Source organism: Herbiconiux liangxiaofengii (genome assembly GCF_041927335.1).
Lineage (GTDB): Bacteria > Actinomycetota > Actinomycetes > Actinomycetales > Microbacteriaceae > Herbiconiux > Herbiconiux liangxiaofengii.
The window spans coordinates 1-54,487 of record NZ_JBHFHD010000004.1 but is presented as its reverse complement, the minus strand read 5'-3'; the positions used below and the strand labels follow the sequence as shown (position 1 = coordinate 54,487).

At 71.7% G+C, this 54,487-nt stretch carries 58 protein-coding genes (1 of these 58 cut by a window edge); 34 read left to right on the top strand and 24 right to left on the bottom strand.

The genetic code is table 11. From position 1 onward, the window contains the following. The 3 genes from phoA to ACEXOR_RS02075 form a co-directional block, all read left to right on the top strand. Window positions 1–1,452 carry the 3' portion of an alkaline phosphatase gene (gene phoA / locus ACEXOR_RS02085; RefSeq protein WP_374847741.1) on the top strand. 477 nt of this gene lie to the left of the window's left edge, so only the last 1,452 of its 1,929 coding nucleotides appear in the window; its start codon lies off the left edge, out of view; the stop codon is at window positions 1,450–1,452. Between the two features lie 141 nt (window positions 1,453–1,593). Beyond that, the gene (locus tag ACEXOR_RS02080; protein ID WP_374847740.1) at window positions 1,594–2,121 is read left to right on the top strand and encodes a DUF1697 domain-containing protein; all 528 of its coding nucleotides are present in this window, start codon (window positions 1,594–1,596) and stop codon (window positions 2,119–2,121) included. Window positions 2,122–2,229: 108 nt separating this feature from the next. After that, window positions 2,230–2,403: a hypothetical protein gene (locus ACEXOR_RS02075; protein WP_374847739.1), complete on the top strand. Its 174-nt coding sequence runs from the start codon at window positions 2,230–2,232 to the stop codon at window positions 2,401–2,403. A gap of 33 nt (window positions 2,404–2,436) precedes the next feature. Here the strand turns inward: ACEXOR_RS02075 and ACEXOR_RS02070 are convergent, their stop codons facing one another. Further along, a complete protein-coding gene (locus ACEXOR_RS02070) occupies window positions 2,437–2,994 on the bottom strand; it encodes a CGNR zinc finger domain-containing protein (protein WP_374847738.1) in 558 nt (185 codons plus the stop codon). A gap of 128 nt (window positions 2,995–3,122) precedes the next feature. Here ACEXOR_RS02070 and ACEXOR_RS02065 point away from each other — a divergent pair, with 128 nt between their 5' ends. Next, window positions 3,123–4,106, top strand: a complete 984-nt coding sequence (locus ACEXOR_RS02065; protein WP_374847737.1) for an EamA family transporter — start codon at window positions 3,123–3,125, stop codon at window positions 4,104–4,106. A gap of 72 nt (window positions 4,107–4,178) precedes the next feature. Here the strand turns inward: ACEXOR_RS02065 and ACEXOR_RS02060 are convergent, their stop codons facing one another. Beyond that, complete coding sequence (locus tag ACEXOR_RS02060) at window positions 4,179–5,129, bottom strand: hypothetical protein (protein WP_374847736.1); 951 nt, start codon at window positions 5,127–5,129, stop codon at window positions 4,179–4,181. Between the two features lie 127 nt (window positions 5,130–5,256). Here ACEXOR_RS02060 and ACEXOR_RS02055 point away from each other — a divergent pair, with 127 nt between their 5' ends. Then, entirely contained in the window at window positions 5,257–5,469 is a 213-nt protein-coding gene (locus ACEXOR_RS02055; RefSeq protein ID WP_374847735.1) for a hypervirulence associated TUDOR domain-containing protein, read from the top strand. Beyond that, complete coding sequence (locus ACEXOR_RS02050; protein WP_374847734.1) at window positions 5,466–5,894, top strand: hypothetical protein; 429 nt, start codon at window positions 5,466–5,468, stop codon at window positions 5,892–5,894. Before ACEXOR_RS02055 ends, ACEXOR_RS02050 begins: the two co-directional genes overlap by 4 nt. Before the next feature lie 13 nt (window positions 5,895–5,907). On the opposite strand, the gene ACEXOR_RS02045 is transcribed toward ACEXOR_RS02050, so the two are convergent. Next, window positions 5,908–7,083 carry a zinc-dependent alcohol dehydrogenase gene (locus ACEXOR_RS02045; protein WP_374847733.1) on the bottom strand — a complete coding sequence of 392 codons (1,176 nt, stop codon included), beginning with the start codon at window positions 7,081–7,083 and terminating at the stop codon, window positions 5,908–5,910. Between the two features lie 249 nt (window positions 7,084–7,332). Between ACEXOR_RS02045 and ACEXOR_RS02040 the strand changes: the two genes are divergently transcribed. Continuing rightward, window positions 7,333–8,328, top strand: a complete 996-nt coding sequence (locus tag ACEXOR_RS02040) for an AraC family transcriptional regulator (RefSeq protein ID WP_374847732.1) — start codon at window positions 7,333–7,335, stop codon at window positions 8,326–8,328. 30 nt (window positions 8,329–8,358) lie between these two features. Here the strand turns inward: ACEXOR_RS02040 and ACEXOR_RS02035 are convergent, their stop codons facing one another. Then, a complete protein-coding gene (locus tag ACEXOR_RS02035) occupies window positions 8,359–9,186 on the bottom strand; it encodes a helix-turn-helix domain-containing protein (protein ID WP_374847731.1) in 828 nt (275 codons plus the stop codon). 339 nt (window positions 9,187–9,525) lie between these two features. On the opposite strand from ACEXOR_RS02035, the gene ACEXOR_RS02030 reads away from it, so the two are divergent. From ACEXOR_RS02030 to ACEXOR_RS02015, 4 genes are read left to right on the top strand one after another with little or no spacing between them, the layout of a single operon-like run. Then, on the top strand, window positions 9,526–10,113 hold the full coding sequence (locus ACEXOR_RS02030; protein WP_374847730.1) for an alternate-type signal peptide domain-containing protein: 588 nt from the start codon (window positions 9,526–9,528) through the stop codon (window positions 10,111–10,113). Next, on the top strand, window positions 10,110–10,691 hold the full coding sequence (locus tag ACEXOR_RS02025; RefSeq protein ID WP_374847729.1) for a hypothetical protein: 582 nt from the start codon (window positions 10,110–10,112) through the stop codon (window positions 10,689–10,691). Before ACEXOR_RS02030 ends, ACEXOR_RS02025 begins: the two co-directional genes overlap by 4 nt. Then, window positions 10,692–11,657, top strand: a complete 966-nt coding sequence (locus ACEXOR_RS02020) for a hypothetical protein (RefSeq protein ID WP_374847728.1) — start codon at window positions 10,692–10,694, stop codon at window positions 11,655–11,657. Next, window positions 11,645–12,349: a signal peptidase I gene (locus ACEXOR_RS02015; RefSeq protein WP_374847727.1), complete on the top strand. Its 705-nt coding sequence runs from the start codon at window positions 11,645–11,647 to the stop codon at window positions 12,347–12,349. The genes ACEXOR_RS02020 and ACEXOR_RS02015 overlap by 13 nt, the downstream gene beginning before the upstream one ends. On the opposite strand, the gene ACEXOR_RS02010 is transcribed toward ACEXOR_RS02015, so the two are convergent. Continuing rightward, on the bottom strand, window positions 12,233–12,796 hold the full coding sequence (locus ACEXOR_RS02010; protein WP_374847726.1) for a TetR/AcrR family transcriptional regulator: 564 nt from the start codon (window positions 12,794–12,796) through the stop codon (window positions 12,233–12,235). The genes ACEXOR_RS02015 and ACEXOR_RS02010 overlap by 117 nt on opposite strands. Before the next feature lie 99 nt (window positions 12,797–12,895). Here ACEXOR_RS02010 and ACEXOR_RS02005 point away from each other — a divergent pair, with 99 nt between their 5' ends. Further along, on the top strand, window positions 12,896–14,017 hold the full coding sequence (locus tag ACEXOR_RS02005; RefSeq protein WP_374847725.1) for an SDR family NAD(P)-dependent oxidoreductase: 1,122 nt from the start codon (window positions 12,896–12,898) through the stop codon (window positions 14,015–14,017). A gap of 108 nt (window positions 14,018–14,125) precedes the next feature. Here ACEXOR_RS02005 and ACEXOR_RS02000 read toward each other — a convergent pair whose 3' ends face one another. The 3 genes from ACEXOR_RS02000 to ACEXOR_RS01990 are packed head-to-tail and all read right to left on the bottom strand — an operon-like array spanning window position 14,126 to window position 17,681. Beyond that, entirely contained in the window at window positions 14,126–14,839 is a 714-nt protein-coding gene (locus ACEXOR_RS02000; RefSeq protein WP_374847724.1) for a glycosyltransferase family 2 protein, read from the bottom strand. Then, a complete protein-coding gene (locus ACEXOR_RS01995; protein WP_374847723.1) occupies window positions 14,836–16,386 on the bottom strand; it encodes a PIG-L family deacetylase in 1,551 nt (516 codons plus the stop codon). Before ACEXOR_RS01995 ends, ACEXOR_RS02000 begins: the two co-directional genes overlap by 4 nt. Continuing rightward, window positions 16,383–17,681, bottom strand: a complete 1,299-nt coding sequence (locus ACEXOR_RS01990) for an acyl-CoA dehydrogenase family protein (RefSeq protein ID WP_374847722.1) — start codon at window positions 17,679–17,681, stop codon at window positions 16,383–16,385. The genes ACEXOR_RS01995 and ACEXOR_RS01990 overlap by 4 nt, the downstream gene beginning before the upstream one ends. Window positions 17,682–17,978: 297 nt before the next feature. Here ACEXOR_RS01990 and ACEXOR_RS01985 point away from each other — a divergent pair, with 297 nt between their 5' ends. The 3 genes from ACEXOR_RS01985 (at window position 17,979) to ACEXOR_RS01975 (ending at window position 19,234) form a co-directional block, all read left to right on the top strand. Next, window positions 17,979–18,389, top strand: coding sequence for a hypothetical protein (locus tag ACEXOR_RS01985; protein ID WP_374847721.1), 411 nt, complete (start codon window positions 17,979–17,981; stop codon window positions 18,387–18,389). Window positions 18,390–18,480: 91 nt separating this feature from the next. Continuing rightward, window positions 18,481–18,834 carry a gamma-glutamylcyclotransferase family protein gene (locus ACEXOR_RS01980; RefSeq protein WP_374847720.1) on the top strand — a complete coding sequence of 118 codons (354 nt, stop codon included), beginning with the start codon at window positions 18,481–18,483 and terminating at the stop codon, window positions 18,832–18,834. A gap of 265 nt (window positions 18,835–19,099) precedes the next feature. Beyond that, window positions 19,100–19,234: a hypothetical protein gene (locus ACEXOR_RS01975; RefSeq protein ID WP_374847719.1), complete on the top strand. Its 135-nt coding sequence runs from the start codon at window positions 19,100–19,102 to the stop codon at window positions 19,232–19,234. A 57-nt stretch (window positions 19,235–19,291) separates the two neighbouring features. Here ACEXOR_RS01975 and ACEXOR_RS01970 read toward each other — a convergent pair whose 3' ends face one another. Next, complete coding sequence (locus ACEXOR_RS01970) at window positions 19,292–19,876, bottom strand: helix-turn-helix domain-containing protein (protein ID WP_374847718.1); 585 nt, start codon at window positions 19,874–19,876, stop codon at window positions 19,292–19,294. Between the two features lie 64 nt (window positions 19,877–19,940). Between ACEXOR_RS01970 and ACEXOR_RS01965 the strand changes: the two genes are divergently transcribed. Next, a complete protein-coding gene (locus tag ACEXOR_RS01965) occupies window positions 19,941–20,897 on the top strand; it encodes an NAD(P)/FAD-dependent oxidoreductase (protein WP_374847717.1) in 957 nt (318 codons plus the stop codon). Window positions 20,898–20,994: 97 nt separating this feature from the next. Here the strand turns inward: ACEXOR_RS01965 and ACEXOR_RS01960 are convergent, their stop codons facing one another. Continuing rightward, entirely contained in the window at window positions 20,995–21,819 is an 825-nt protein-coding gene (locus ACEXOR_RS01960) for an SDR family oxidoreductase (protein WP_374847716.1), read from the bottom strand. Between the two features lie 196 nt (window positions 21,820–22,015). On the opposite strand from ACEXOR_RS01960, the gene ACEXOR_RS01955 reads away from it, so the two are divergent. Further along, window positions 22,016–23,065 (top strand): LLM class flavin-dependent oxidoreductase, encoded by a 1,050-nt coding sequence (locus ACEXOR_RS01955; protein WP_374847715.1) that lies wholly within the window; start codon window positions 22,016–22,018, stop codon window positions 23,063–23,065. Between the two features lie 31 nt (window positions 23,066–23,096). Here ACEXOR_RS01955 and ACEXOR_RS01950 read toward each other — a convergent pair whose 3' ends face one another. From ACEXOR_RS01950 to ACEXOR_RS01920, 7 genes are all read right to left on the bottom strand, one after another. Then, complete coding sequence (locus ACEXOR_RS01950; protein ID WP_374847714.1) at window positions 23,097–23,981, bottom strand: alpha/beta fold hydrolase; 885 nt, start codon at window positions 23,979–23,981, stop codon at window positions 23,097–23,099. Between the two features lie 70 nt (window positions 23,982–24,051). Next, on the bottom strand, window positions 24,052–24,936 hold the full coding sequence (locus ACEXOR_RS01945; protein ID WP_374847713.1) for a PPK2 family polyphosphate kinase: 885 nt from the start codon (window positions 24,934–24,936) through the stop codon (window positions 24,052–24,054). A 17-nt stretch (window positions 24,937–24,953) separates the two neighbouring features. Next, on the bottom strand, window positions 24,954–25,418 hold the full coding sequence (locus ACEXOR_RS01940) for a GNAT family N-acetyltransferase (protein ID WP_374847712.1): 465 nt from the start codon (window positions 25,416–25,418) through the stop codon (window positions 24,954–24,956). Window positions 25,419–25,427: 9 nt separating this feature from the next. Then, a complete protein-coding gene (locus ACEXOR_RS01935; protein WP_374847711.1) occupies window positions 25,428–26,402 on the bottom strand; it encodes an acetylxylan esterase in 975 nt (324 codons plus the stop codon). A 69-nt stretch (window positions 26,403–26,471) separates the two neighbouring features. Next, on the bottom strand, window positions 26,472–27,374 hold the full coding sequence (locus ACEXOR_RS01930) for an FHA domain-containing protein (protein WP_374847710.1): 903 nt from the start codon (window positions 27,372–27,374) through the stop codon (window positions 26,472–26,474). A gap of 15 nt (window positions 27,375–27,389) precedes the next feature. Beyond that, window positions 27,390–27,668: a hypothetical protein gene (locus ACEXOR_RS01925; protein WP_374847709.1), complete on the bottom strand. Its 279-nt coding sequence runs from the start codon at window positions 27,666–27,668 to the stop codon at window positions 27,390–27,392. A gap of 116 nt (window positions 27,669–27,784) precedes the next feature. Further along, complete coding sequence (locus tag ACEXOR_RS01920) at window positions 27,785–29,206, bottom strand: amidohydrolase family protein (protein WP_374847708.1); 1,422 nt, start codon at window positions 29,204–29,206, stop codon at window positions 27,785–27,787. A 123-nt stretch (window positions 29,207–29,329) separates the two neighbouring features. Here ACEXOR_RS01920 and ACEXOR_RS01915 point away from each other — a divergent pair, with 123 nt between their 5' ends. From ACEXOR_RS01915 to ACEXOR_RS01905, 3 genes are all read left to right on the top strand, one after another. Then, the gene (locus tag ACEXOR_RS01915; protein WP_374847707.1) at window positions 29,330–30,013 is read left to right on the top strand and encodes a histidine phosphatase family protein; all 684 of its coding nucleotides are present in this window, start codon (window positions 29,330–29,332) and stop codon (window positions 30,011–30,013) included. Further along, window positions 30,010–31,206, top strand: coding sequence for an acyl-CoA dehydrogenase family protein (locus ACEXOR_RS01910; RefSeq protein WP_374847706.1), 1,197 nt, complete (start codon window positions 30,010–30,012; stop codon window positions 31,204–31,206). Before ACEXOR_RS01915 ends, ACEXOR_RS01910 begins: the two co-directional genes overlap by 4 nt. Window positions 31,207–31,403: 197 nt before the next feature. Then, window positions 31,404–32,582 (top strand): VIT1/CCC1 transporter family protein, encoded by a 1,179-nt coding sequence (locus tag ACEXOR_RS01905; RefSeq protein ID WP_374847705.1) that lies wholly within the window; start codon window positions 31,404–31,406, stop codon window positions 32,580–32,582. Here ACEXOR_RS01905 and ACEXOR_RS01900 read toward each other — a convergent pair. Genes ACEXOR_RS01900 through ACEXOR_RS01890 form a run of 3 tightly spaced genes read right to left on the bottom strand, consistent with a single transcriptional unit; the run spans window position 32,579 to window position 36,885 of the window. Next, entirely contained in the window at window positions 32,579–33,175 is a 597-nt protein-coding gene (locus ACEXOR_RS01900; protein ID WP_374847704.1) for a hypothetical protein, read from the bottom strand. The two genes, ACEXOR_RS01905 and ACEXOR_RS01900, sit on opposite strands and share 4 nt — an antisense overlap. Before the next feature lie 55 nt (window positions 33,176–33,230). Next, a complete protein-coding gene (locus ACEXOR_RS01895) occupies window positions 33,231–35,324 on the bottom strand; it encodes a primary-amine oxidase (RefSeq protein WP_374847703.1) in 2,094 nt (697 codons plus the stop codon). Window positions 35,325–35,373: 49 nt separating this feature from the next. After that, window positions 35,374–36,885 (bottom strand): APC family permease, encoded by a 1,512-nt coding sequence (locus tag ACEXOR_RS01890; RefSeq protein WP_374847702.1) that lies wholly within the window; start codon window positions 36,883–36,885, stop codon window positions 35,374–35,376. Between the two features lie 189 nt (window positions 36,886–37,074). On the opposite strand from ACEXOR_RS01890, the gene ACEXOR_RS01885 reads away from it, so the two are divergent. Both ACEXOR_RS01885 and ACEXOR_RS01880 read left to right on the top strand, forming a co-directional pair. Continuing rightward, window positions 37,075–38,604: an APC family permease gene (locus tag ACEXOR_RS01885; protein ID WP_374847701.1), complete on the top strand. Its 1,530-nt coding sequence runs from the start codon at window positions 37,075–37,077 to the stop codon at window positions 38,602–38,604. Continuing rightward, window positions 38,601–39,398 (top strand): IclR family transcriptional regulator, encoded by a 798-nt coding sequence (locus ACEXOR_RS01880; protein ID WP_374847700.1) that lies wholly within the window; start codon window positions 38,601–38,603, stop codon window positions 39,396–39,398. The genes ACEXOR_RS01885 and ACEXOR_RS01880 overlap by 4 nt, the downstream gene beginning before the upstream one ends. Window positions 39,399–39,410: 12 nt before the next feature. On the opposite strand, the gene ACEXOR_RS01875 is transcribed toward ACEXOR_RS01880, so the two are convergent. Then, the gene (locus ACEXOR_RS01875; RefSeq protein ID WP_374847699.1) at window positions 39,411–39,986 is read right to left on the bottom strand and encodes a 1,2-dihydroxy-3-keto-5-methylthiopentene dioxygenase; all 576 of its coding nucleotides are present in this window, start codon (window positions 39,984–39,986) and stop codon (window positions 39,411–39,413) included. A gap of 195 nt (window positions 39,987–40,181) precedes the next feature. Between ACEXOR_RS01875 and ACEXOR_RS01870 the strand changes: the two genes are divergently transcribed. The 6 genes from ACEXOR_RS01870 to ACEXOR_RS01845 all read left to right on the top strand — a co-directional run bounded on the left by ACEXOR_RS01870 (window position 40,182) and on the right by ACEXOR_RS01845 (window position 47,431). Beyond that, window positions 40,182–41,279: a substrate-binding domain-containing protein gene (locus ACEXOR_RS01870; protein ID WP_374847698.1), complete on the top strand. Its 1,098-nt coding sequence runs from the start codon at window positions 40,182–40,184 to the stop codon at window positions 41,277–41,279. Beyond that, window positions 41,276–42,841 (top strand): sugar ABC transporter ATP-binding protein, encoded by a 1,566-nt coding sequence (locus ACEXOR_RS01865; protein WP_374847697.1) that lies wholly within the window; start codon window positions 41,276–41,278, stop codon window positions 42,839–42,841. The genes ACEXOR_RS01870 and ACEXOR_RS01865 overlap by 4 nt, the downstream gene beginning before the upstream one ends. Further along, entirely contained in the window at window positions 42,834–43,865 is a 1,032-nt protein-coding gene (locus ACEXOR_RS01860) for an ABC transporter permease (RefSeq protein ID WP_374847696.1), read from the top strand. The genes ACEXOR_RS01865 and ACEXOR_RS01860 overlap by 8 nt, the downstream gene beginning before the upstream one ends. A gap of 49 nt (window positions 43,866–43,914) precedes the next feature. Then, window positions 43,915–45,126, top strand: a complete 1,212-nt coding sequence (gene mtnK, locus ACEXOR_RS01855; protein ID WP_374847695.1) for an S-methyl-5-thioribose kinase — start codon at window positions 43,915–43,917, stop codon at window positions 45,124–45,126. A gap of 69 nt (window positions 45,127–45,195) precedes the next feature. After that, window positions 45,196–46,128: an aminotransferase class IV gene (locus ACEXOR_RS01850; protein ID WP_374847694.1), complete on the top strand. Its 933-nt coding sequence runs from the start codon at window positions 45,196–45,198 to the stop codon at window positions 46,126–46,128. Window positions 46,129–46,180: 52 nt separating this feature from the next. Beyond that, window positions 46,181–47,431, top strand: coding sequence for a low temperature requirement protein A (locus ACEXOR_RS01845; RefSeq protein ID WP_374847693.1), 1,251 nt, complete (start codon window positions 46,181–46,183; stop codon window positions 47,429–47,431). A 24-nt stretch (window positions 47,432–47,455) separates the two neighbouring features. Here the strand turns inward: ACEXOR_RS01845 and ACEXOR_RS01840 are convergent, their stop codons facing one another. Then, entirely contained in the window at window positions 47,456–47,734 is a 279-nt protein-coding gene (locus ACEXOR_RS01840) for a GlsB/YeaQ/YmgE family stress response membrane protein (RefSeq protein ID WP_374847692.1), read from the bottom strand. Window positions 47,735–47,879: 145 nt separating this feature from the next. Here ACEXOR_RS01840 and ACEXOR_RS01835 point away from each other — a divergent pair, with 145 nt between their 5' ends. The 4 genes from ACEXOR_RS01835 to ACEXOR_RS01820 all read left to right on the top strand — a co-directional run bounded on the left by ACEXOR_RS01835 (window position 47,880) and on the right by ACEXOR_RS01820 (window position 50,531). After that, window positions 47,880–48,551, top strand: a complete 672-nt coding sequence (locus ACEXOR_RS01835) for a response regulator transcription factor (protein WP_374847691.1) — start codon at window positions 47,880–47,882, stop codon at window positions 48,549–48,551. Window positions 48,552–48,683: 132 nt separating this feature from the next. Then, on the top strand, window positions 48,684–49,019 hold the full coding sequence (locus tag ACEXOR_RS01830; RefSeq protein WP_374847690.1) for a DUF7882 family protein: 336 nt from the start codon (window positions 48,684–48,686) through the stop codon (window positions 49,017–49,019). A gap of 138 nt (window positions 49,020–49,157) precedes the next feature. Then, window positions 49,158–49,970: a sulfite exporter TauE/SafE family protein gene (locus tag ACEXOR_RS01825; RefSeq protein WP_374847689.1), complete on the top strand. Its 813-nt coding sequence runs from the start codon at window positions 49,158–49,160 to the stop codon at window positions 49,968–49,970. Between the two features lie 57 nt (window positions 49,971–50,027). Continuing rightward, the gene (locus ACEXOR_RS01820) at window positions 50,028–50,531 is read left to right on the top strand and encodes a MarR family winged helix-turn-helix transcriptional regulator (RefSeq protein ID WP_374847688.1); all 504 of its coding nucleotides are present in this window, start codon (window positions 50,028–50,030) and stop codon (window positions 50,529–50,531) included. 47 nt (window positions 50,532–50,578) lie between these two features. Here ACEXOR_RS01820 and ACEXOR_RS01815 read toward each other — a convergent pair whose 3' ends face one another. Next, window positions 50,579–51,532: an NmrA/HSCARG family protein gene (locus ACEXOR_RS01815; protein WP_374847687.1), complete on the bottom strand. Its 954-nt coding sequence runs from the start codon at window positions 51,530–51,532 to the stop codon at window positions 50,579–50,581. A gap of 40 nt (window positions 51,533–51,572) precedes the next feature. After that, window positions 51,573–52,565 carry a quinone oxidoreductase family protein gene (locus ACEXOR_RS01810; RefSeq protein WP_374847686.1) on the bottom strand — a complete coding sequence of 331 codons (993 nt, stop codon included), beginning with the start codon at window positions 52,563–52,565 and terminating at the stop codon, window positions 51,573–51,575. 217 nt (window positions 52,566–52,782) lie between these two features. Between ACEXOR_RS01810 and ACEXOR_RS01805 the strand changes: the two genes are divergently transcribed. Next, a complete protein-coding gene (locus ACEXOR_RS01805; protein ID WP_374847685.1) occupies window positions 52,783–53,805 on the top strand; it encodes an alpha/beta hydrolase in 1,023 nt (340 codons plus the stop codon). A gap of 229 nt (window positions 53,806–54,034) precedes the next feature. Beyond that, a complete protein-coding gene (locus ACEXOR_RS01800; RefSeq protein ID WP_374847684.1) occupies window positions 54,035–54,406 on the top strand; it encodes a hypothetical protein in 372 nt (123 codons plus the stop codon). Window positions 54,407–54,487: the final 81 nt, after the last annotated feature.

Below are 54,487 nucleotides of genomic sequence, written 5' to 3'. Positions count from 1 at the left end.
CCGCAGGACACCCTGATCGAGATCGCCAAGGCCAACGGCCTGAAGACCGGCGACGTCTCCACCGCCGAGATCCAGGATGCGACGCCCGCCGTGCAGGTGGCGCACGTCGACGCCCGCAGCTGCTACGGCCCTGACAGCCCCACCTGCGGCGACGACGCGCTCGCGGCCGGCGGACTCGGCTCGATCAGCGAGCAGCTGCTCGACACCCGCCCCGACGTCACCCTCGGCGGCGGCTCGGCCAGCTTCACCCAGACGGCGAAGGCCGGCCAGTGGAACGGCCAGACGCTGTTCTCCCAGGCCGCCGACCGCGGCTACCAGGTCGTGGGCGACGCGGCCGGCCTGAACGGCGTGCTCGCCGCCGACCAGACCGACCCGCTGCTCGGCCTGTTCACCCCCGGCAACTTCCCCACCCGCTACGCGCCCTCGGTCGCGACGGTGAAGGGCGCCGACGCGGCACCGGTGACCTGCCAGCCGAACCCCGCCCGCCTCGACACCGGCCTCTCGCTCTCGTCGCTGACGAACAAGGCCATCGACCTGCTCGACACGGGCGACCAGGGCTTCTTCCTGCAGGTGGAGGGCGCGTCGATCGACAAGCGCGACCACTCGGCCGACGCCTGCGGCCAGATCGGTGAGACCATCGACCTCGACGAGGCCGTGCGCGCCGCGCTCGACTTCGCCGAGAAAGACGGCAACACCCTCGTGATCGTCACCGCCGACCACGCCCACACCAGCCAGATCGTCGACTCCACCCCGCCCACCACGCTGAGCACTGCGCTCACCACGAAGGACGGCACAGTGATGAAGGTCGCGTACGGCACGGCCGCCGAGGGCGGATCGCAGCAGCACACCGGTTCGCAGCTGCGCATCGCCGCCTACGGCCCGGGTGCGGCGCAGGTCGTGGGCCTCACCGACCAGACCGACAACTTCTCCACGATGGCGGATGCGCTCCAGCTCGAGCGCGACACGGCCAGCCTGAGCGCCGCGGCCACCGCCACGCTCAGCGCCACGACGGTGAAGCCCGGGGCCACGCTCGCGCTCGACGCCGCCGGTTTCGCCGGTGACCGTCAGCTCGACCCCGCCTCCGACGCGGTGGAGCTGACGAGCAACGACCTGGTGAACGGCGCCACGCGCTACGAGTTCGCGGCACCGACGGCGGAGGGCACCTACTCCATCACGGTCACCGGCCGTCAGAGCGCAACCGCCAAGACGGTGAGCTTCACGGTCGCCGCCGACGCCGCGGTCACGCCGAGCCCCACCCCGTCGCCCTCCGCCTCCGCTCCGGCCCCGGCCGTGGTGGGCGGCGGCTCGGGCTCGGCCGGCTCGGGCGGTTCGGGGGCCTCGGCCCTCGGCTCCACCGGCGCCGTCGTGGCCCCGGTGCTGACGCTCGGCGCACTGCTCCTCGCGGTCGGCGCCCTGCTGATCGTGCGTCGCCGCCGCCACCACGCGGCCTGACCCACCCCCGGCCTGACCCCCCGGGCCCACAACCCCCGGGCCCCGTCTCGCCGAGTTGCGCCAAAGTGCCCCTTCCCGACCAGGGAGGGGGCACTTTGGCGCAACTCGGCGAGAATGACGGAGGGGCGCTAGCGTGAGCGCATGACGAGGTGGGTGGCCCTGCTGCGGGGCGTGAACGTGAACGGCATCACCGTGAAGAGCGCCGAGCTGGCCGAGCTGTTCCGCCGACTCGGGTTCGACGGGGTGAAGACGGTGCTGGCCTCGGGCAACGTGCTCTTCGAGGCCGCCGACGACGTCGACGAACCGACGCTCAAAGCACGGATCGAGAAGGGTCTCGGCGAGCGCTTCGGCTACGAGGCCTGGATCGTGCTGGTCGACCACGAGACGATGCGGCGGGTGGTGCAGGCGTATCCGTTCGAGGAGGTCGAGCACGCGCATCCGTATGTCGTGTTCGGCAGCGATGACGCCGTGCTGGCCGAGATCACGGATGCCGCCGCGGACCTCGACCCCGACGGCGTCGAGCGGGCCCGGCCCGGCGACGCGGTCGTCTACTGGGAGTGCCCGAAGGGGTCGAGCACCGACACCCCGTTCTCGAAGCTGCTCGCCCGAGCGCGCTTCAAGGCCAGCACCACCACGCGCAACCTGCGCACGCTGCGCCGGCTGCTCTGACTGCGCAGTGCTCTGGCTCGGTAGCGCCCTGACTCGGCAGGCGGACAGGCCACTCCCCGCATCCAGGCGACCGGCATACGCTGGAACGACGATTCGAAGGAGCACCGCATGACCGACGACAGCTACCCCACCGACGCACCCGACCTCGGTAAAGACGGCACCATCCCGAACACCGACGACGGCATCGCGGTGGGCCACGACCCCGACGGTTCGCACTTCAACCCGGAGGAGGACGTCGACGGCGACGCCGAGTCCGGCGGCGAGGACGCCGCCCAGGGCTGAACCGCCCCGCATCACCCCGCAGGCCGTGGAGACTCAGTTCTCCGCGGCCTGCCGTGCGCGATAGGCGATCACGTTCATCCGGTTGCCGCAGTTGCCGATGTCGCAGTAGCGCTTCGAGCGGTTGCGCGAGAGGTCGACGAGCACCGCGTCGCAGTCGGAGGCCTCGCACACCCGCAGCCGGTCGTACTCGTCGGAGCGGATGACGTCGATGAACGCCATGGCCATCTCCACCCGCATCCGCGTGGCCAGCGGGGCGTCGTTCTCGGTGGCGTGCAGGTGCCAGTCCCAGTCGTCGTGCCGCACCAGCTGCGGCAGGGCCTTCGCGTCGCGCAGGATGCCGTTCACCAGCCGCACCGCCTCGTCGCGGTCGACCTCCCAGAACCGGCGGAACTCGGGCCGGAGCGCGCGCACCTCGGCCAGCTCGGCGGCGTCGAGGTCGCGGCGGCCGGAGTAGCCCTGCTCGTCGAGCAGGCGCTCGAGCGAGGCCACGTCGGGCAGCCCGTCGGGATTGCCGTTCGAGATGCCGCCCAAGGAGTCGATCAGGGTGCAGGCGAAGGCGAGGGTCGCCTCGGTGTCATAGGCAAAGCGCATGTTGACTCCTGACAGGTCGAGCGGATACTGTCACTAGCGTAAGCCCTGACGCTCCTGACAGGGCTGCCCGCCACCGGCCTCGACCGGCTACCCGATCGCTCGCTCGCGCCAAGACGAAGGACGCCGCCATGACCGCTCCCGTGAAGACCGCCCTGCCCTCCGGCCTCGGCGCCACCGCGGGCCGGATCACGGCCGCCGCGCCGCACCGCGCCTCGGGCCTGCTGCTCGCCCTGGCCGCCGCCGCCGCCTTCGGCACCAGCGGCCCGTTCGTGAAGCCGCTGCTGGATGCGGGCTGGTCCCCCGCCGCGGCGGTGGCCGTGCGCGCCTTCGCGGGCGGCCTCGTGCTGCTCCCCGCGGCACTCATCGCCCTGCGCGGCCGCTGGCGTCTGCTCGCCGGAAGCTGGAAGCTCGTGCTGCTCTACGGCCTCGTGGCGGTGATCGGTGCGCAGGTGTTCTACTTCGCGGCCATCTCGCGCATGCCGGTGGGCATCGCCCTGCTGATCGAGTACACGGCGCCCATCCTGCTGGTGCTGCTCGCGTGGGCGCGCACGCGCATCCCCCCGGCTCTGCTCACCATCGTGGGCGCGGTGCTCAGCATCGCCGGGCTGGTGCTCGTGATCGACCCGTCGGGGGCCGGGCTCGACGCGCTGGGCATCGTGCTCGCCCTGCTCGCCGCGCTCTGCCTCGCGGGCTACTACCTCATCGCCGCGCTGCCCGCCGGCGAGCTGCCGCCCGTCACCCTGGTGAGCGCCGGCCTCGTGGTGGGTGGGCTGCTGCTCGGGCTCGTGGGCGCCACCGGACTGCTTCCGTTCACCTTCTCGTTCGACCCGGTGCAGCTGCCGGTGGTGGGAGAGGTGTCGTGGATGGTGCCGATGGCCGTGGTGGTGCTGGTGGCGACCGCGTTCGCCTACCTCACCGGAATTCTCGGCGCCATCCGTCTGGGCTCACGCGTGGCCTCGTTCGTGGGGCTGGTGGAGGTGCTGTTCGCGGTGCTGTTCGCGTGGCTGCTGCTCGGCGAGGTGCCCACGCTGGTGCAGCTGGCCGGCGGGGCGCTGATCGTGGCCGGCGTGGTGTTCGTGAAGCTCGAGCGGGAGCGCCCGCTGCTGCCCTGACGTTCGGAATGATTTCGCGGGGTCGGGCGCCACTATGGCGTCGGAGTGCCTGAAATCCTTCCGAACGACGGTTCAGGGCGCTCCTGGATAGTACGGATCGTGCAGGTGAGGGCCGAGCGCCTCCTGCCCGAAGGGATCTCGTTCGAGCTGCCCGACGGTCGAAGTGCCAGCCCTGGTATCGGCATGATCGGTGCCCTTCGATGTCACCCACGAGCTCGCCGAGGCGTGACCTGGGGCCGTGCACTGTCGGCGAGCCTCGGAAGTCGCTGCGAAGAGATCTCCGAGGGAGGTCCGGAACTGTTCGAGTGAGCGGTAGAACTCCGTGCGCGCCAGTTCATACACGTCGACTGACGGCATACCTCCATCCGTGATCTCCTTGCGACGTGCGGCCCGGTACCACTTCCAGACGTCGTGATCACGCGAGACAGAACCAGAGATGTTCTCGATCAGCCGCATCAACAGCAGATCGACCGCCTCTTCGCTGGTATCCACGCCCTCATCCACCGACGGGTCACGACCCTCTCGAAGGTCGATGTCGTAGCGCAGGAGGAGATCCGCCGAGGTGGCGAGCCAAGCGGCTTGCTCGACCAATCGCTTGGCTGGTTCTTTCTCGTAGCCGAACAGAAGAATCGACGCTTGCGGTGCTCTCGCAAGATTCGGAAGAAGGTGCTCGTTATAGACAAGCAGCTCGGTCAGCTGTTTGAGTTGAGTCACCGATCGCTCCACGTCAGCCGCTCGTTGCGCCTTCAGGTTGTCATCACCCTGATTGGATCGCTCCTTGAAGCGCCAATCCGTGAACGCCTCGAGGTCTGCGGCCAGCATCAGAATCTCTTTCGCCCGCCCTACCAGCTCCTCGAAGCGGTCTTTTTCGTACGTCTCCTGCGACCGCGCCGCGTCCCCGTCATTCAATTGCTTCGCCTGTGAGAGCGTGAGCCTGGTGACTATCAGGCTCACCACAAGCGCACCGCTTGCAACGATGACGGCGATGCCGTTCAGCACATTGGCTACCTGGTCTTCGGTCATTCAACGCCTCCCTCGGAACCGGCTCAGCTTATCGACAACTGACGATCCGAGCATCGATGCCGGTGCTGACGACCGGCGCAGAACCCTAGACGGGCGGCGGCGGGCGGGGCGGTGTACGTTTCGCGGCATGGCGAAGAAACTCGAGAAAGGCGACCACGTCGAGTGGTCGACCCACGGAACCACCACGAGCGGTGAGGTCGAGAAGACCATCACCTCCGACACCGAGGCCGCCGGGCGCACCGTGCGCGCCTCGAGCGACGACCCGCAGTATCTCGTGAAGAGCGACAAGAGCGGCAAACAGGCCGTGCACAAGCCCGAATCGCTGGAGAAGACCTCGTGAGCGGGCAGTACCCGGCCGGGCCGCCTCAGCAGCCGGAGCAGCAGCACCCGCAGCACCCGCAGCACCCGCATCAGCCGAGTCAGCAGGCCGACTCCCCGGCGCGTGCCGCCCGCAACCCCCTGGGCCTCGCCTCGCTGATCGCCGGCGCCGCCGTCCCCCTGATCGGCCTGATCTTCCTCGTGATCCAGGCTGCCGCCGTCGGTGCCGGGTTCCCCGCGATGATCGGTGGCCTCTCCACCGTGCAGGGGGTGCTCGCGGGGCTCCTCGGCCTCGCCGCCGTGGTGCTCGGCATCGTGGCGGTCACCCGGCCGGGCCTGTCGAAGACTCTGGCCGCGGCCGGGATCGCACTCGGCGCATCCGCTCTGGTGTCGGTGATCGGCTCGATGCTCTACGGCGTGCTCATCCAGCTGTTGTACGGCTACTGAGCGTCGCGCCCGGCTACGGCTTCAGCACCACCTTGATGCAGCCGTCCTGCTTGTGCTTGAACAGCTCGTACATCTCAGGCGCCTCGTCGAGGCCCACGGTGTGCGTGACGAGGTCGTCGATGCCGAGCGGGTCGGCCGGGTCCTCCACCAGCGGCAGGATGTCGTCGCGCCACCGGTGCACGTTGCACTGGCCCATGCGCAGCGTGATGCCCTTGTCGAACATGGTGATGAACGGCATCGGGTCGCCGGCGCCGGCGTAGACGCCCGAGAGCGACACGGTGCCGCCGCGGCGCACCGCGTCGATGGCGAGCAACAGGGCGGCGAGGCGATCGGCGCCCACGGTCTCCATGGCCTTCTTGGCCAGCGCATCCGGCAGCAGGCCCACCACGTGCTGAGCGAAGGATGCGCCCGGGTTGCCGTGCGCCTCCATGCCCACGGCGTCGACGATGGCGTCGGGCCCGCGTCCGTCGGTGAGCTCGCGCAGGCGCTCGACCACGTCGTCGGTGAGGTCGATGGTCTCGATGCCGTGGCGCTCGGCCATCGCCCGGCGCTCGGGCACCGGCTCGACGGCGATCACGCGGTGGCCGCGCATCCGGGCGATGCGGGCGACGAACTGGCCCACCGGGCCGAGGCCGATCACGCCGAGCGTGCCGCCCTCGGGGAGTTCGGCGTACTCCACGCCCTGCCACGCGGTGGGGATGATGTCGGAGAGGAACAGGTAGCGCTCGTCGGGCAGCTCGGTGCCCACCTTCAGCGCGTTGAAGTCGGCGAACGGCACCCGCAGCAGTTCGGCCTGGCCGCCGGGCACCGATCCGTAGAGCTCGGTGTACCCGTAGAGCGAGGCGCCGGAGTTGGTGGCCCGGTTCTGGGTGGTCTCGCACTGCGTGGTGAGGCCCTGCGTGCACATGAAGCAGTAGCCGCAGGCGATCACGAACGGGATGACGACACGGTCGCCGACGGTGAGCTTCGACACCGCGCCGCCCACCTGCTGCACGATGCCCATCGGCTCGTGCCCCAGGATGTCGCCCTTGTCCAGGAACGGCCCGAGCACGTCGTAGAGGTGCAGGTCCGACCCGCAGATGGCGGTGGAGGTGACGCGGATGATGACGTCGGTGTCGTCGATCAGCACGGGGTCGGGGACGTCTTCGACGGTGACCTTGTTGGTGGCCTGCCAGGTGAGAGCTCTCATCTGTTCAGGCCTACGCCGCCCGCCTCGGGCCCGCCAGGGGGTTCACCCGGGGAGCTCATCGGGGTAGTGGGAGGCGGGTGCGGAGGCGGCGAGGTCGATGACAGCACTCCGAAGACCCCCTCGGCTCCGAAGACCGGGCAGACCTCTTTGTGACGTTCGGGCGAGTCATCTCGTCTTCATTACGCCCCCTGGACCTCGGAGCGAACGGCTTGAGAACGCTCCGACAGCATCACCACGAAGGATGTTCTCTTGTCAACACTCACCTCCCCTCTCGGCACCCCGACCGCAGAGGCGGGTGGCAGCAGTGCCATGCGCCGGTACGAACGCGGGGGCACCGACCCCGGCGAAGCGGCCTCCGTCTACCAGACCGCGTACACCGGCCAGCGCTTCACCGTCACCCCCGACGACGACGACTTCTCCTACCGCTACGCCTCGCTGGGCGACGACCGCCTCACCCTGCGCACCTCGGTCTGCTCGGGCTCGGTGGCGGGTGAGGTGCCGTACCTGCAGCAGTACGTGGTGAGCTGGTTCAAGCTCGGTGGCGGGGTGCTGAACCTCCGCCAGTTCGAGCGCCGCGGCACCGACTCCACGCCCTTCCTCTTTCCCTCGGAGCAGCAGTTCGCGCTGTCGTTCGCGGCTCATCGGCAGAACCTCATCCACCTCGACCAGACGTTCCTGGAGGACGTCGCCACCGAGCTGCACGCCGGCCCCCCGCAGGCCGTCTCGTTCGACCTCGAGGCCGAGCCCGACCACGGCATGCTCGCGAACTGGCGCGGAGCCGTCTCCGCCGTCACCGCGGCCGTTCTCGACACCGCCTCCACCTCGCTCATGCGCATGAACGCCGAGCTGCAGGTGGCGCGGGCGCTGCTTCAGCTCTTCCCCTGGCGGGCCCTCGACGTGCCCGCAGTGCTGCGTGCACCCTCGGCCGCCAAGGCCAGGGTGGCTCTGGAGTTCATGCAGCACCACGCGCACGATCCCATCACGCCGGCGGATGCCGCCCGCGCCGCGGGCGTGCACACCCGCACCCTGCAGCAGGCCACCCGACGCCATCTCGGCCTCTCGCCGTCGATGTACCTGCGCAACGTGCGGCTCGATCGGGTGCACGAGCAGCTCCGGCTGGCCGACCCCGGATCGACCACCGTCGCCTCGGTGGCCCGGGAGTGGGGTTTCGGCAACCTCGGCCGGTTCTCGTCGGCGTACACCGGCCGCTTCGGCCAGAAGCCGAGCCGCACGCTGCGGCTCTGACGCCGTCAGGCCCGAAGGCGCAACTCCCGTCTAGGAGCGACCGCTCCGCAGCTCGGTGGGCGTCGCGCCGCTGTTCGACGCGAGGGCCCGGCGGAGCTCCGCATCGTTGCGAAAGCCCGCCAGGGTCGCGATCTCGGCGATGCTGAGACGATCGCAGGTCTCGTCGACGAGCAGCGCCGTGGCCGCCTCGAGTCGTTGACGCCGGATCTCCGCGACCACCGTCGAGCCGGCCTCCTCGAAGGCGCGCTGCAGCTGGCGAACCGAGATGCGCAGCCCCCGGGCGATCTGGTGCGGCGACAGTGACCGGTCGTCACGGCTCGCCGCGATGTGCGCGATGGCCTGCAGGCGCAGCGGCACCCGTGCCGCCACCCGCACGGTCGGGGGCGAGGTCACGGGCGCGGTGGGCGACCCCGCGGCCGGTTCCTCCTTCGCCTCGTGCACCAGCGCCTCGAGCATGCCCAGGAGCAGGTCGTCGACCGCGGGCTCGGCCCGGCCCCCGCTGTCGCCGGTGACGACGGCCTCGAGGAAGGCCCGCACCGGTGCCACCAGCGACGACGACGGTGACGGCCGGTCGGGCCACTGTGCCGCGAGCGCGGGTCGACGATCGAGCAGCCGGGGCGGGATCTCCAGCCACATCACGTCGGTGGGCCGACCGCAGCACACGGCCACCGGCGTGCGGCTGGGCACCCACCCGAGACCTCGCTCGCCGATGCGATGCGGCGCCTTGCCTGGTTCGCGCAGGATGACGTCGGCTCCCACGGGCAGCACGAGGTGCACGCGACGAGGCTCCGACGGGGCGACGGCCGGCAGCACGGTGGCTCCCTCGGGCAGTCGCTTCGTGATGGTTCGAATCATCATCGCCACCCACCCCGTCGTCACCGTCACCTCGATGCCCGGCCGCGAGCATCCGTGATCGCCACGGTAGATCAGCCGACGATCGAGCCGGGCTCATCCCGGTAGTCGGCCCGCAGCGAGGGCCGCACTACTGAGACGTCGACGCTCACCGACCGCAGCGGCCTCAGTAGTGCTGACCCGGATGACGGGCGCGCATCATCTGGGCGACGCCTTTCGTCAATCCCGCGACAACCTCGACAGCGGGCGTGGTGCGCCGTCGGCCGGATTCGCACACTGGGTCGATCACCCATCGCGACACCTGTCGCAGACGGCGCCCCTCGGGGTGCGAGAGGACTCCACTCCATGAACAAGCTCGCCAAGGGCGCGATCGCCGGTGCCGCCGGTGTCGCCCTCCTCCTCGGAGGCGCCGGTACCTTCGCCTTCTGGAATTCCAGCGCCGAGGTCTCCGGGGGCACCATCACCGCCGGCAACCTGCTCATCTCGAACGCCGACGGCGCCGGATCCTGGACCGACCAGAACGGTGCAGCCGTGTCGATCGCCACGTATCGCATCGTGCCGGGCGACACCCTCACCTACACCGACGACCTCGCCGTGACGGTGCAGGGGAACAACCTCGTCGCCACCCTCGGCCTCGGTGAGGGCTCGATCGCGCCGGCCGTGGTGGGCGACCCGGAAGACGTCGCTCTCGCCGCGTACCTCTCCCGCAGTGCCGCGCTCACGGCGACCGGAACCGGCGTCTCGGGGGCCAGCCCCACCTACACGATCACGGCCGGCGCGGCCGGCGTGAGTCAGACGGTGCGGGTGGCCGTCACCCTGCGGTTCCCGAACTCGGCCACCCCCGGGTTCGAGAACTCCATGAAGCTCGGAGCCGTCAGCCTCAGCAACCTCACCCTCACGCTGAACCAGACCGCCCCCGCCGTCACGCCGTGACCCCGAGGCGGCCCGGCCGACACGGGCCTGGGTCGCGGTCGGCGGCGGCGAAGCGCCTGCTCACCACCACGATCCTGACCGGGGCGGCGGTGGTGCTGGCGGTCGCCGCCGCCGGCACCACGTCGGCCCGGCTCACGTCGGCTGCCGCCGTCGCCGGGGCGGTGGTGCGCTCGGGCACCGCCCAGCTCGATGTCACCGCACCGCTCGGGCTCGGTACGGGCGGCCTGTACCCGGGTGCCTCCGTCACCGGCTCGGCGGTGCTGACCAACGGCGGTCAGGTTCCGCTGTCGCTCGGGGTGAGCGGGCTCGCCTTCCCTGGCCCCGCCACCGCCTTCTCGGGCTCGCTCACCGTCGGGCTCTCGATCGTCGACACGGGCGCGACCTGCCCGGCCGTCTCCACCACCTGGACGGGCACCGCCACCGCCGCGACGGCCACCGATCTCGGTGTGCGGGTGGCCCCCGGAGGCGCCAAACGTCTCTGCGTCAGCGTCTCGCTCGCCGTCTCCGCCCCCGCCGCCGCGAACGGGAGCACCCCGGCATCGTTCACCCTCGGCATCGACGGAAGGCAGGTGGCCTGAGTGTCCTCGGCAGATCCCGGGTCGGGGCGCCGCACCCGCGCGTGGCTCAAGCGGCTCCGGATGCCCGTTCCGGCGTTCGTGGCCGTGTTCGCCCTCGCCTCGGCCACCGTGGGCGCGAACGCCTCGTGGACCGCGCCGAGCGTGCCCCTGGGCCAAGTCTCCGCGAACGCGGCATCCGCCACCGTCTCGGCCGGCGGAACGGCGTCGCTCACGCACGAGTACCGGTTCACCGCCGCCACCGCGCCGACCGCGAACCTCGTGCTGGCGCCGCTGACGTTCCAGAACACGGGCACGGCACCCCTGGCACTCAGCATCGCCGTGACCACCACGAACGGCACCCTCGCGGCGAAGATCGCCCTCACGCTCTGGACCGCGGCATCCTGTGGCACGACCGTGCCCGCGACGGGCGTCACCGCGGGCACGCTGCAGAACCCGCCGGCGCTCCCTGGGTCGTTCTCGTCGGTGGCCGCGGGCGCATCCGTGGTGCTGTGCGCGGCCACTCGGCTCTCCGGCACGGTAGCGGCCTCGCAGGGTGAGACCACCACCGCCACGCTCGTGCTCACCGGGCGGGTGGGCACGAGCTGGACCGCGACCTCCACGCCTCCGGCCTTCACCCAGAACGTGTACCGCGTGGGCAGCCCGACAGCGGTCACCTGCAGCGCCGGGGCACTGGGATCGGTGAACCTCGGCTGGACCGCTCCGGCGGTGCCGAGCGGAGGCAGTGTGAGCTACCGGGTGGTGAAGACGAACGCGCCCGCCACCGTCGTGAAGCAGAACGTCACCGGAACCTCCACCAGCATCAGCCCGCTGGAACTCGGGCTCGATGTGCTCACCGGCTCCGGCCCGCTGCCGGTCTCGATCGAGGCGATCGACAGCCTGTACGGCACCACCTCCGCCGGCACGAGCATCGCCACCACCTACTCGGTCGTCTTCCCGGCCCTGCTCACCATCCGATGCCCGGCCTGACCGCGGGCCGGCGGCCGCGCCCGGCAGCGACCGAACCGGATAGGGCCGGGTCGCTCGCGCACTACCTCGGCGTCGCCGTCAGCGGGGCGCTGCTCGTGCTCGTGATCGCCCTGGCCGTGCTCACCATCGTGCTGCCGACGCTCGCGGGGGGCAGGCCGCTCACCGTGCTCACGCAGTCGATGGAGCCCGGACTGCCGCCCGGCACGCTCATCGTGGTGCGCCCTGTTCCCGTCGGCGAGATCGCGGTGGGAGACGTGGTGACCTACCAGATCACCTCCGGCGAGCCGGGGGTGGTGAGCCACCGGGTGATCTCGAAGACCACGTCGACCGATGGCTCCACCGTGCTCATCACCCAGGGCGACAACAACGACGTGGCCGACGAGTCGCCGGTGCTCCCGGTGCAGGTCGTGGGAGTGCTCTGGTACAGCATCCCGCTGCTCGGGTGGGTGAACAACGCCGTCAACGGAGAGGCCAGGGGCATCGTGGTGCCCATCTCGGCCGGGGCGCTGTTCGCCTACGCGCTCTTCTCCGTGATCGGCGGACTGCGCGATCGCCGGCGGTCTCGAACGGACGGGTCAGGGGGATCGCGGCACGAAGGCGGGCTCGAGCAGCCGGCGGGCGCGGGCCGCCACGTCGCGGCGCTGGGCCGCCGGAGCACTCGCCAGCACGCCGGCGATCATCGACACCGCTAGGAAGATGTCGGACGCACCCACGCCGGGCCGCAGCCGGCCGGCGGCCTGTTCGCGGTCGGCGACCCGGGTGACCACCGTCAGCATCCGCTCGCCGAGGTGGCCCACCCGGGCGTCGTCGCGGTCGCTCAGGATCATGTCGATCATGGCCGTCGACACCAGAACCTGCTCCACCACGGCGTCGAGAAGGTCGTCGAGCGTGGTGGCCGGCAGATCGGCGAGCGACTCGAGCTCGGTGATGTTGTCGTCGAAGACGGCGATGGCGAGCGAGATGCGGTCGGGGAAATGCCGGTAGAGGCTGCCCTGGCCGACGCCGGCGCGGCGGGCCACCGAACTGAGGGGCGCCGAGTACCCGTCGTCGGCGAACACCTCGCGTGCGGCGGCGATCAACGCACGCCGGTTCGCGGGGCCCGCACTCGGTCCGCGATTGGCTTTCGGGGCGGCTGACACGCGTGTAGCCTACTAGCGGACAGTGTTGTCCGGTTCTGCGCCGACTGCGGCGCACGCCCCCGGCAGACTCCAGACCCGCCCGAGAAGAGAGAGCCCACCATGCCGTCGTCATCCGCACCGCTCACCGCCGATTCCTCGATCCAGACCTGGATCGACCACCCCGTCGGAGGCGCCCTCATCCGTGAGCTGCTCGCCTCGGGCGGGCAGACCCCCGAAGCCCTGCGGCCGGTGCGACGGCTCGCGCTGAAGCGCCTCATCACGCTGAGCAAGGGGCAGTTCTCGCAGGAGCTCGTCGACGGGCTCGTGGCGCGGGCTGCGCGCGGCGAGGTGCCGGAGGGGTTCGGCGCCGGCGGCGCTGCATCCGGTGCCGACCTGGGCAGCACCGACTCCGGCAGCGCCGGCTCCGGCAACACCGGCTCCGGCAACACCGAGGAGGGCCTCGTGCCCGTCGAGCGTCCCGAGTGGATCGAGCGGCTCGACCAGGGCCGCTTCGCCGGCCAGACCGTCATCGTCACGGGCGCCGGCTCCGGCATCGGCCGCGCCACCGCCTCCCGCGTGGCCCGGGAGGGCGGCCGGGTGATCGCGGTCGACATCTCGGCCGAGCGACTCGACGAGTTCGCGGCATCCCTGCCCGACGCCGACATCACCACGGTCGCCGGCGACATCACCGACGACGAGGCCGTCGCCGCCATCGTCGCGGCCGCGGGCGAGCACATCGACGGCCTCGCGAACGTGGCCGGCATCATGGACGACATGACCCCCGTGGGCGACGTGAGCGACGCGGTGTGGAACCGCGTGTTCGCCATCAACGTCACCGGAACCATGAAGCTCTCGCGGGCGGTCATCCCCGCCATGCTGGCTCAGGGCGCGGGGTCGATCGTGAACGTGGCCTCCGAGGCCGCCCTGCGCGGCTCGGCCGCGGGCGCGGCGTACACCGCCTCGAAGCACGCCGTGGCGGGGCTGACCAAGTCGACGGCCTTCATGTACGGGCCCTCGGGAATCCGCACCAACGCCGTCGCGCCCGGCCCCACCATCACGAACATCGAGGCGACGTTCGCGTCGCCGCTCGGGGCCGAGCGGGTGCGGCAGGCCATGGCGATCCTGCCCGACGCGGTCGAGGCCGACGCGCTGGCGGCCTCGATCACGTTCCTGCTCTCCGACGACGGCGTGAACGTCAACGGCGTGGTGCTCGCCTCCGACGGCGGCTGGTCGGCGGCGTAACCCACCCCGTCCCTCGTCGAGTTGCGCCAAATCGCCCTCTCGCGCTGCGCGAAGGGGCGATTTGGCGCAACTCGACGAGAGCGGGGGCGCGGGCGGGGGCGGGGGGCTCTAGTCGACGAGTTTGCGCAGGAAGCCCGCGAATCCGCCCGCCGTGCGCCCGTCGAGGCGGTCTGAGGTGGCCGCCACGCCCTCCACCTGGGCGATGCGCCCGCCCGAGGGCTCGTCGACGTGGCTCTCGAGGGCGTCGACGGCCCGCACGAGCTCCTCGTCCTCGCCGAGCCGGATGGCCGGAAACCCGCCCGCCCGCAGGTACGCGTCGGCGCGCACCCCGAGATTGGCACCGTAGACGTGCCGAACCGACGAGTCGGCGTGCGCGCGCTGCCACGCGTCCAGCGCATCCGGACTCAGCGCCCCACCGCTCGGCTCCACCCGACCGAGCCCCACATAGGCACCGGTCTCGGCCACCGCGAGGTGATCGGCGAGCCAACTCTCGGGCACGAGCGTGTCGGCGTCGGTGCTGCAGATCCACTGCTCGGCCGGGCGGTCGAAGCTCGCCATCACGTGCCGGGCCCCGATTCCGCGAGCCACGCCCACGTTGCCCGCGGCGGCCTCCAACGCGATCACGGCGCCGCCGAACGACTCGGCCACCCCGATCGAGTCGTCGGTACAGGCATCCAGCACCACCACCACCCGGCAGCGCAGGAACGGCGTCGGGTCGAGCCGCATCAACGCGCGACGACTCGCCAGCACCGCCTCCAGGCAGGCGCCAAGCGACTCCTCCTCGTCACGGGCCGGAATGACCACGTCGATGGCGCCGATCACACGATCCCCTCCTTCGCCGCCACCGACACGGCGGGCGGCCGAACGACCACATCGAGCACGAAGTCCTCCTCGAGATGATGAGCGAGCCGGATGAGCTCCGGCCGGGCGGCCAGCACGGCATGCACGTCGTCGCCGACGCGTTCGATGCCGTCGATCGGGTGCCGCCAGTGGCAGAACACGAGCGCGCCGTGCTCGTCGAGCGCCTCGACGGCCCGGTCGATCAGGCGGTCGAGCGCACCGGGCGCGAGGTAGTAGCCCACCTCCGACACCACGACGAGGTCGAACCTGCCCTCCGGCCACTCATCCGGCACGTCGCGGCGCTCGAACGACGCGTGCGGCAGGCCGTGGTTGCGTTCGGCGGCGCGAGCCACGGCCACCGGCGACACGTCGACGCCGACGAAGCGAACGGATGCCCGTGCCGCGAGTTCCCGGGAGAGCACACCCGTCGAGGTCCCGACCTCGAGCACGGCGCGGTACCCGCGGTCGGGCAGGGTGGCCAGCAGGATGCCGCGCTTGCGCTCCTCGTACCAGCGGGTCTCGAAGCCCCACGGATCGTCGGCTCCGGTGTGCAGCGCGTCGAAGTACCGTGCCGCGGTGCCGACGGTGGGCTCCTCGCCGGTCGCGGTCGCCTCCGCGGGCGCAGCAGCAGGCGCCACCCCGGGCGTCACGTCGCCGGACACCACCTCCACGAACGCCTCGAACGCCCGCTCGAAGTGCGCGAGCATCCCGGGGGCGAGCAGCACGCTGTCGCCTGGGGCGTCGCCGAGGGCCTGAACCTGGGTGGCGTGCAGCGCCATCGCGCGCCGCTTCGCCCGCACGGCCTCCTCGTCGAGGGCCAGCGTCACGAGCGCATCCCAGGGCACGTCGCCGCCGTCGGGATCGCCCCAGTGCCAGAGCCAGACCGGGTACTCCAGCCGGCGCACCCGCGTCCCGGCACCCTCCGCGCGCAGGCTGCCGACCACGGCGCCCACCACCTCGGAGGCCGCGGCATGATCGGGGTGCCGGTCGCCACTCCACGGGCTCACGATCCACGTCTCGGCCACCGGCTCCGCGGTGCCGGCCCCGGCGCTCCCGGCGCCCGGGCCCGCGCCCGCCGAACCGGCAGCACCACTGTCGCCCCGCACCGCGGCGAGCAGAGCCTGCTCGAGCCGGGAGCGGTTCACGGGCTCGGCGAGCCCGCCATCCGGAACCCGCAGGAACGACACCGTCGCCCCCGGATCGACCGACGCCACCGCAGCCTCCGCCTCCCCCTCCCGCAGTTCGGCGAGCCGCCCGGGGGTGTGCGTCGTCGACTCGGGATGCGACGCCTCACCCGACGTGGCCACGATCACCGTCGTGCGCACACCGGCGGCGTAGGCCCGGGCGAGCAGTCCAGCGGCGCCGAGCGTCTCGTCGTCGGGATGCGCCGCGACCACCACGAGGTGGCCCAGCTCGGCGAGGGCACTCGGGCCGATCTCGCCGAGTTCTCCAGCTGTGGAGCGCTGCACGAAGGCCGCTGTCCAGCGCTGTTCGGCTGTGCTGTCGTCGCGGTGCGTGAAGACGCTCATGACGCGCCTCCCCGCTGCTCCGGATGCGCGTGCCTCTGCGACTCCTCGACGAGCAGGCGGCCGAGGCGCACCTCGTCGCGGGCACCGTGATCCTGCCGCAGGTAGAGCGAGAGATCGGCCACCCGCGCGGCGTACGCGGCATCGAGCGCGAGCGGCGCGGGGCCGAGCGCCTGCCCCGCCTCGTGCAGCACCGTGTCACAGGCCGACCGCACCACCGCCCGCACGGTCTGGGCGAGGATGCGGGCGTCGTCGCGCCCGGGCTGCGCGGCCGTGCCGTCGCCTCCACCGAGTGATTCGCCCGCGTCGCCACCGTCGCCGTCGCCGCGCGGTCGGCTGCCGTCACCATCGTCACCGCCGTCGCGCCGCCCGCCCGCGCCGCCCTCGTCGATCCGGGCGGCCGCCGCCGCAAGTGCCGACCGCGCGGCGAACAGCGCGCTCGCGCAGCGCCCGGCGTGCAGCGCCCCCACGTCGTCGCCCTTCCGGCCGGCCGCCTCGAGCACCCGGCGCGCCACGCCCACCGCACCCCCGAACCAGCACGCCGCCACCCCGATGCCGCCCCACTCGAACCCGGCCCGCTCGAGGTACCACCCGGGCTCCCCGACGGGAACCGCTCGCACATCGGCGAAGTCCACGGGGCCGCTCGGCACCTCCACGAACCCCCGCGACACCCAGGCCTCCGGATGCACGTCCACACCCTCCTGGCCGAGGGCGACCGCGAACAGCTGACGTGCGCTCCCGCCGTCTCCGTCGACGTGGGCGGTCACCAACGCGTGCGTGAGGTCGCCGGCCAGGGAGCACCACGGCTTGGTGCCCCGCACCACCCAGCCCCCGTCATCCGTCGCCGCGTCGAGCCGCACCCCGGCCGCCTCGGCGGCGAACACGCCCCACGTGCTGGCCTCGTCGGCGCCGATGGCGGCCAGGTCTACCGGCACCGGGCACTCGTCGAGGATCGCGAGTGCGTCGAGGTGCGGCTCCACCACGCGGGCGACGGTCACGTCGGCGGCGGCGAGCGTGGCGAGGGTCTCGAAATAGTCGGCCGTCCGGCCGCGGCCCGGCAACGCCGTCGCGCGGCCGACCCGCTGGGCGAGGCGCAGTGCTGCAGCAACGCCGGCCCCCGTGGGAGCGGCGGCGAGCGCGGCGGCGAAGAGGTCGTCCAGCCCGGCGACGGACCTGCGGCCCGCAACGCCCGTGCCGCTGCGGCCTCGCCCCACCTCGAACGCACCGTCCGAGCGGCCGTCGAGCGTCACTCCCTGCTGCACGTGATCCCTTCGGCCGAGTGTTCGTGTGCTCTTCATCGAACCCCGATAGTCCCCGCGCCGAAACCCCACCGCCCGAACGAGCCTTCCCCTCCGGGTAGCGCGAACGGCGCCTCCGAGGCCGCCCGACCCGCCACGTGCGCTACCCCGACCACGCACGCGGCAGCCCGCGCCCAGGCCGGCGCACCCCGAACGCCCGGGACGCGGCATCCGGGTCGCACGAAGTGCTGCCGCGGGGCGGTTCGGGGCGCAGTTCGCGCTACCGCGACCCGCGGGAGGGCCTCGGATAGGCTCGACACCGTCGCGACGCCGATCTCGACCGACCAGGGGGAACACATGTCCATCAGCCCGACCGCGCCCACCGAGCCTCCGCTCGTGTCTTTCGGCGACATCTCGATGACCGAGCACTGGCTCGTCACCCCGCAGGCGACGCTGCCGCTGGCCGGCACGCAGATCATCGTCACCGACCAGACCAGGGTCGAGCGGTACACCCCCGCCTGGGCGATCGTGCTGGCCGTGATCGGGTTCTTCTTCCTGTTCCTCGGCCTGCTGTTCCTGCTCGTGCGCGAGACCCGGGTGACCGGCTTCATGCAGATCACCGTGGTCAACGGCTCCTTCACCTACCAGTCCGCCGAGCGCGCGGGTTTCGACCCCGGGGCCCAGCTGTTCGAGCTGCAGACCCGCGCCAACTACGCCCGCGGCCTCGTCGCCCGCGCCACCCCTGACGCCACGCTCAGTCGCGGCTGACTGCTGCCAAGAACACTGAGTCGCGTCGTGATGTCGCAGTCGGGCGCGACTCAGCCCCGGGCGAGAGAGGCGGCAGCCTTAGGCTCGGTGAATGACGACGGATGCGACGCTGCTGTTCTCGTACGGAACCCTGCGACAGCCCGAGCTGCAGCTGGCCGTCTTCGGCCGCCTGCTCGACGGCCGTGACGCCTCCGTCGTCGGCTACGCCCAGGGGTGGCTCGCCATCTCCGACCCGGCGGTGATCGCAGCCAGCGGGAGCGACCGGCATCCGCTGCTGATCGCCGACCCCGACGCCCCGCCCGTCGCCGGGACGGTCTTCGAAGTCACTCCCTCCGACCTCATCGCCGCCGACGCCTACGAGGTCGACGACTACGAGCGCGTGCTGCTGCCGCTCGACTCGGGCGAGCAGGCGTGGGTGTATGTGTTCGCGGGCACACGGGCCTGACGCGGCTCAGGCGCCGGTCGCCGGCATCCGGATGCTCGTGACCAGGTCGACGAGGTGCGGCTCGGGCGGCGCCGAGCCGAATCCGAAATGCACCGTCCGGTCGCCCACGGCCCGCTCCACGTCTCATGCTCCCGAGGCTACGACCGCGCCACCGGCTCCCCCACCCTCACCCCGCACGAACCTTCGCCCTCGCTGTCAATGACCAGCAGCCCCCGCCCCCGGTGATCTACGGTCGGAACAGCCGTATCGAAAACGAGGTCTCCCCATGAACGAACTGAACGATCCTGCACTCGGCAGCGTGCCGCCCACCGACCCCTCGACGCTGAAGAAGCAGCCCCCGTCAGACAGCGGGTACGACGACATGGCGTGGACTCTGGAGTTCGGCCACCCCTCGGCCTGAGCCGCCGGCCAGAGCAACCGGCCCGAGCCGCCGGCCCGGGCAACCGTCCGAGCCCCCTCACCGCCCCGCCCGCCGATCCGGCTCGGTCTGGGCCCGCACGTGGATGCGCTCCCCGTCGTGGCTGAAGATGCCCAGCAGCTCCACCGGCTCCTCCCCCGCGCACCCCAGCCAGTGCGGAACCCGCGTCGCGAACTCCGCCGCCTCGCCCGCGGCCAGCACGAGGTCGTGCTCGCCGAGAATCAGCCGCAACCGCCCGCTCATCACGTAGACCCACTCGAACCCCTCGTGGGTCGCCTGCACCACCTCCTCGTCGGTGGGCCGTAGCGTCATCCGCACCGTCTGCATCGGGGCGCCCTCGCGCGAGAGCCACTCGATCGACCGGCCGGGGCGATTCACCCGCCGGCCCGGGATGCGCGGGTCGGGCACCGAGTCGGTGACCAGCTCGTCGATGGTCACCTCCAACGCCCCCGCCAGCGGGATGAGCAGCTCGAGGTTCGGCTGCCGTTTTCCCGCCTCGAGCCGCGAGATGGTGCTGGCCGAGATGCCGGTGGTCGCTGCGAGAGCGGCCAGAGTGAGGTCTCGGGATGCGCGTGCCGCGCGCAGACGGGCACCGATCCGTGCGCCTTGCGTGGGTGTGACCATGACTCGATCTTGCCAGGTCGGCAAACTATTTTGCTCTGGCGGCACGCCCGGCGAGAGTGAAGACATGAACGAACCTGAATTCGATGTCATCATCGTCGGCGGCGGAGCCGCCGGCCTCAACGCCGCCCTCGTGCTGGCCCGGTCGCGTCGACGAGTCGCCGTGATCGACGCCGGCGAACCCCGCAACCGCTTCACCGACCACATGCACGGCTTCCTCAGTCGCGACGGCTTCAGTCCGCACGAGCTGCTCGAGATCGGGCGCGCCGAGGTGTTGGGCTACGGGGCCACGATCGTGGCGGGCCGGGCGGTGTCGGCCTCGGGGGCGATCGGGGGGTTCAGCGTGGAGGTCGAGTCCGCGACATCCGGAGCCGACGACCGCAGAACCCTCACGGCCCGCCGGCTCGTGATCGCCACCGGGCTCCGCGACGAGCTGCCCGACATCCCGGGACTGGCCGAGCAGTGGGGCCGCGGCGCCGTGGCCTGCCCCTACTGCGACGGCTGGGAGGCCCGCGACTCACGCGTGGCCGTGATCGCCACCACGACGCGGAACGCCCACCAGGCCGCACTCATGCGTCAGCTCACGGATGACATCGCCCTCGTCGGGCGCTCGACCGCCGAACTCGACACCGAGACGCTCCGCGGGTTCGCGGCCCGCGGCGTGAAGGTGATCGAGAACGACGTGGTGCGGGTGTCGCGCGTCGACCCGGATCGGGACCGCCCGCTCGCGCTGACCCTCGACGACGGGCGCACCCTCAAGGTCGACGCCGTGTTCACCGGCGGCGCGATGGTGGCGAACGACGACCTGCTGCAGCAGCTGGGGGCGGCCCGCGAGACCGGGCCGATGGGTGAGTGGACCGCATCCGACCCCACCGGCCGCACCTCGGTGCCCGGCGTGTGGGTGGCGGGCAACTCGGCCAACGCGGGCGCGCTCGTGATCGTGGCCGCGGCGTCGGGGCTCACGGCGGCCACGGTGATCAACGCCGAGCTCGTGCAGGACGACATCGCCCGAGCCCTCCCCTGAAGACCAGATCCGTCACTTTTCGCCCGAAAACCCGTGTTTTGGGGCGAAAAGTGACGGAACCGGTGTTCAGGGGGGCGGCACGCGGGGTGCGCGGGGCTCAGCCCTGGGCGAGCACGGACACGTCGTTCCAGCGCTCCCACTCCGCGATGCGCGAGGCGTAGTCGGCCTTCGCGGTCTCGATCGGGGTGGTGCCGAAGAACACCCGCAGCGGCGGCTCCTCGGCGTTCACGATGCGCAGGATGGCCTCGCCCGTCGCCGCGGGGTCGCCCGGCTGGCCGATGCGGGTGGCCCGGGATGCCGCAGCCGCCTCGTGCACCGCCGCGTAGTCGTCAAGCGGCTCCGCGTGCTTGGCCGAGGCTCCGCCCCAGTCGGTGCTGAACCCGCCGGGCTCCACCAGCGTCACGTGCACGCCGAACGGCGCCACCTCCTGGGCGAGGGCCTGCGAGAAGCCCTCCAGCGCCCATTTCGAGGCGTTGTAGATACCGATGTTCTGGAACGCGCTGATGCCGCCGATCGACGACACCTGGATGATGTGCCCCGACCCCTGCGCCCGCAGGTACGGCAGCGCGGCCTGCGTCACCCAGAGGGCGCCGAACACGTTCGTCTCGAACTGGTCGCGCACCTCCTTCTCGCTGAGCTCCTCGATGAAGCCGAACTGGCCGTACCCGGCGTTGTTGATCACGATGTCGAGGCGGCCGAAGTAGTCGTACGCCTCGGTCACCGCGGCGAAGTCGGCCTCGCGGTCGTTCACGTCGAGCTGCAGCGCCAGGAACCGGTCGCCGTACCGGTCGACGAGCTCGGCGAGGGTCGAGGTGTCGCGCGCCGTAGCGGCCACGCGGTCACCGCTCTCGAGGGCCGCGACCGCCCATTCGCGGCCGAAGCCGCGCGACGCTCCCGTGATGAACCAGGTTCTGTCTGCCATGAGAACTCCTCCAACTGCTCACACCGTCGGCACGCTGTCGCGCCCCTTCCAGTGAACACCCGTGCGCCGCCTGATCTTCCGACCGATGACGAACGGATGCGCGGCATCCGCCGCGACAGCCCCCGGGCACGCTGGCAACGCCCCCGTCTCGCCCCACCCGGGGAATAACGCACCGCGGCCCGGCGCTGAACCAGGCATGCACAAACGCATCGGATTCCTCAGCTTCGGCCACTGGCAGCCCGTTCCCGGGTCGCAGACCCAGACGGCCGCCGACGCCCTGCTCCAGTCGATCGACCTGGCCCAGGCCGCCGAAGACCTCGGCATCGACGGCGCCTACGTGCGCGTGCACCACTTCGCCCGGCAGTTGGCGAGCCCGTTCCCGCTGCTGGCCGCGATGGCCGCGCGCACGAAGCGCATCGAGATCGGCACCGGCGTGATCGACATGCGCTACGAGAACCCGCTCTACATGGCCGAGGAGGCCGCATCGGCCGACCTCATCTCGGGCGGGCGGCTGCAGCTCGGCGTGAGCCGGGGGTCACCCGAGACCGCGCTGCGGGGTGCCGAGTCGTTCGGCTACGTGGCTGACCGCGAGGCCGGCGAGACGGATGCGGATGTCGCCCGCCAGCACACCGCCCTGTTCCGCGCGGCGATCGAGGGTGCGGGCGTGGCGCACGCCGACCCGCGGATGACCGGCCACGCCCACTCGACGGCCCTCGCCATCCAGCCGCAGTCGCCCGGGCTCGCCGACCGCATCTGGTGGGGCTCCGGCACCCGGCAGACCGCCGTGTGGGCCGCCGAGCAGGGAATGAACCTGCAGAGTTCAACCCTGCTCAGCGAAGACACCGGGGTGCCGTTCGGCGACCTGCAGGCCGAGCAGATCCAGCTCTACCGCGACGCCTGGAAGGCCGCGGGCCACACCCGGGAGCCGCGCGTGAGCGTGAGCCGCAGCGTCATCCCGATCGTGTCCGACCTCGACCGCGCGTACTTCGGCGGCCGCTCCGGCGACACCGAGGACCAGGTGGCCACGCTCGACGGCGTGCAGGCCCGCTTCGGCAAGAGCTACACGGGCGAACCGGATGCGATCGCCGAGCAGCTGCGCGGCGACGCGGCCGTGCAGGCGGCCGACACGGTGCTGCTCACGGTGCCGAACCAGCTCGGTGTTGAGTACAACGCCCGCCTGCTGGAGAACATCGCCCGCCACGTCGCGCCCGCCTGGGGCTGGAGCCCCGCCACCGCCGCGGTCTGACCCACCCCGGGCGCGGCCCCGGTGCCCGACGTCAGGGGTGCAGGAGCGACCCGAGCACCTCCGCGCGGCGGCTGACCACGATGAAGTGGCCCTCGCCCGGATAGGTGTGCAGCCGCGCATCCGGGATCGCCTCGACCAGCCGAGTGGCCCACGACGCCGGGATGATGCGGTCGGCCGCCCCCTGGTGCACCACCACCGGCACCGTCACCTGGGCGGGCTCGAACCCCCACGGCCCCACGAACGCCCGGTACGACTCCACGGCGCCACGCGGGTCGGCGAGTCCCTCGGCCACGACCGCCGCGAACCACCCGGGCCGTGACGCGATCACCCCGCCGTCGGCGCCCCGCAGCGCCTGCGCCGACGCCCGCGACGTCACCCACGGGTACCGCCTTACGACCGCGCCGGCGACCGCGAACCCCGCCGCCGCGAGGGCCGGGGCCCGCAGCGACAGGCCGGCGATGCGCTTGTCTGGCCGGTTGAGCTCGGCGAGCACCGCCGGGTCGGCGAGCGGCAGCGCTCCGGCCACCACCGCCACGGCCGTCACCCGCTCCGGGAACGCCCGCGCCACGGCGAGCGCATACTGCCCGCCCTCCGACCAGCCCGTCACCGCGAACCGCGAGGTGTCGAGCGACCCCCCGGCCGGCGTCGCGAGGTGGTCCAGCAGCGCGCCCACATCCGAGACCGCCCACTGCAGCGGCGTTCGCCCCGGGTTGCGGGAGCTGCCCCCGACGCCGGGGCGGTCGGGTGACACCAGCGCGACGCCGAGCGACCGGGCGAGGGTGTCGGCGGTCTCGGCATCCCGCCCGCTCATCAACCCGCCGTGGCAGCTGAGCACCAGCCGCCCGGCAGCGTCGCCGTACACGCGGTAGGCCAGGCGACGGCCATCGCCGAGCGCGAGCCGACGACGCAGGGTCATTTCAGAACGATACCGCCCGCTCAGGATGCGCCACGACGGCCCATGTGGCCCGCGGCGCCGGCGAGCCACCTCAGGTGGCCAGCAACCGCCGCCGCTGCTCGTCGACGTCGTACGGCGCCACCGGCCATCGCAGCTCGAGCCCGGTGAGGGCCTCCTCGAGCAGCTGCTGCACGGCGAGCGCCGCGTACCACTTGTGGTCGGCCGGCACCACGAACCACGGCGCGATCTCGGTGTTCGTGGCGCCGATGGCGGCCTCGTACGCGCTCTGGAACTGTGGCCAGAGCGCCCGGTCGTCGACATCGGCGGGGCTGAACTTCCAGTGCTTGTCCGTGCGGTCGAGCCGACGCAGCAACCGCTTGCGCTGCTCCTCGTACCCGAGGTGCAGGAACACCTTCACGATGGTGGTGCCACCCTCCACCACCCGGCGCTCGAAGGCGTCGATGGTGGCGTAGCGCTCGTCGATGGCGGCGCCCGACAGGCTGCCGCGCACCCGGGGTACCAGCACGTCCTCGTAGTGCGAACGGTCCCAGACGCCGATCAGTCCGGGGGCGGGCAGCCGGGGCTCGACCCGCCAGAGGAACGGATGCGCGCGCTCCTCGGCTGTGGGCGCCTTGAAGGCGTGGTGGGCGACGCCCTGGGGGTCGACCGATCCGGCCACCTTCTTCACCACACCGCCCTTGCCCGCGGTGTCCATCCCCTGCAGCACGAGCAGCACCGAACGCCCGGAGGCGGGAGCCGCCACGGTGCTCGACGCGAACAGCTGCTCCTGCAGCCGCGCGAGGGTGCGGCCGGTGCCGCGGAAGATGGTCTCGCCCTCGTCTTTGTCGAGCGCCCCGGGGGTCGCAGCCGTGTCGAAGGCGGCGAGGTCGATCGGCGCGCCGGGGGCGCCTGCCCGCAGCCGTGCGCTCCAGGGCCCCTCGATGCGCCCGCGCGGTGGTTCGGCGTGTGCCGGCATGCGTCTCCCTCCGCCGCTCACAGCGGCTTCGCCATGGTGATGGCCGTGATGTCGTAATCCAGCGACGCGTAGAGGCCCTGCGCCACCGTGTTGTGACCGAACACGTTCAGCCCCAGCTTCACGGCGCCGTGAGACCGGGCCGCCTCCTCGGCGAGCAGCATGGCCGCCCGCCCGTAGCCTCGGCGCCGATACCCCTCGTCGATCTCGATGTCGAACACCCACCACTCGCGCGGCCGGGCGGCGTCGATGACGCCCACCCAGAGCACCCCCACCACCTCGTCGCCGTCGACCACCTCGAACACGAGCTGGCCCTGAGCCGGCTGCCCGCCCGGGAAGTACTGCTCGTTCGAGGCGGCCACCCGCTCGTCGGCGTACTCGGGGGTGTCGCCCGCCTCGATGCGCTCGCGGCGGTACTCGGCGTTCGCCCGGGCGAGGAAGCCCGGGAGTGCCGACTCGGAGAGGGGGCGGAGTTCGGCGGCCATGGCGAAACTCTAGCCGCGCAGGTGCGACGCGAGAAAGGCGAGCACCAGGGCGTCTTCGTCGGGCCCACCGCCCTCGTGGCCGTTGAACGGCCAGAGGTGCAGGGTGCTCTCGCCGGCGTACTCGTGCTGGGCGCCGGCGATCGTCGAGGGCGGCGTGATCGGGTCCATCATGGCGGCCGAGAACCAGGCCGGGGCGCTCGCGCGGCGGGCGAAGTTCACGCCGTCGACGTACGAGAGCGTGGTCATCACCTCGGCCAGCCGGTCGCGGTTGACCGCCAGGTACTGCCCGATCTCGCGATACGGCTGCGCATCCGTGATGCGGATGGCGCGGGGGAAGTCGCACAGGAAGGGCGTGATGCACGCGGCCGCCCGAATGTCGGGAACGAGGGCCGCCACGGCGAGCGCGAGCCCGCCGCCCTGGCTGCCGCCCAGCACGGCGACGCGCTCGGGGTCGACGGCCGCCATCGAGCGGGCGGCGTCGACGGCCCGCACGGCGTCGGTGATCAGCCGACGGTAGTAGTAGCCGTCGCGGTTCTCGATGCCCCGCGTCATCACGCCGGGGATCTGGGGGCCCGTCGAGCCGTCGGGGTCGCCGGTGGCCCCGGCCGACCATGTGGCGCCCTGGCCCCGGGTGTCCATCTGCAGGTGCGCGAAGCCGGCGCTCGCCCAGAACAGGTTCTCCCACGCCCGCCCGCGCCCGCCGCCGTAGCCCACGTACTGCACCACCGCCGGCAGCGGCCCCGCCGCGTTCGCCGGCAGTCGCAGCCAGCCCCGGATGCTCTGCCCACCGAACCCGGGGAACGTCACGTCGAACACGTCCACCGTCTCCAGCCCGGTCTCGACCCGTTCGAGGCGGACTTCACTCCCGGCGCCGGCGGCGCGCGCCTCGGCTAGGGTCGACCGCCAGAACTCGTCGAAGTCGTCAGGCGCGATCTGCACGCTCCGGTACCCGGCCAGTTCGGCCTCGCCGAGATCGGTGAGCATGGGTCTCCTTCGTCTGCATTGACAGGCTGAACGTGTCGAACAGCACGACTGTAGCGAAGTTCGAGGGTGTCAGCTCGGGTCGGTGACCTTTCCGGACAGCGGCGAGCTCCCGGGCCGCGGCGGCTGCTTCTTCTGCTTCGACAGCTCTCCGCCCACGCGCCCGCCGTAGGGCCGGCCGTGGTCGGCGAACTCCTCGCGGAAGTACGCCAGCCGCCACTCGCCGAGGTCGATGCGGGCGCCGGTGCGCAGGATGCGCCCTCGACGGGGGCGTGCTCCGGCGTCGAGGGGCTCGGTGGCGTGGCCGCCGCCGGTGGGCTCGATGTCGTAGAGCACGTACTCGTCGTCGTCTTCGTGACGCACCTCGGCGTGAACGGGGGCCAGCCCCGGGAGCTGCAGGTCGGCATCCGGGCCCGAGCCGATCACGGTGCGGCCGGGCAGCAGGTCGAACTCGCGCGGCGGCCGGCCGTCCCAGTACTCCGAGCCCACCACGAAGATCAGGCGCGGGCGGCCCGATCCCGGCAGGTAGTGCGTGGTGGTGACTCGTCGGCGCACCACGCGGTTCACCGTGGGGGCGATCGGGAACGGCGTGGCGGGCGGCACCGGGAACACCAGTGCACGGTCGCCGTTGCGTCGCAGCAGCAGCGGGGCGACCGCCTGCACCGACCCGAGCCGGATGTGCGGCGAGCGCGTCACGAGCCGCTGCAGCCGGCTGTTCTGCACGTCGCCGAGCTGCAGGATGGGCCCGTCGGGCCCCACCACGCGCACCGAGATGCCGCGAGCGGCGAGCGCATCGGCCACCACGGTGAGGTCGGCGAGACTCCTCCGGCCGTTGCCGGGCAGGCGGGCGGGCTCGCTCACGAACACCGTCACCTCGTTGCCCGCCGCGGTGATCGTGCCCTCGAAGGGCACGACCGGCGTGTCCCCGCCGGGGTCGACCTCGGAGAACGACAGGTCGATGTCCAGGCGCACCATGTCAGTGCCCCCGGCTCAGCTGCCGCGGTGCGGGTCGGAGCCGGGCGCCGTGTCGTCGCTCGTGGTGACCCGCAGGGTGCCGTTGAGCTTCCAGGTGGCGCGGGGCGCATCCGGCCCGATGTCGCGGGGCACCTCGACGGTCATGTCGATGAAGCTGTAGTTGACCGCGGCTCCGCGGCCGGTGAGGTACGACCACATCTCGCGGCCGAGATCGGTCCAGTCGGCGATCGAGCGGCCCTCCGGCCCCGAGTCGTCGGCGAAGAGGTCTGAGTTGGTGCTGGTGGTTTCGGACATCGGCGTCTCCCTATCCCTTTTCGGGAGCGTATCCCCGATTTTTGGACGGCGTCTACTGGAATGCCGATGTTGTCAGGAGAGATTCGCCTGGCGTCCTCCGCCGGCGGCCTCCGACGTCACCAGGCCAGGCGCTCGGTGCTCCGCGAGGCCGAGCGCCTGGCCACCTCGCGCACCCGCGAGTGCAGCTCGGCCGAGGCCCGCGCGGCCAGCGGATTGGTGCTCACCCCGTCCTCGGAGACCAGCTCCCCGCCCACGTACACCCGCGCTAGGTTGCGCAGTCCGCAGGCGAACGCGTAGTGGGCGTAGACGTCCCACACCGGCCCGGTGTCGGGCGAGGAGGGGTCGACCACGAGGAAGTCGGCGAACTTGCCCACCTCGAGCGAACCCACCCGGTCGGCCACCCCGAGGGCCTCGGCGGAGCCGAGGGTGTGCATCCGGAGCATCTCGCGCGGCATCACGATCGAGGCGTCCTGGTTCACGGCGCGCTGCGTGTACACGCCGATGCGCAGGTTCTGGAACGGGTCGGAGACGTCGGTGCACGACTGGTCGTCGAGGCCCACCCCGATGGGCATGCCGAGCTCGCGGTAGCGCGGGATGTCGGCCACGCCCGAGCCGAGCCGGCCGTTCGAGGTGGGCTGCCACACCATGCCGGCCCCCTTCTCGGCCGCCACCCGCGACATGTAGGTGTCGGGATGCACGAAGTGCCCGAACAGGAAGCCCGGGCGCAGTGCCCCGGCCCGCTCGTACCAGCCGAACTTCTCGCGCTGCTGGTCGAGCGCCTCGCTGGTCTCGAGGAAGTGCGCCTGGTTGCCGATGCCGTGCGCATCCATCGCCCGCACCTCGTCGCGCGCCGCCTGCTCGCTCGCCGACCACTGAACCGCCCCGAACACGGATGCCCCGAGCGAGAGCTCGGGCGGAACGCTCCGCTCCAGGTGCTCCACGGCCCGCCCGAACACCTCGAACGCCTCCTCCACCGGCTGGAACTCGGTGTCGAGGCGGATGGCGCTCATCGTGCGGAGCCCGGCATCCCGGGCCGCGTCGATCTGACGGTGCAGGTAGCCCTCGGGCCGGATGGCGTAGATCTCGCGCACGTCGGTGGCAGCGTCGTACTTGCCCACCACGCGCGAGTCGGTGAAGTTGTAGGCGCTCGTCACCCCGTTGCCGAGGAAGTCGAGGCAGCCGTGCACGGTGAACCAGTAGACGTCCTCCTCGTCGGCGCCGGCGATGAAGGTGCTCTGCTCGCCCACCCAGCCGTAGAGCGGCTCGCCCGGCGTCATGCCGCGCATGCCGCTGGTGAAGATGTGGCTGTGAGCGGAGATGAAGCCCGGAGCGACGAACGCGCCCTTCGCGTCGAGCACCTCGCCCGAGCCGATCGACTCGCGCTCCGGCGGCAGGTCTCCCTCGCCCATCTCCTCGATGCGCCCGTCGGAGCCCACGGCCAGCCAGCCGCGGAACCACTCCACCCCGTCGGCCATCGGGATGACGACCGCGTTCACGACGGTGAGGGCGGTTTCGGATGCGGGGTTCGGGCTGGTCATGCCGCCATCCTGTCGCGTGCACATTGCGCCCAGGTTTCGCGGGGCCCACCGGCACGTTTCGGGCTGTGCGGGCCATTAGCCTTGAATCGTCGAAATCGACCCGCCGCCCGCCGAAGGACACCCATGACGCACCCCGCAGCGCTCCCGCCCGACCACCCCGACGCGGGCGCCACGTTCAAGCACGCCGCCCGCGGCACCGCCCCGCAGGTGGTGCTCGTGCGGCACGGCGAGACCGAGTGGAGCCTGAACGGCCGCCACACCGGGCGCACCGACATCCCGCTCACCGCACGCGGCGAGGAGCAGGCCGCCGCGGTGCGCCGGGTGCTCGAAGGCCGCTCCTTCGGCCTTGTGCTCACGAGCCCCCGCCGCCGGGCACGCGACACCGCCGCCATCGTGGGCTACCCCGACGCCGAGGTCGACGACGACCTCGTGGAGTGGGACTACGGAGCGTACGAGGGCCTCACCAGCCCACAGATCTCGGAGGCCTACGGCGACGACTGGAACCTCTGGCGCGACGGCGTGCAGCCCACCCCCGAGGGCGTGGGCGAGCAGGCGGCCGACCTGCTGCGGCGCAACCAGGCGATCATCCGCCGCGCGCACCTCACCCTGAACCGCGGGGAGGACGTGCTGCTGTTCTCGCACGGCCACTACCTGCGCACCCTCGCCGCCACCTGGATCGGCGCCCCGATCAGCACGGGCGAGTACCTCGTGCTCGACACGGCCGCGATGTGCGTGCTCGGCTTCGAGCACGGCAACCAGGTGCTGCGGCAGTGGAACCGGTCGCCGTGGCAGGAGGAGCAGCGGTGAGCGCTCCGGAGACCATCACGTCGGCGCCCGCCCTGGCCGAGGCGCTGAGCGGCCTGGCCGAGGGCTTCGCGGCCGTGGCCGTCGAGCGCGACGCCGAGGGCACGGCTCCCTTCGCCGAGGTCGCCGCGCTGCGGGCGACGGGCGCTCTGCCCGCCCTCGTGCCCACAGCGCTCGGTGGCGGTGGTCTGGGCTGGCGCCCGGTGTTCGAGGCGCTGCGGCCCGTCATCCGTGCCGACGCCGGGCTCGGCCACGTGTTCGCCTACCACTTCGTGAACTCGTGGCGACTGCAGCTGAACGAGAACCAGCCCGTCATCGACGAGCTGCAGCGGGGGCTCGCGGCGAACCACTGGTTCTGGGGCGGCGCGGGCAACCCGCGCGACGCGGGGCTCGAGCTCACCCCGGTCGACGGCGGGTTCACGGTGTCGGGGCGCAAGTTCTTCGCCACCGGGGCGCAGGTGGCCGACCGCATCACCGCCTCAGGCACCCGCGTCGACACGGGCGAAAAGCTCGCGATCATCATCGACGCCACGCAGCCCGGCGTGGTGCACCACGACGACTGGGCGAACATCGGGCAGCGGTTGTCGGCGTCGGGTTCGGTGTCGTTCCAGGATGCGTCGGTTCCGGATGCGCACGTGCTCGGCTTCGGCGAGCAGTCGGGCCCGCGGTACCGGCCGTTCGCGTCGCTGTCGATCCTGCTGTTCCAGCTGGCGCTGGACCACCTGCACGTGGGGCTCGCGGAGGGCGCGCTCGAGGCGGCGGCGGCGTACGTGGGCGCCACCACCAAGCCGTGGTCGACCAGCGGGGTCGACCGTGCGGTCGACGACCCCTACATCCGGGAACTGATCGGGGAGCTCACCTCGGCCACCAGGGCGGCCGATGCGCTCACCTGGCGCGCCACCGACGTGCTGGCCGAGGCGGCCGGGCGCCGCTGGGAGCTCACCGACGCCGAGCGCGGCGAGGTGGCCGTGGAGGTCGCCGCCGCCAAGGTGGTGTCGACGAAGACGGTGCTCGACGTCACCTCGCGCCTGTTCGAGCTCACGGGAGCCCGCGCCACCGGCGAGGCCTACGGCTTCGACCGGTTCTGGCGCAACGCCCGCACCATCACGCTGCACGACCCCGTGGCCTACAAGGCCCAAGAGGTCGGCGACCACGCCCTGCAGGGCCTCTACCCCACCCCCTCCGGCTACAGCTGACCCGCCGCCCGCGCCCGCGCCGCGCCGCGGACGACGGAGTTTCGGGCGAACGACGGACCGTGCATCCGTCGTTCACGTGACGAGGCCCTGAACTCCGTCGTCGGCAGGGGCTCCGAGACGGTTTCGGGGGCTCGAAATACTGGGAATGACGGGGTTCGGGCGGGGCGGGCGGCACCCGGCTGGCACAATTGCAGCCGATGACGACCACGCCCGCGCGCTCCGCCGCCACGCCCCCCACCGCCTCCGAACTGCGCCGCTGGCGCCAGTACCTCGCCGACGAACGCGCCGAGGCCCGCGTGTACCGCGAACTCGCCCAACGCAAGGCCGGCTCCGAACGCGAGATCCTCGAGGGCCTCGCCGAGGCCGAGGGCCGCCACGAGGAGCACTGGCTCGACCTCCTCGGCGACCAGGTGGGCAAGCCGCGCCGGGCCGACCTCCGAACCCGGATGCTCGCGGTGCTGGCGCGCCGCTTCGGCTCGGTGTTCGTGCTCGCGTTGATGCAGCGCGCCGAAGCCCGCTCCCCCTACGAGGCCGACGTGGATGCCACGGCGGCCATGGCGGCCGACGAACGCATCCACGGCGAGGTGGTGCGCAGCCTCGCGGCCCGCGGTCGCAGCCGACTCTCGGGCACCTTCCGCGCCGCCGTCTTCGGCGCCAACGACGGCCTGGTGTCGAACCTGGCGCTGGTGCTCGGCATCGGCGCCACCGGGGTTCCGGCGACGGTGGTGCTCGCCACGGGCGTGGCGGGCCTGCTGGCCGGAGCGCTCTCGATGGGCGCGGGCGAGTTCGTCTCGGTGCGCTCGCAGCGCGAGCTGCTCGCCGCCTCCACCCCCGACCCCGACGCCCACACCGCGGTGCCCAAGCTCGACGTCGACGCGAACGAGCTCGCCCTGGTGTACCGGGCCCGCGGGCTGAGCGCAGCGGATGCGGCCGCCAAGGCGGCCGACGTGTTCGGCGGCCTCTCGACCACCACCTCGGCCATCCGCATCCAGCGGGTCGGCGACGCGGGTGTCACGGCGCCGGAGATCACGGGTGACGTCGCCTCGGGTTCTGCGGCCTCCGGCGCCCCCGGCGCCTCCGACGACGAGCACGAGGAGATCGGCACCGCGTGGCAGGCCGCCCTGTCGTCGTTCTGCTTCTTCGCGTCGGGGGCCGTCATCCCGGTGCTGCCCTACCTGTTCGGGCTCTCGGGGCTGTGGGCCGTGGTGATCGCCTCGGCCCTGGTGGGGCTCGCGCTGCTCGGAACCGGTGCCGTGGTGGGCCTGCTCTCAGGCGGTCCGCCCATCAAGCGGGCCCTGCGTCAGCTGGCCATCGGCTTCGGCGCGGCGGCCGTCACCTACCTCCTGGGTCTCGCCTTCGGCGCCACCCAGGGCTAGGGCAGCGCGAGCGGGAGCAGCATCAGGAGCGCCGAGCACCCCATGCTCGACACCTCGAGCACGGGCAGCAGCCGGGCTCGTCGCCGGGCCCACCGCACTCCGAGAACCGCACTGTAACCCACGTAGACGAGCGTGCCGACGGCCACCGCGTCGAGCAGTCCGCCCGCCCCCGCGGAGCCGTGGTGCATCGAGACGCCGGCCCCGCCGAAGCCGGCCCCCGCGCCCGCCGTCCCGGAGCCCATCGGAACCATCGCGAGCAGCAGCCCGGCCATCACGATCAGTCCGATGCGGCCGTGCACCGCCATCGCGGCCTCGTGGGGCGTCGGCGACGCGCGGGCCGCGGGCGCCACCCACCGCCGCCCACGCCCGCCCATCCGGTGGGCCGCCGCACCGCCGAGTGCCGCCAGCAGGAGCAGCACCGCCCACACGATCGAGGAGAGACCGATCAGGCGCAGGTTCGCGTCGAGCATCGCCAGCAGCATCAGCCCTGCCGAGACGACGGCGGCCACCCGGCCCGAACGCCGGGCACCGACGGTGCAGCACGCGCCGACCGCTGCAGGCAACAGTGCGCCGGCGTGCAGCACCTCACCCATCCCGGCTCACCGTCGCCGACCCGGGGAGCCCGGTAGCTCGGGATCCCACCGGCGCTCAGTGCCCGCCGTCATGACCGTGTCCGCCGTCGTGCACGTGCCCGGCCGATTCCTGCCCACCGTGGCCGTCGCCGGCCAGCATCTCGCTGCCGCCGTGGTGCGAGCAGTGCGAGGCCGCAGGGCCCGCGGGCGCCGGAACGTTCAGGGCCGGGTTGCGGTCGAAGAAGCCGTAGGGCTTGAGGGTGAACTTGGCGTAGTCGACCGGCATCACCGGCCAGTCCTCGGGCCGCGGGAAGTGCGTGGGCCCGAAGGTGTGCCAGAGCACGATGTCCTCGCCGTCGATGGAGGCGTCGTCGGCGATGTAGCGGGTGATGCCGTCGCCGCCCGGGTTCTGGTGCACGAAGTCGCCCGCGGCGAAGCGCTCGGCCGGGTCGTAGGCGGTGACGAAGAGGTGCTTCGTGGCGAACTCGGCGCGGCGCGCGATCGACGAGGTCGGATCGGCGAGCAATGTCGGCGCCTCCTGCGGCAGCAGCACGTACCCGGTCGGCCGGCCCATCGCGTTCAGGGTGCCCGGGTTCACCACGTGCCAGGCGCGGCCCACCGAGGCATCCGCCACCCGTCCCGACGAGCCCTCGGTGGTGAGCCGGGTCACCCCCTTCGTGAAGGCGTTCCCGTACTCGTTGCCCTCCCCGACGGGCACCCGCACCACGTCGACCTCGTCGACCGCGTTCTCGACACCGTCGACCGTCATGTCGAGCCGGGCCGAGAACAGGTGCTGGTGGTACGGGCCGCCGAGGCCCGGTGCCACCTCGGAGGCGTACGGGTAGTCGGCGCCGTCGGCCGACAGCCCCGGGTAGGCCGAGGTGAACAGGATGCCGGTGAGCTTGGCCTCGCACTCGATGGTGCCGTCGAGGTAGAGGTACCAGTAGAACCCGTAGTCGTAGTTGCCCACGGTGGTGAAGAACGAGATCACGAGCCGGCGCGACCGGCGGGTCTCGTTCGAGCCGGTGAACATGTCGGAGTGCTTCCACAGCGTTCCGAAGTCCTCTTCGTGCATGCAGATGCCGTTCTCGATGGTGAACGGGTTGCCCAGTTCGTCGGCCAGCACGGCGTCGAAGTAGTGGATCTCGCCGACGCAGTCGCAGCCGAGAGCGAGCGAGTTCGTGAAGCGGCCGAACAGGTACTCCCCGGTGTCGAAGTAGTTCTGCCAGAAGCGCACCGGCGACGGATCGCCGTAGGGCACCAGCATCTCGTCGATGGAGGCCCGGTAGATGATGGGGCGCGAGACCCCGGTGGCGGCATCCGTCCACGACAGCTGGCGCAGCACCAGGCCCTCCCGGGTGTCGAACCCCACCTGGAAGGTCCAGTTGCCCCACGACACGTTCTCGCCGTCGACCGTGAACGACGGCCCCTCGGGCTGCGTGATGACGATGGGCTTCAGGGTGTCCAGCGGCGGCCCCTGCAGCGCCGGGTCGTCGAAGTTGCCGGATGTCGCCGGCACCGGCAGGTCGGTCGCGTCGATCAGGCGCGTCACGCTGCGGGTGGCGGTGTCGACGTAGGCCGACAGGCCGTCGACGGGGTGCGCCCACGGGTGGTCCTCGGGGAAGTCCTGCCGGAAGGCGAGCACGCGCAGGATGCGTCGCCCCTCCTCCTCGGGGAAGTCGTAGTACCCGGCCGAGAGCGGCACGCAGATCACGTCGGCCACCGCGAGTCCGCGGCGGGTGAGCGCGGCGACCCAGCGCTCGTCGTCGGCCACGATGTCGGCGATGGCCTCGAACTCCTCGATCAGCACCGGCAGCTGACCACGGGAGCCGTCGAGCACGACGCTCGTGAGGAGCTCGCCCGGCGCATCCGCAGAGCCGATCGACACGACGTTGTCGGTGGAACGGCTGGTGGCCATGTCGAGCAGCATCACGCGGGCGCGCCGCTCGGGCAGCGGGCCGTCGCCGGCCTGCCACGCGAGCACCTCGCGCTTGTGCGGCTCCTCGAGCCCCACATAGGCGAACCGGGTGGTGTCGGTGAAGTCGGGCAGGGCGGTGACGAGATCCCGGATGCGCGTGAACTCGTCGGCCGTGAGGCTCGCGAGCGGGTGCAGCGGGGCGGTGGCGCCGTCGGGGCCGGCGGGCGCGTGGTCGGACTCGGTGATGGTCATCGGTGGTTCCTTACTGGTCGGGCGAGGTCGGGCGGATGCGCGGGGCCGGTCAGTCGGCGGAGTGCGGCACCGTGGCCGCGCTCGACTCGCTGATGGCGTCGGTGATGGTGGCGTAGACGGTCGGCCGAGAGCGCTTGAGCACCATCGCCTGCACCAGCCCGATCGCCGGGAAGACCACCACGAGGGCGAGGAGCGCGATGCTCACCCCGCCGAAGACCGGAACCCCGTCGCCGTCGACGTCGCCGACCATGATCGGGAAGTAGGCGATGATGATCACCGCGGAGCCCACCAGACCGACGAAGCCGAGCGCCGGGGCGACCACCGTGTTCCACACCCGCCGGTCCTGCTTGGTGCGGGCGAAGTACACGATCACCGCGAGCGAGGTGACGGCCATCAGGATGGCGATGGCCAGGGTGGCGACGCCGGCGAACCAGGTGAACACCTGCAGCACGGGGTCGAGGCCGAGCAGCGCGAACAGCACGATCAGCACGGCTGCGGTGGCCGTCTGCACGATCGAGGAGCTGTGCGGCGAGAGGTGCCTCGGGTGCACCCGGCCGAGCACGGCGGGCAGCACCGACGCGTTCGACATGGAGTGCTGGTAGCGGGTGATCACGTTGTGGAACGACAGCACGCAGGCGAACATGCTCGTGATGAGCAGCACGTTGATGATCACCTCACCCACCACGCCGAGGTACTTCGCGGTGGTGACGATGATCATGGCGCCGGGGTCGTCGGCCGCCACCCCGAGCACGTTGTCGGGGCCCCACGCCATCACCAGCCCCCAGGAGGCCAGGGTGTAGAACACGCCGATGCCGATCACCGCGGTGTAGGTGGCGCGCGGGATGGTGCGGGTCGGGTCTTTCGCCTCGTCGCGGAAGATGGCGGTGGCCTCGAAGCCGATGAACGCCGCGATGGCGAACATCAGGCCGACGCCCGGCGCCCCGGAGAACACGTTCTCGGGCAGGAACGGTGCCGCCGAGAGCCCCTGCTCCCCGCCCGAGAGCACGATGGCCACCACCAGCACGAGCACGATCCCGACCTCGCCCACGAGCAGGATGCCGAGCACCTTGCTCGACAGGTCGATGTGCCGGTAGCCGAGGAACCCGACGATGGCGATCACGGCCAGGGAGTACAGGTACCAGGGGATGTCGGGGCCGCCGACACCGGTCACCGTGACCTGGAGGATGTAGCCGATGTACCCGTGCACGCTGACCTGGATGGCCGTGTAGGTCAGCAGCGCGAGGAAGGCGCTCGCCAGCCCGGCCGGGCGGCCGAGGCCGTACCCGACGAAGGTGAAGAAGGCTCCCGGCTTGGGCACGTGCCGGGTCATGGCGGCGAGACCCACCGCGAACAGCAGCAGGATGACCGCCGACACGGCGTACAGGCTCGGGAAGCCGACCCCGTTGCCGAGCAGGATGCCCAGAGGGGCGGCTCCTCCCACCACGGTGAGGGGCGCGGCGGCGGCCACCACCATGAACACGATGGCGGTGACGCCGAGCGACCCCTTCAAGGTCCTGGTGTGCGGGGTGCCGGTGGCGGCGGGATCTTTCGTGACGGACATCGGGGCTCCTCGACTGACGGCGGATGCGTTGGCACCACTGTCGCCTGCCCGTGTTGCACGCCCGTCACCGGCCGGTGAAACTTCCCGGCACCTGGAATGAGACACCCGGGCCGCCGTCTCATTCAGCCATCACGCCCCCGAAACACGCCCGTCTCACCCCCGCAACGAGCACCTCGTACCCTGGGCCGGGTGACCGCCCTCGAACGCGCCATCGCCCACCCGGTACCCGTGCCGGGCGTGGGATCGCGCTCCCCGGTGGACGGGCTGCAGCGCCGCAGCGTCGGCTTCGTCGACGTGCTCGCCCAGTCCGTGTCGGCGGTGGCCCCCTCGGCCGCTGCCACCACCATGCCCGTGCTCGTGGCGGGCGCGGCCGGCGGCGCGACCGTGTGGGCGCTCGCCGCGGCCATGCTCATCTCGCTGCTGGTGGCCGCCACGGTGAACCAGTTCACCCGGCGGATCGCCTCGACCGGGTCGCTCTACACCTACGTGTCGCAGGGGCTCGGCTGGCGGGCCGGATCGGCGGCCGGCACCTCGATGCTGATCGGGTACGGCTTCATCACCATGTTCGCGCTCGCGGGAGCGGGCTACTATCTGGCCATCCTGGCCGCGCGGGTCGTTCCGGGAGCCTCGACCACGGTGTTCGCCATCGCCTGCATCGCCCTGATGGCGGCCGTCGTGCTCGTGGTGCTCATCCGCGGCATCCGGTTCTCCACCCGCGTGACGCTGCTGATCGAGACGGTCTCGGTGGCCATCGTGCTGGGGCTCGTGGCAGCACTGCTGGTCTCCACCGGGCGGGGCGTCGACTGGAGCGCCCTCAGCCCGGGGGATGCGACCCCGGCCACCTTCGCTGTGGGCTCCGCGCTCGCCCTCACGGCGTTCGTGGGTTTCGAGAGCTCGGCCGCGCTCGGGGTCGAGGCGCGGCGGCCGTTCGCCGCGGTGCCGCGCGCGATCATCTGGACGGTGATCGTGTCGGGCACCCTCTACCTCGTGGCGGGCTACAGCCAGGTCGTGGGGTTCTCGGCGCTCGGACTCGATCTCGCCGGCAGCGATTCGCCCGTGAACGACCTCACCGCCCACTACGGCATGGAGTGGATGGGACTGCTGCTCGATCTCAGCATCGCCACCTCGTTCCTCGCCTGCGCCATCGCCTCCACCACCGCGCTCGTGCGCGTGCTGTTCGCCATGGGCCGGGAGGGCGTGATCCCGTCCGTGTTCGGCAGCACGCACCGGCGGTTCAGGACGCCGTGGGTCGCCGCCCTGGTGGCGGTGCCGGTGGTGGCGGCCGTGCCGATCGCCGCCGTCGCCCTGGGCTCAGGTCTCTGGGCGACCATGGAGTGCCTCATCGTGACCGCCGCCGCCGGTTACATCGCGGCCTACACGCTCGTCTGTCTCGCCGCCCCCGTGTTCCTCCGCCGCATCGGCGAGCTCACCGCCGGGGTCGCCGTGCGCGCGGTCGGATCGGCGGTGCTGCTCGGGGTGGGGCTGATCGTGTACCTCTCGGTCGAGTTCGCGAGCCCCCGCTGGATCGGCGCCGTGGTCTTCGCCGGGCTGCTCGTGGCCGGCGTGCTGCAGGCCGCGCACCGGCACCGCACCCGGCCCTGGCTCCTCGACTCGGTGGGCGTGCACGACGTGCCGATCGCCGCCGACGTGCTCGGCGGCGGTGCCCCGTCGGCCGGCACCCGGCGCGGCACCACCGGCGGAGGGGATCCCCCGGGGTGAGCGGGCAGGATCGCACTCCGCTCAGCCGGCCGGCCGATCTGCGGGCCCGGCAGCCCAAGGCCGTGCACAGCGCTCTGGCCGTGCTCGAGGAGGCGGCGCGCTGCGGTCCCGGGGTCACGGCGCGGGAGCTCTCCGACAATCTCGGGCTGCCCAGGGCCACCACGTACCGGCTGATCTCCCTGCTCGTGCAGGACGAGTTCCTGGTGCGGATGCCCGATCTGAAGGGGTTCACCCTCGGCCGGAAGGTGGTGGAGCTCGCGCACCGGGTGGCGCCGACCGTTCCGGGGCCGGCAGCCGACACCCCCGTGGTGATGCTGCCGCGCGCGACCGCGAGGGTGATCGACGACCTGCGGGCGGGCATCCGGGGCGGCGTGCACCTGGTGGGGTATCACCGCGACCGGATGCGCCTGCTCGACACCGACCCCGATTTCCCGCTCAGCGACGAACGACGGCTGCTCGGCGAGTACGACGTGTCGGCGATGGGGCGCCTGCTGGTGGCCGAGCTGCTCGACACGGGCGAACCGCCGCCGGCCGCCCTGTCGGCCCAGGCGCGGTCGACGCCGCGGCTGCTCGACGAGATCCGCCGCGACGTGCGTGCGACCGGGCACGCCTGGCAGGTGGGGGGCTTCGCGACCGGGCACGGCTGTCTCACCGTGCCCATCCGGGGTGCCCGCGGGGAGCTCGTGGCCGGGCTCACCCTCTCGGCTCCGCGCACGCGCGTCGAGCGCCCCGGCGCGCTGCTCGATCAGCTCGCGGCGGGCGCGGCGGCACTCTCACCGCTGCTGAGCGCGTGAGTCGCGCGCGGCTCAGGCCGGGACGGACGCCAGCTCGTCGTAGGTGGCGAACTTCGCCGCCACGTCGCTGCCGGTGAAGTGGCCCACCCAGCCGTCGTCGTCGTGGAAGAAGCGCACCGACACGTAGTCGGGGGTGGTGCCCATGTCGAACCAGTGCGTCGTGTCCTTCGGCACCGAGAGCAGGTCGCCGGCCTCGCAGAACACGGCGTGCACCTTGCCGTTCGCGTGCAGGTAGAACACGCCGGAGCCGCGGGCGAAGAAGCGGTCCTCGTCGTCGTCGTGCTGGTGCTCGTCGAGGAACTTCGTGCGCGCCTCGGCAGCCTGGGCGCGGTACTCGTCGGTGTCGGCGGGGGTGATCGACACCACATCGACGAGGGTGTAGCCGTGGTCGGCGTTCACCTGGGCGATCTCGTCGCGGTAGGCCTCGAGCACCTCTTCCTGGGTGGGCTCGGCCGAGAGCTCCTTGAGCTCCCAGCGGCTGAAGCGGGCGTTCAGCCCCGCGAGCACGTCGCGGATGGTGTCGGCGTCGCGCGTCTGCAGCGCGGGGGTGGTGGGGTCGGAGTCGTTCCACACGGTGAGCAGGGTCATGGATTCATCGTAATCGTCCACTCCTGCACAGAAAGCGGTCGGGCGCCGAACGGTAACAGAGCGCAACACGATTCGGTCTGCGACTCGCGCGGGCAGTTGAATCGTCCTGCACCCGTCATCCGCCGGCCCGCCGGCTCCCGTTCCTCGTCGTCCCGCCCTCGTCGTCCCGACCTCCTCGTCCCGAAGGATCCATTCATGGCAATCACCCGCAGAGTCGCCGCCGCGACCGCCCTGGCCGCCGCCGGCCTGCTCGCCCTCTCCGCCTGCGCCCAGTCGAGCTCGTCGTCCACCGACGACACGGCCGCGACCGCCCCGCCCACCGCGTCGGCCGCGCTGCCCGCCCCGTTCGACGGCGACCCGGTCACCGTCGCCCTCGTGCGCCAGAGCGGCGCCGGCGACTTCTTCGAGGCCTGGGGTGCGGGAGCCGCCGCCCAGGCGGCCTTCGCCAACATCGATCTGCAGGTGACGGATGCGCGCAACGACAACGCGAAGCAGGCCAGCGACCTCGAGCAGGCCATCGCCTCCAAGCCCGACGCCATCATCGTCGACCACGGCCAGACCGACACCATCCAGCCCCTCGTCACCGAGGCTGTGGCGGCGGGCATCCCCGTGATCGTCTACGACCTCGCGCTCACCGACACCACGGGCGTCATCACCACCAGCCAGTCCGACGCCTCGATGGCCGAGGGAGTGTTGAAGCAGCTCGTCGCCGACGTGGGCCAGGGCGCCAAGGTGGGCTACGTCTCGGCCACCGGCTTCGCACCGCTCGACCGCCGCGCCGCGGTGTGGGACAAGGTGGTCGCCGACAACGACCTCGACGTGGTGTTCTCCACCGGCAAGGTCACCGAGTCCACCGCCACCGACAACATCCCGCTCGTCGACGCCGCGCTCAAGCAGAACCCCGACGTGCAGGCGATCTTCGCCCCGTACGACGAGATCACGAAGGGCGCCGTGCAGGCCGTCATCCAGAACAACCTGCAGTCGAAGGTCAAGGTCTACGGCATCGACATCTCCAACGCCGACCTCGAGGTCATCACCGCCGACGGCAGCCCCTGGGTGGCCACCTCGGCCACCGACCCCGCCGCCGTGGGCGCCGGAGTCGTGCGCGCCCTGGCCCTCAGCCTCGCCGGCCAGCTCGACGAGACCGACGTGCAGTTCCCGGCCATCACCGTCACCCAGCAGTTCCTGGCCGACAACTCCGTCACGAACGTGAAGGAGCTGCGCGCGGCCGAGCCGTCGCTCGCGCTCGACGACGTCGTGGTGGCGGATTGGCTCCCCGCGGTCTCCGAATGACGCCCTCCGTTCCGGCACCCGTCGAGGGGCACGACGTCACGGTCGTGTCCCTCACGGGCGTCTCGGTCGCCTACGGCTCGAACGTGGTGCTGCAGGGGGTCGACCTCGACTTCCGGGCCGGTGAGATCACGGCGCTCCTCGGTGCCAACGGCGCCGGCAAGTCCACCCTCATCAAGGCGCTCTCGGGCGCGAACTCGCGGTACGGGGGCCGCATCGCCATCGGCGGTGAGACGGTTCACCTCTCCTCCCCCACCCAGGCCAGACAGCTCGGCATCTCGACGGTGCACCAGAAGGTGGCCGACGGCATCGTGCCGGGCCTCACCGTGGCCGAGAACCTCACCCTCGACGACCTGGCGCAGGCCTCGCGGAGCCCCCTGCGGGTGAAGCGGCGGGCTCTGCCCGACGCGCGAGCGGCACTGGCCACGCTCGGCCTCGACTGGTCCGACGCGCTGCTCGAGACCGATGCGGAGCGCCTCGCCATCTCCGACGCGCAGTTGCTGGTGCTGGCACGCGCGCTCCGCAGCACACCCCGGCTGCTCATCCTCGACGAGCCCACCTCGGCCCTCACGGCGGCCGAGGCCGAGCGGCTGTTCGGGGTGCTGCGCACCCTGCGGGCGCAGGGCCTGTCGATCGTGTACGTGTCGCACCGCTTCGGCGAGATCGAGGCTCTCGCCGACCGCGTAGTGGTGCTGCGCGACGGCATCGTGCAGTCGGTCTCCGAGCGGCCCTTCGCCTGGCACGACATCCTGCACGACATGCTCGGCCGCCAGACCTCGCTCGACCATGAACGCGGCGACGCGGCACGGGGCACGGATGCGGTGGCCCGCCTCGAGCAGGTCGTCGTGCTGCCGGAGGCCCCCGCCATCGACCTCGAGATCCGCCGCGGCGAGGTGCTCGGCGTGCTGGGGCTGATCGGCGCCGGCAAGACCGAGATCGCCGAGCTGCTCGGCGGGCTGGCGACGCCGCTGGCCGGGTCGCTCACGCTCGACGGCGCCCCGTACGCCCCCCGGCGGCCGGGTGACGCCATCCGGGCCGGCGTGGTGCTGGTACCGGAAGACCGGCAGAAGCAGGGCATCCTGCCCGGCTGGTCGGTGCTGCAGAACATCACGCTCCCCTTCCTGGCGGCCTCGAGCACGGGCGGGCTGCTGCGGCGCCGGTCCGAACGCGAGCGCGCTCGCACGGTGATCGACACGCTCTCCGTGGTCACGTCGGGGCCGGATGCCCTGATCGACGACCTCTCCGGCGGCAACCAGCAGAAGGTCGTGGTGGGCCGGTGGCTCTCGGCGGCGCCGAAGCTGGCGCTGCTGGACGAGCCGTTCCGCGGCGTCGACATCGCCGCCCGGCGCGAGATCGGCGCGCGGCTCGCCGCGCTGGCGGCCGACGGTGCCGCCGCCGTGGTGTTCTCCAGCGACGTCGACGAGATCCTCGAGGTGGCCGACCGCATCGTGGTGCTGGTGGCCGGGCGCATCGAGCTCGACCGCTACGCCGACGAGGTCGACCGCTCGAGTGTGATCGGCGCCTTCCTCGGCCAGACCCGAACTGAGAGGTACTCGATTGACTAGAACCACCTCCCCCGCCGAACGCGTCTCGGCCGTGGTCGTCAAGTGGGGCTTCGTGGCGGTGACCGCCCTGCTCATCCTGTTCTTCGTGATCACGGAGCCCAACTTCCGCACCGTCGACAACGTGTTCGGCATGCTGAAGTTCATCGCGCCCACCGCCATCGCGGGGCTCGGCGTGATGCTCGCCATGACCGTCGGCGGCATCGACCTCTCCGTGGGTGCGTCGGCCGGCTTCGCCGTGTCGATCGCCGCCTGGACGATGGTGATCGCCAACCAGGTGGGCGGCGTCGCCGTGTCGGTGGTGCTGGTGTGCGGGCTGCTGATCGGGGCGCTGAACGCGTTCCTGATCGTGGTGGCGCGCATCCCGGATCTGCTGGCCACACTCACCACGATGTTCGTGATCGTGGGCCTCAAGCTCATCATCGTCGACGGCAAGTCGATCTCGTCGCAGATGACGCTGTCCAACGGCACCACGGCGCCCGGCAAGTTCACGGCCGACTTCCTGTGGCTCGACCGCGGGTCGATCGGGCCGGTGCCCATCCCGGTGATCATCTTCGTGGTCATCACCGCGCTGCTGTGGTTCCTGCTCGAGCGCACGCGCTGGGGCCGGGCGCTGTTCGCCGTGGGAACGAACGCCGAGGCGGCGCGGCTCTCGGGCATCCGGGTGCAGTGGTACCGCACCGCCGCCTACATGGGCTGCGGGCTTCTGGCCTCGGTGGCCGGGCTGCTGCTCGCCGCGCGCATCGGCCAGGGCGACGTCACCGCGGGCAACTCGCTGCTTCTGGACGCCGTGGCCGTGGCGCTGGTGGGCGTGAGCGTGCTGGGCGTCGGCCGGCCGAACGCCTGGGGCACCGCGCTCGGTGCCGTGCTGATCGCCGTGATGGTGACCGGCTTCACCATGCTCGGGCTGCCCTACTACGCTCAGGACTTCGGCAAGGGCATCGTGCTGCTGGTGGCGCTGCTGTTCAGCTTCACGTTCTCACGCCGGCGCACGGTGGTGACGGCGGGGTCGACCACCTCGTCGTAGCCCGCACCGACTCGCTCCACGCGCCTCGCCCGTCTCCCGGAGGTTCTCGATGACCGACTTCTCCCAACTCCACCCCGGCTCCGTCGCCGCCTACCTCGCGAGCCGTCCCGCCCTCGCGGCCGTGATCGACGCCGACCGCATCTCGTCGGTGCGCGAGGTGGGCGACGGTAACCTCAACCTCGTGTTCATCGTCGAAGACACCGGCGGCGCATCCGTCGTTCTGAAGCAGTCGTTGCCGCACGTGCGCACCGACCCGTCGTGGCCCATGACCAGGGAGCGCTCGGCGCGCGAGGCCGTGGTGCTCGAACACCACGTGAAGGCCGACGCCGCCCATGTTCCGGCGCTCTACGACTTCGACCCCGAGCACTACGTGCTGGCCATCGAGAACCTCTCCGACCACCGGGTCTGGCGCGCCGAGCTCAACGAGGGCCGCGTGCACGAGTACGCGGCCGACGAGCTCGGCGCCTTCATCGCCCGCACCGCGTTCGCCACCTCACCCCTCGGCCTCGACCCGCTCGAGCACAAACGGCTGGTGGCCCGCGCGGTGAACCCCGAGCTCGCGCAGATCACCGAAGACCTCGTGTTCACCGAGCCGTACGTCGAACACGAGCACAACTCCGTGCTGCCCGGCAACGAACCGGATGTCGCCGCGCTGCGTGCCGACCCGGCCCTCGTGCGCGAGCTGGGCCTCGCGAAGTGGCGGTTCATGACCACGGCGCAGTCGCTCATCCATGGCGACCTGCACACGGGGTCGGTGTTCGTGCGCGCCGCGACCGCCGACGCCCCGGCGTCGGTGCGCGCCTTCGACAGCGAGTTCGGCTTCGTCGGCCCCACCGGGTTCGACCTCGGAGCCCTCTGGGGCAACTTCGTCTTGGCGGCGGCGCGGGCCGAGGCGCTCGGCGATCCCGATCGGGCCGAGCTCGTGCTCTCGCTTCCGGGGCGACTGTGGGCGGCGTTCGACCGCGAGTACCGCGCGCTCTGGCCCTCACGCCTCGACCCGCGGGTGTGGGGCGACGCCGTGCTCGAGCAGCTGCTCGCCGGCATCCGTGACGACGCGGCGGTTTTCGCAGCGGCGAAGGCCATCCGGCGCATCGTGGGCTTCGCGAAGGCGAGCGACATCGAGACGCTGCCGCCCGAGCTCCGCGAGCGCGCGGCGCGGGGCGTGCTGCGTGCCGGGCGCTCGCTGGCGCTCACCCGCCACGGCATCCCCGACGTCGACGCCCTCGCCGCCGAGTCGCTCGCGGCCCTCCGCACCCCCTGACCCGCTGGCGTGGGAGAGACTGGAGGGGGCGGCGTACGGATGCGGCCCGCCACTTCGAGGAGCAGCGACTTGACCGGCACCAGCACCACCGCCACCAGCGAGACCCCGTCACCCCGGAACGACGAGGTCGTCGTGTTCCTCCCCGGCCCCGGCGTCGGCCGCCCCATGGTGGCCCTGCCGCGTGCGGAGGCGACGGTGAGCGTCGCCGACCTCGCCGTCACCAGGGGCGACGGCATCTTCGAGTCGATCGGCGTGGTCGACGGCCGGTTCATCGAGCTGCCCCGCCACCTCGCGCGGCTGACCCACTCGGCCGGGCTGCTCGACCTCCCCGCGCCCGACGTCGACGCTTTCGAGGCCGCGGCCCGGCTCGCGGTCGAGGCGCATCCGCCCGCACCTGAGCTGCTCGTGAAGCTCTTCCACAGCCGCGGTGTCGAGGAGGCCACAGGGGTCGAGGGGCCGACCGGCTGGGTGCAGGTGCTCCCGGGCGCCGACCACAGCGCGGCTCGCCGCACCGGCATCCGGGTGGTGACACTCGACCGCGGCTACCGGCACGACATCGCGCAGACCGCACCGTGGCTGCTGCAGGGCGCGAAGACGCTCTCGTACGCCCTGAACAAGGCGGCACTGCGCGAGGCCGCCCGGCGCGGCGCCGACGACGTGATCTTCGTCTCGACCGACGACGTGGTGCTCGAGGGCCCCACGGCGAACGTGCTGGTTCGGCAGGGCGACGTGTTCCGCACGCCGCGCACCGATCTCGGCATCCTGGCAGGCACCACCCAGGCAGCCGTGTTCGAGGCCCTCGAGTCGCTCGGGTTCGCGACCGAGGAGACGGTGCTCTCGCCCGCCGACCTCGTCGGCTCCGACGGCGTGTGGCTGCTCTCCAGCGGCCGCCTGATGGCTCCGGTGCGCACCCTCGACGGCGCGCCCCTCCCCCTCGACCCGGCCCTCACGGCGCAGCTGCTCGCCACCGCCTTCGGCGTGCGACCGCCCACCTCCGCGTGACGGGTCGGCGCCGGGGGCTGACCGCGACGCCCACTTCTGCCAGCATGGGGGCGTGAGCACACCGCGAACCCTCTCGCACCACCTCAAGCGCATGACGGGGCGCGACCCTGGCGAACCGCATCGCGCCGCGACCCCGCTCGAGCTGCTCTTCGACCTCGCCTTCGTGGTGGCGTTCGGGCAGGCCAGCAACGAGTTCGCCCACTACCTCGCCGAGGGGCACATCGGCTCGGCGCTGAGCGCCTTCGGGTTCGTGATGTTCTCGGCCGGCTGGGCCTGGATCAACTTCTCCTGGTTCGCCTCGGCCTACGACACCGACGACTGGTTCTACCGGCTCACCACGCTGGTGCAGATGATCGGCGTCGTGGTGCTGACCCTCGGCATCCCACCGCTGTTCCACTCCATCGACGAGGGCGTCTACCTCGACAACAGCGTGCTGGTGGCCGGCTACGTGGTGATGCGGGTCGCCATGGTAGCGCAATGGATGCGCGTGGCCAGGCAAGACCCGGCCCGGCGCCGCACCGCGCTCACCTACGCCGGCTACATCACCGCCGCGCAGGTGGGCTGGGTGACGCTCGCCATCGCGCACACGACGCTCGAGGCCACCTCGATCATCGCCGTGGTGCTGTTCGCCGTGGAGTTGCTGGGGCCGTGGCTGGCCGAGCGGCGCGTGCGGGAGGGCGGCACCCCGTGGCACGCCCATCACATCGCCGAGCGCTACGGGCTGCTCACCATCATCGCGCTGGGCGAGGGCGTCTTCGGTACCGTCACCGCGGTCTCGGCCGTCATCGAGTTGCAGGGCTGGTCACTCGAGGCGGTGCTGCTCGTGGTGTCGGGCATCGGGTTGACGTTCGGGGTGTGGTGGTCGTACTTCATCACCCCGGCCGGCCGCATCCTCGCCCGCCACCGGAACCGCGGAATGGTCTGGGGGTACGGGCACCTGCTGCTCTTCGCCGCCATCACGGCCACCGGCGCCGGACTGCACGTGGCCGCCTACGCGCTCGAGGGCGAAGCCGAGATCGGCACGGTGGGCGCGGTGCTGACGGTGGCCGTGCCGGTGCTGGTGCTGTGCCTGACGATCTTCGCGCTGTACGACTACCTCCTGCAGTCGATCGACCCGTTCCATTTCGGGCTGATCGCCGGCACCGTGGCCCTCCTGGTGGCCGCGGTGCTGGCAGCCGTGGCCGGTGCGTCGATGGGCACCTGCCTCGTGATCATCACGCTGGCACCGTTCGTGGTGGTGGTGGGGTACGAACTGCTGGGCCACAAGCACGAATCCGTCGCCCTGGCCCGGCAGCTCGCCTGACGACGGATGTCGCCGGAGTCCGGATCAGCGGCGGGCGGTGCTGCGGCCGGCCACGCGGGTCCAGATGAGCAGCACGATGATCGCGCCGATGATCGAGCCGATGATGCCGGCGGGCTGGAAGAAGCCGTCCATCGGGTCGCGCTGGAAGATGAGGAAGCCGAGGAATCCGCCCACGAAGGAGCCGATCACGCCGAGCAGGATGGTCATGGGGATCGAGATGTTCTGACGGCCGGGCACGATGAGGCGGGCGAGCGCGCCCGCGATGAGGCCGATGACGATGAGGCTGATGATGAGTCCGAGCATGATGGTCTTCCTTCGATCGAGCACTTCGAGAAGCGCATGAACCGCCCTCAACCGGGCGACTCGTCTCAACCAATCACCCCGGGAGGTGTTCGGCGACACCCCTAGGGGTGGTCTTGCCGACCGCCGACGGGGGTAGCGTCAGATCATGAGCGAGTCCTCTGCCCCCCGCCCCATCCGCGTGGCGCTCGTCGACGACTACGACGTGGTGCTCACCGGGCTCGCCCATCTGTTCGACCGCTATCGCGACCGCATCCTGATCTGCGAGATCGATGCCAATGCCTCCCTCGACGACGCGGTCGACATCGTGCTCTACGACTCGTTCGCGCAGCCGGAGTCCGACCATCACCAGCTGAAGGCCCTCGTCGACAACCCGCGGGCCACGCGCGTGGTGATGTACACCTGGAACTTCCACCCCGACCTCATGGCCGACGCCCGCCGGCAGGGTGTCGACGGCTACCTCTCGAAGACGTTGCCGGCCCGCGAGCTGGTGGCGGCCCTGGAGTCGGTGCACGCGGGCGAGCGGGTGGAGAGCCCGCCGCCGAAGCGGGCCGCCGGGGCCCCGGGCCTCGACTGGCCGGGGCGGCAGGAGGGCTTCACCGAGCGGGAGTCCGAGATCCTCGCCCTGATCACGCAGGGCAAGAGCAACGCCGAGGTGGCGGCGCTGACGTACCTGAGTGCGAACACGATCAAGTCGTACATCCGCGCCATCTACCGCCGCATCGGTGCCGGCAGCCGCACGCAGGCCGTGCTCTGGGGAGTGGAGCACGGCTTCTCGCCCGACCATCACCGGATCGACCACTGGCTGGGCGGCCCCTGAGGTGCGCCCGCGCCGCTCGCTGCCGACTGGACTTCGTCTGAATAGTCTGTGAGAGCTTGCTGAGAATTGATCCCCGTGCGAGGTTGGAAGCAAGGCCTGCCCACTCGGCCGGCCGCGACAGGAGGCCCCCCGGTGGGCAAACTCACTTACGATTCCTCGCTCACGGTCGATTTCGAAGACCGGATCCTGGCGCATCTGCACCTGGTCATCGGCGCCAAGCTGCGCCGCAGCGAATCGTTCTTCTTCTCCTGGAAAGACGACGTGAAGAGCGGCAGCGGCCGCAGCACCATCTGGATCCACCCCAGCACCTCGCTGGCCTTCAAGTTCTACGGCGGCCGGCCGCCGGCCATCAACCGCGCCTGGGTCGAAGCTCTCATGCTCAGTGCCAACACCCCCAGCGGCCTGCAGCTCGTCAGCGAGCCGGACGACGTGGTGGCAGCGGCGACGGCGGGCGCGCCTGCCGTCTGACCCCGCCCGGGATACCGTAGAAGGTCAGTCCAGCTACCGGGAGGTCCCGTCATGAAGGTGTTCCGGATCGGCGCCGGCGGTGGCATGAACCGGTGAGAGGGCCAACGGCACGGCCGCCGAGACCGGAGATCGGCTGACATGGAGGGCGCTCTGTTCGGCGACCTCACCGCCACCGTCGCTATCCTGGTGCTGCTCGCCGCCTTCGCCGCGGGCTGGATCGACGCGGTGGTGGGCGGCGGCGGCCTGCTGCAGCTGCCGGCCCTGCTGCTCATCCCGGGCATCACGCCCGTGCAGGCCTTGGCCACGAACAAGCTCGCCTCGCTGTTCGGCACCACCACGAGCGCCATCACCTGGTACCGTCGCGCCCACCCCGACCTGCGCACCGCCCTGCCCATGGCCGGCGTCGCGCTGGTGGGCAGCTACTCGGGCGCGACGCTCGCCTCGTTGCTGCCCGCCTCGGTGTTCAAGCCCATCATCGTGGTGGCGCTCGTGGTGGTGGCGGTCGTCACCATCGCCCGGCCCGCACTCGGCAGCCACAGCCGGCTCCGGCATGCCGGGCGCGCGCACCACGTCATCGCCGCCCTGCTCGGGCTGGTGATCGGCTTCTACGACGGGCTCATCGGCCCCGGCACCGGAACGTTCCTGATCATCGCCCTGATCACCGCCCTCGGCTACGACTTCGTGCTGGCCAGCGCCAAGGCGAAGATCGTGAACGTGGCCACGAACGTGGGGGCGCTGGCGTTCTTCATCCCGCACGGTCAGCTGCTCTGGGGGCTCGCCGTGGCCATGGGATTCGCGAACATGGCGGGCGGCTACCTCGGATCACGGATGGCGGTCGCCCGCGGCAACCGCTTCATCCGGGTCGCGTTCCTGGTGGTGGTGGCGGTGCTGGTGCTGAAGCTCGGATACGACGTGTGGACCGAGAATCTCGTGCCCCTTCTCGCGCCCTGACCCGCCGACGGATGCGCCCGTGCCATCATTGATTGACACATCAAGCGAGGAGCCTTCATGAGCAGCGAAGCGGATGAGCCCCGTGGCCGACGGTCACCGACGGCCGACGAGCTGCGCGCGTGGCGTGTGTTCATCGAGACCTCGGAGCAGCTGAAGGGCGTGGTGACCGCCCAGCTTCACACCGCGGCCGAGCTGTCGACCGGCGACTACGCCGTGATGCTGGCGCTGTTCGAGCATCCCCAGCGCTGCATGCGGTCGTCCCAGCTCGCCGACCACATCAGCTGGGAGCGCAGCCGCCTTTCGCACCACATCGGGCGCATGGAGCGTCGCGGGCTGGTGACGCGGGAGACGGCCGAGGGCGACAGCCGGGGCGCGGTGGTGACGCTCACGGCCGAGGGGGCGCGCCTGTTCCGGCGCGCCTCCCCCTCGCACATGCACATCATCTACAGCGCCTTCGTGGCCGCCCTCAGCCCCGGTCAGCTCGCAGCGGTGGAGGATGCGATGCTCACCCTGCAGGCGCACCTCGGGCACACCGACGGCGACGGGGCCGACGCCTGCTGAGCGCCGGCGTCGACCACCGAACGTTCACCGCTGACCGCTGACCGCGATCAGATCGCGGCGCGGAAGGCCTCGGCGTTCTCCTCGGCCCACATGCGGAAGCTCTTCAGCTGCGGGTTCAGCCACCGCAGGCCCTCCAGGTCGCGGGCGCCCGTGAACTCGGCGTCGAAGTCGCCGTAGTACTGGAACATGTTGGCCACCTCGTCGCCGCCGGGAACCCCGAAGGTGCGGAACACGTCATAGGGCACCGACACGAAGCGCACCGGCTCGCCGATCACGTCGCCGATCACGTCGGCGTACTGGGCCCCGGTGAGGTGGTCGCCGGCGAGCCCCACCGTCTGACCGATGTACTCCTCGCCCGCCGCCAGGATGGCCGCCGCCGTGCGGCCGATGTCGGCGACGTCGACGCCCGAGAGCAGCTTGCCGTCCTCGAAGGGCAGCGTGAGCTCGAGCACGCCGTCCTCGCCCCGTTTGGGAGCCATGCTCTGCACGAAGCCCTGGTAGAAGAACGTCGTGTTGAGGAACGTGGTGGGCACCCCGGCGGCCACGAACAGGGCGTTGCCCTCACCCTTGGCATCGAAGTGGGGCACGTTGTAGCGCTCCTGCAACACCGGCATGCGTGCGTCGTCGATCGGCAGCAGGTCGCGGGTGTCTTCCAGCGTCGACCACACCACGTGCTTCAGCCCGGCGGCCTTGGCCGACCGCGCGAGCACCCCGATCTCGGCGAGCTCCCGCTCGGCCGAGGCGTGAGCCCAGAAGTTGGTGACGAAGAAGGCGCCGTAGGCACCGTCCAGACCGGCGAGCACCGACCCCTCGTCGTCGAAATCGGCTCGCACCACCTCGGCGCCGAGGTCGGCGAGCGCGGTGGCCGATGGTGAGGAGGGGTCGCGGGTGAGGGCGCGGATGGCGAAGCGCTTCGCCGGGTCGCCGAGAAGCGCGCGAACGACTCCTCCGCCCTGCGATCCGGTGGCTCCGGCTACGGCGATGATCTTCTGGTCTGTCATGAGATGCCTTTCAGGCGTTCGGGGGGCGGGTTGAGGACGACTACGGGTGGAGGATGAGCTTGCCGACCGACTGGCCCGACTCCAGGCGCCGGTGCGCCTCGGCCGCGTCGGCCAGCGGGTGCGCCTCGACCGCGGGCGGGGTGAGCTCACCGGCGGCGGCGCGCCCGATCAGCTGCTGAAGCGCCGCGATGGCCACCGGCATCCGGTACTGGAAGTACGCGCCCACGTTGAAGCCGACGAGCGTCTGCCCGGGCGCCGGGTCGTACACGAGCGCCTCGAGTGCGCGCCCGTCGAGGTGGCTGTCGTCGCCGGCGGCGGCGCCGTAGACCACGAGCCGTCCGAACGGGGCGAGGATCTTCAGGGTCTCGGTGACGTGGGCCGGGCTGATCATCTCGAGCGCGACGTCGACCCCACTGCCGCCGGTGAGCTCGAGCACCTCGTCGACCCAGCCGGCCCGGGTGTAGTCGACCACGTTGTCGGCACCGTAGCCGAGCGCGATCCCGCGCTTGGCCGGCGTGCTCGCGCCGCCGATCACGGTGGCGCCGTTCAGCTTCGCCACCTGGATGGCGTAGTTGGCCAGTCCGCCGCTCGCGGCGGGCACGAAGACGGTCTCACCCGCCTGCACCGAGCCGGCCGACTCGATCATGAGTGACGCGGTGAGGCCGACCAGGGTGAGGCCGGCCGCCGCATCCGAGCTCAAGGAATCGGGCACGGGAACAGCGCTCTGGGCGTCCATCAGCACGAGCTCGGCGTAGCCCGACCCGGTCATGCCGAACACCCGGGTGCCGACGGCCGGCTCGGTGACGCCGGCGCCGAGAGCGACGACCTCACCGGCCACCTCGCCCCCCGGGATGAACGGCAGCGGAGTCGGCTGGGGAAAAGCGCCTCCGCGGCGCCGGGTGACGTCGGAGAAGTTGACCGCGGCCGACGCCACCCGCACGAGCACCTGGCCCTCAACCGGCACGGGGTCGGGGAGCTCCACCAGCTGCAGAACCTCGGGGCCGCCTACTTCGCTGAACTGCATGGCCTTCATGTCGTCATCCTCCGTCGGGATTGTGGTTGATGTATCAACCATCGCACATGACGATTGACACGTCAACCAGACTCGCGACCGCCACCCCCCGGAACTCGACGCCGTCGCTGTTCCGGCCCGGATGCCGATGTCGGTCGCGGCGTCGGTCGCGCGCAGGGCAGAATTGGCCGCACGACGTCGCCAGCGCTCCGCCACGCAGGAAGCACGAGGACCACCGTTGACCAGCCCTCCCGAACGCCGCCGGCACCTGAGCCGCCGGGCGAAGCTCATCGTGGCCGCGGTCGTGGTGCTCGTGCTGGCCGCGCCCTTCATCGTGAACGCGATCACGCCCTGGCCTCTCGCCCTCGGGCTGCGTGCGATCGTCGAGATGAACGACGACACCGTCACGGAGGGGCCGTTAGCCCCGCAGATGGCGGCGGTGCCCGAACCCGAGCAGGTCTCGGTGCCGGTCGACGGGTTGCCGGATGCGCGGCTCACCGTCTACGGGGCCAGCGACGACGCGGGTGGCCCTGGCAAGCCGGTGGTGCTGCTCATCCACGGCGGCGGCTGGATCCTCGGCACGGCCTCACAGATCGCGGACTACGCGAAGCTCCTCGCCTCGGCGGGCTACGTCGTGGCGAACCTCGACTACTCGGTGGCGCCCGAGCACGAGTATCCGGTGCCGGTGCTGCAGTCGGTCGCCGCGCTCGACTACCTCAGCGCCTCGAGCTCGCGCTACGGCGGCGACCCGACTCGGTTGTTCGTCGCCGGCAACTCCGCGGGGGCCCAGCTCGCCGCCCAAGTGGGAGCTCTCGTCACGAACCCGGCGCTGCGGGAGCAGATGGGTGTCGCCGTCACGACACCGGCGGATGATCTCCGCGGCGTCATCCTGTACTCCGGGCCCTACGACTTCGACACCGTGGGCCGCACCGGGTTCCCCGCCTTCGACACCTTCGCCTGGAGCTATCTCGGCCGGAAGGACTGGGCCTCCGACCCGCGGCTCGACCAGCTGTCGACCACCCGCACCGCCACCGCCGACTACCCTCCCACCTACCTCACCTCGGGCGACGCCGACCCGCTCGAGCCGCAGACCTACGAGCTCGATGCCGTGCTGCGGGCTCGGGGAGTCGACGTGACGAGCCGGTACTGGACCGGCACCGGCAGCGACCTGCCGCACGACTACGTCTTCGACCTCTCCACCGAGGGAGCTCGGACCGCCTTCGCCGACACCGTCGCGTTCGTCGACCGGCACGCGCGGTAGACGCGAGCGGCCGGGCAGCGCTTCGCACCCCGGGCCCGCCGCCCCGACCCGCAGCCGCTACGCGGGCCGCCCCGTGGTCTCGGCGTCCGCCGTCAGCGAAATCACGCATCGGTGCTTGCTAAACGTTATTCGGCGATATATCTTTGAGCTATCGCCGAACATCTCGACGATGAACCATCCGGCGGATCGTCGGTCGTGGTTCACCTCTTCACCGTAAGGACCACACCCCATGAACACCACACACACCACCCCCGACCAGTCCGACCGCGCCGAGTTCGGCCCGCACCCCTCCTACGGCCCCGGCGCCGACCACCACCCCGGCTTCCGCGGGGGTCGCGGCTTCGGCGGCCCCGGCTTCGGCCACGGCTTCGCCGGCCCCGGTTTCCGCCCCGGCAAGGCGGGCTTCGGCCCCCGAGGCGGGTTCGGCCTGTTCGCACCCCGCCCCCCGAAGAAGAGCGAGGTCAAGCTGGCCAAGCGCGGCATCCGCGTGATGCAGGCCCTGGCCGCCTACCGCGACGTCGCCACCAAGGAGCAGCGGGCCGAAGCGACCACGCTGCTCGAGAACACCGCGGCCGAGCTGCGCCGCATCCTCACCAAGTAGCGCGCTCGTCGAACACACGCAGGGCCGTGGGCCGGGGCAGGGATTCTGGGCACGGGCCCGCGTCGTGGGGAGAGAAACTCA

Coding starts and splice junctions, on each gene's coding strand:
- ACEXOR_RS02080 (WP_374847740.1), top strand. CDS start 1,594: ATGACGAGGTGGGTGGCCCTGCTGCGGGGCGTGAACGTGAACGGCATC.
- ACEXOR_RS02075 (WP_374847739.1), top strand. CDS start 2,230: ATGACCGACGACAGCTACCCCACCGACGCACCCGACCTCGGTAAAGAC.
- ACEXOR_RS02070 (WP_374847738.1), bottom strand. CDS start 2,994: ATGCGCTTTGCCTATGACACCGAGGCGACCCTCGCCTTCGCCTGCACC.
- ACEXOR_RS02065 (WP_374847737.1), top strand. CDS start 3,123: ATGACCGCTCCCGTGAAGACCGCCCTGCCCTCCGGCCTCGGCGCCACC.
- ACEXOR_RS02060 (WP_374847736.1), bottom strand. CDS start 5,129: ATGACCGAAGACCAGGTAGCCAATGTGCTGAACGGCATCGCCGTCATC.
- ACEXOR_RS02055 (WP_374847735.1), top strand. CDS start 5,257: ATGGCGAAGAAACTCGAGAAAGGCGACCACGTCGAGTGGTCGACCCAC.
- ACEXOR_RS02045 (WP_374847733.1), bottom strand. CDS start 7,083: ATGAGAGCTCTCACCTGGCAGGCCACCAACAAGGTCACCGTCGAAGAC.
- ACEXOR_RS02035 (WP_374847731.1), bottom strand. CDS start 9,186: ATGATGATTCGAACCATCACGAAGCGACTGCCCGAGGGAGCCACCGTG.
- ACEXOR_RS02030 (WP_374847730.1), top strand. CDS start 9,526: ATGAACAAGCTCGCCAAGGGCGCGATCGCCGGTGCCGCCGGTGTCGCC.
- ACEXOR_RS02015 (WP_374847727.1), top strand. CDS start 11,645: ATGCCCGGCCTGACCGCGGGCCGGCGGCCGCGCCCGGCAGCGACCGAA.
- ACEXOR_RS02005 (WP_374847725.1), top strand. CDS start 12,896: ATGCCGTCGTCATCCGCACCGCTCACCGCCGATTCCTCGATCCAGACC.
- ACEXOR_RS01995 (WP_374847723.1), bottom strand. CDS start 16,386: ATGAGCGTCTTCACGCACCGCGACGACAGCACAGCCGAACAGCGCTGG.
- ACEXOR_RS01990 (WP_374847722.1), bottom strand. CDS start 17,681: ATGAAGAGCACACGAACACTCGGCCGAAGGGATCACGTGCAGCAGGGA.
- ACEXOR_RS01985 (WP_374847721.1), top strand. CDS start 17,979: ATGTCCATCAGCCCGACCGCGCCCACCGAGCCTCCGCTCGTGTCTTTC.
- ACEXOR_RS01980 (WP_374847720.1), top strand. CDS start 18,481: ATGACGACGGATGCGACGCTGCTGTTCTCGTACGGAACCCTGCGACAG.
- ACEXOR_RS01975 (WP_374847719.1), top strand. CDS start 19,100: ATGAACGAACTGAACGATCCTGCACTCGGCAGCGTGCCGCCCACCGAC.
- ACEXOR_RS01970 (WP_374847718.1), bottom strand. CDS start 19,876: ATGGTCACACCCACGCAAGGCGCACGGATCGGTGCCCGTCTGCGCGCG.
- ACEXOR_RS01965 (WP_374847717.1), top strand. CDS start 19,941: ATGAACGAACCTGAATTCGATGTCATCATCGTCGGCGGCGGAGCCGCC.
- ACEXOR_RS01960 (WP_374847716.1), bottom strand. CDS start 21,819: ATGGCAGACAGAACCTGGTTCATCACGGGAGCGTCGCGCGGCTTCGGC.
- ACEXOR_RS01955 (WP_374847715.1), top strand. CDS start 22,016: ATGCACAAACGCATCGGATTCCTCAGCTTCGGCCACTGGCAGCCCGTT.
- ACEXOR_RS01950 (WP_374847714.1), bottom strand. CDS start 23,981: ATGACCCTGCGTCGTCGGCTCGCGCTCGGCGATGGCCGTCGCCTGGCC.
- ACEXOR_RS01945 (WP_374847713.1), bottom strand. CDS start 24,936: ATGCCGGCACACGCCGAACCACCGCGCGGGCGCATCGAGGGGCCCTGG.
- ACEXOR_RS01940 (WP_374847712.1), bottom strand. CDS start 25,418: ATGGCCGCCGAACTCCGCCCCCTCTCCGAGTCGGCACTCCCGGGCTTC.
- ACEXOR_RS01935 (WP_374847711.1), bottom strand. CDS start 26,402: ATGCTCACCGATCTCGGCGAGGCCGAACTGGCCGGGTACCGGAGCGTG.
- ACEXOR_RS01930 (WP_374847710.1), bottom strand. CDS start 27,374: ATGGTGCGCCTGGACATCGACCTGTCGTTCTCCGAGGTCGACCCCGGC.
- ACEXOR_RS01925 (WP_374847709.1), bottom strand. CDS start 27,668: ATGTCCGAAACCACCAGCACCAACTCAGACCTCTTCGCCGACGACTCG.
- ACEXOR_RS01920 (WP_374847708.1), bottom strand. CDS start 29,206: ATGACCAGCCCGAACCCCGCATCCGAAACCGCCCTCACCGTCGTGAAC.
- ACEXOR_RS01915 (WP_374847707.1), top strand. CDS start 29,330: ATGACGCACCCCGCAGCGCTCCCGCCCGACCACCCCGACGCGGGCGCC.
- ACEXOR_RS01905 (WP_374847705.1), top strand. CDS start 31,404: ATGACGACCACGCCCGCGCGCTCCGCCGCCACGCCCCCCACCGCCTCC.
- ACEXOR_RS01900 (WP_374847704.1), bottom strand. CDS start 33,175: ATGGGTGAGGTGCTGCACGCCGGCGCACTGTTGCCTGCAGCGGTCGGC.
- ACEXOR_RS01895 (WP_374847703.1), bottom strand. CDS start 35,324: ATGACCATCACCGAGTCCGACCACGCGCCCGCCGGCCCCGACGGCGCC.
- ACEXOR_RS01890 (WP_374847702.1), bottom strand. CDS start 36,885: ATGTCCGTCACGAAAGATCCCGCCGCCACCGGCACCCCGCACACCAGG.
- ACEXOR_RS01875 (WP_374847699.1), bottom strand. CDS start 39,986: ATGACCCTGCTCACCGTGTGGAACGACTCCGACCCCACCACCCCCGCG.
- ACEXOR_RS01870 (WP_374847698.1), top strand. CDS start 40,182: ATGGCAATCACCCGCAGAGTCGCCGCCGCGACCGCCCTGGCCGCCGCC.
- ACEXOR_RS01865 (WP_374847697.1), top strand. CDS start 41,276: ATGACGCCCTCCGTTCCGGCACCCGTCGAGGGGCACGACGTCACGGTC.
- mtnK (WP_374847695.1), top strand. CDS start 43,915: ATGACCGACTTCTCCCAACTCCACCCCGGCTCCGTCGCCGCCTACCTC.
- ACEXOR_RS01840 (WP_374847692.1), bottom strand. CDS start 47,734: ATGCTCGGACTCATCATCAGCCTCATCGTCATCGGCCTCATCGCGGGC.
- ACEXOR_RS01835 (WP_374847691.1), top strand. CDS start 47,880: ATGAGCGAGTCCTCTGCCCCCCGCCCCATCCGCGTGGCGCTCGTCGAC.
- ACEXOR_RS01825 (WP_374847689.1), top strand. CDS start 49,158: ATGGAGGGCGCTCTGTTCGGCGACCTCACCGCCACCGTCGCTATCCTG.
- ACEXOR_RS01820 (WP_374847688.1), top strand. CDS start 50,028: ATGAGCAGCGAAGCGGATGAGCCCCGTGGCCGACGGTCACCGACGGCC.
- ACEXOR_RS01815 (WP_374847687.1), bottom strand. CDS start 51,532: ATGACAGACCAGAAGATCATCGCCGTAGCCGGAGCCACCGGATCGCAG.
- ACEXOR_RS01810 (WP_374847686.1), bottom strand. CDS start 52,565: ATGAAGGCCATGCAGTTCAGCGAAGTAGGCGGCCCCGAGGTTCTGCAG.
- ACEXOR_RS01800 (WP_374847684.1), top strand. CDS start 54,035: ATGAACACCACACACACCACCCCCGACCAGTCCGACCGCGCCGAGTTC.